This window comes from Actinoplanes sp. NPDC023801 (assembly GCF_040639655.1).
In the GTDB taxonomy this organism is placed as follows: Bacteria; Actinomycetota; Actinomycetes; order Mycobacteriales; family Micromonosporaceae; genus Actinoplanes.
Map to the genome: position 1 here is coordinate 1 of NZ_JBFAAI010000032.1, position 57671 is coordinate 57671.

At 71.6% G+C, this 57671-nt stretch carries 51 protein-coding genes and 1 riboswitch (1 of these 52 running past the window's edge); of the genes, 39 read left to right on the forward strand and 12 right to left on the reverse strand.

Features of this window, described 5'->3' with window-relative positions; all coding sequences use genetic code 11:
- Positions 1-124: 124 nt before the first annotated feature.
- The 10 genes from rpe to AB0G04_RS36845 all read left to right on the forward strand — a co-directional run bounded on the left by rpe (position 125) and on the right by AB0G04_RS36845 (position 11811).
- On the forward strand, positions 125-802 hold the full coding sequence (gene rpe, locus AB0G04_RS36800) for a ribulose-phosphate 3-epimerase (RefSeq protein WP_360992810.1): 678 nt from the start codon (positions 125-127) through the stop codon (positions 800-802).
- A gap of 122 nt (positions 803-924) precedes the next feature.
- A complete protein-coding gene (locus tag AB0G04_RS36805) occupies positions 925-1923 on the forward strand; it encodes a response regulator (RefSeq protein ID WP_360992813.1) in 999 nt (332 codons plus the stop codon).
- Positions 1920-3248 carry a HEAT repeat domain-containing protein gene (locus tag AB0G04_RS36810; protein WP_360992816.1) on the forward strand — a complete coding sequence of 443 codons (1329 nt, stop codon included), beginning with the start codon at positions 1920-1922 and terminating at the stop codon, positions 3246-3248. The genes AB0G04_RS36805 and AB0G04_RS36810 overlap by 4 nt, the downstream gene beginning before the upstream one ends.
- Before the next feature lie 139 nt (positions 3249-3387).
- Positions 3388-3562, forward strand: a riboswitch (FMN riboswitch).
- Positions 3563-3689: 127 nt separating this feature from the next.
- Positions 3690-4802 (forward strand): bifunctional diaminohydroxyphosphoribosylaminopyrimidine deaminase/5-amino-6-(5-phosphoribosylamino)uracil reductase RibD, encoded by a 1113-nt coding sequence (ribD, locus tag AB0G04_RS36815; RefSeq protein WP_360992819.1) that lies wholly within the window; start codon positions 3690-3692, stop codon positions 4800-4802.
- 5 nt (positions 4803-4807) lie between these two features.
- Positions 4808-5407 carry a riboflavin synthase gene (locus tag AB0G04_RS36820; RefSeq protein ID WP_360992822.1) on the forward strand — a complete coding sequence of 200 codons (600 nt, stop codon included), beginning with the start codon at positions 4808-4810 and terminating at the stop codon, positions 5405-5407.
- Positions 5400-6608, forward strand: coding sequence for a bifunctional 3,4-dihydroxy-2-butanone-4-phosphate synthase/GTP cyclohydrolase II (locus AB0G04_RS36825; protein ID WP_360992825.1), 1209 nt, complete (start codon positions 5400-5402; stop codon positions 6606-6608). The genes AB0G04_RS36820 and AB0G04_RS36825 overlap by 8 nt, the downstream gene beginning before the upstream one ends.
- A gap of 44 nt (positions 6609-6652) precedes the next feature.
- A complete protein-coding gene (gene ribH, locus AB0G04_RS36830) occupies positions 6653-7129 on the forward strand; it encodes a 6,7-dimethyl-8-ribityllumazine synthase (RefSeq protein WP_360992828.1) in 477 nt (158 codons plus the stop codon).
- A gap of 104 nt (positions 7130-7233) precedes the next feature.
- Positions 7234-9462: a glycosyltransferase gene (locus AB0G04_RS36835; RefSeq protein ID WP_360993050.1), complete on the forward strand. Its 2229-nt coding sequence runs from the start codon at positions 7234-7236 to the stop codon at positions 9460-9462.
- Positions 9463-9467: 5 nt separating this feature from the next.
- A complete protein-coding gene (locus AB0G04_RS36840) occupies positions 9468-10310 on the forward strand; it encodes a hypothetical protein (protein WP_360992831.1) in 843 nt (280 codons plus the stop codon).
- Entirely contained in the window at positions 10303-11811 is a 1509-nt protein-coding gene (locus AB0G04_RS36845) for a hypothetical protein (protein WP_360992834.1), read from the forward strand. The genes AB0G04_RS36840 and AB0G04_RS36845 overlap by 8 nt, the downstream gene beginning before the upstream one ends.
- A 9-nt stretch (positions 11812-11820) precedes the next feature.
- Here the strand turns inward: AB0G04_RS36845 and AB0G04_RS36850 are convergent, their stop codons facing one another.
- Genes AB0G04_RS36850 through AB0G04_RS36860 form a run of 3 tightly spaced genes read right to left on the reverse strand, consistent with a single transcriptional unit; the run spans position 11821 to position 14269 of the window.
- Complete coding sequence (locus AB0G04_RS36850; protein ID WP_360992837.1) at positions 11821-12561, reverse strand: amino acid ABC transporter ATP-binding protein; 741 nt, start codon at positions 12559-12561, stop codon at positions 11821-11823.
- Complete coding sequence (locus AB0G04_RS36855; RefSeq protein ID WP_360992840.1) at positions 12561-13400, reverse strand: amino acid ABC transporter permease; 840 nt, start codon at positions 13398-13400, stop codon at positions 12561-12563. Before AB0G04_RS36855 ends, AB0G04_RS36850 begins: the two co-directional genes overlap by 1 nt.
- On the reverse strand, positions 13397-14269 hold the full coding sequence (locus AB0G04_RS36860; protein WP_360992843.1) for an ABC transporter substrate-binding protein: 873 nt from the start codon (positions 14267-14269) through the stop codon (positions 13397-13399). The genes AB0G04_RS36855 and AB0G04_RS36860 overlap by 4 nt, the downstream gene beginning before the upstream one ends.
- A gap of 59 nt (positions 14270-14328) precedes the next feature.
- Here AB0G04_RS36860 and AB0G04_RS36865 point away from each other — a divergent pair, with 59 nt between their 5' ends.
- From AB0G04_RS36865 to pheT, 9 genes are all read left to right on the forward strand, one after another.
- Complete coding sequence (locus tag AB0G04_RS36865; RefSeq protein ID WP_236642898.1) at positions 14329-14610, forward strand: phosphoribosyl-ATP diphosphatase; 282 nt, start codon at positions 14329-14331, stop codon at positions 14608-14610.
- A gap of 42 nt (positions 14611-14652) precedes the next feature.
- Positions 14653-15498 carry an ATP phosphoribosyltransferase gene (gene hisG / locus AB0G04_RS36870; RefSeq protein ID WP_360992846.1) on the forward strand — a complete coding sequence of 282 codons (846 nt, stop codon included), beginning with the start codon at positions 14653-14655 and terminating at the stop codon, positions 15496-15498.
- Between the two features lies 1 nt (position 15499).
- Positions 15500-15946, forward strand: a complete 447-nt coding sequence (locus tag AB0G04_RS36875) for a PH domain-containing protein (protein WP_360992849.1) — start codon at positions 15500-15502, stop codon at positions 15944-15946.
- Between the two features lie 376 nt (positions 15947-16322).
- A complete protein-coding gene (gene infC, locus AB0G04_RS36880; protein WP_360992852.1) occupies positions 16323-16934 on the forward strand; it encodes a translation initiation factor IF-3 in 612 nt (203 codons plus the stop codon).
- Positions 16935-16990: 56 nt separating this feature from the next.
- Positions 16991-17185: a 50S ribosomal protein L35 gene (gene rpmI, locus AB0G04_RS36885; RefSeq protein WP_360992855.1), complete on the forward strand. Its 195-nt coding sequence runs from the start codon at positions 16991-16993 to the stop codon at positions 17183-17185.
- A 39-nt stretch (positions 17186-17224) separates the two neighbouring features.
- Positions 17225-17617 (forward strand): 50S ribosomal protein L20, encoded by a 393-nt coding sequence (rplT, locus tag AB0G04_RS36890; RefSeq protein ID WP_360992858.1) that lies wholly within the window; start codon positions 17225-17227, stop codon positions 17615-17617.
- A 114-nt stretch (positions 17618-17731) separates the two neighbouring features.
- The gene (locus AB0G04_RS36895) at positions 17732-18505 is read left to right on the forward strand and encodes an RNA methyltransferase (protein ID WP_360992861.1); all 774 of its coding nucleotides are present in this window, start codon (positions 17732-17734) and stop codon (positions 18503-18505) included.
- Between the two features lie 270 nt (positions 18506-18775).
- Entirely contained in the window at positions 18776-19837 is a 1062-nt protein-coding gene (locus tag AB0G04_RS36900; RefSeq protein ID WP_360992864.1) for a phenylalanine--tRNA ligase subunit alpha, read from the forward strand.
- A gap of 4 nt (positions 19838-19841) precedes the next feature.
- Complete coding sequence (pheT, locus tag AB0G04_RS36905; protein ID WP_360992868.1) at positions 19842-22319, forward strand: phenylalanine--tRNA ligase subunit beta; 2478 nt, start codon at positions 19842-19844, stop codon at positions 22317-22319.
- A gap of 60 nt (positions 22320-22379) precedes the next feature.
- Here pheT and AB0G04_RS36910 read toward each other — a convergent pair whose 3' ends face one another.
- Positions 22380-22619, reverse strand: coding sequence for a DNA-binding protein (locus tag AB0G04_RS36910; RefSeq protein WP_360992870.1), 240 nt, complete (start codon positions 22617-22619; stop codon positions 22380-22382).
- 37 nt (positions 22620-22656) lie between these two features.
- Positions 22657-23235 carry a TetR family transcriptional regulator gene (locus AB0G04_RS36915; protein WP_360992873.1) on the reverse strand — a complete coding sequence of 193 codons (579 nt, stop codon included), beginning with the start codon at positions 23233-23235 and terminating at the stop codon, positions 22657-22659.
- An 82-nt stretch (positions 23236-23317) separates the two neighbouring features.
- On the opposite strand from AB0G04_RS36915, the gene AB0G04_RS36920 reads away from it, so the two are divergent.
- On the forward strand, positions 23318-24745 hold the full coding sequence (locus AB0G04_RS36920) for an FAD-dependent monooxygenase (protein WP_360992876.1): 1428 nt from the start codon (positions 23318-23320) through the stop codon (positions 24743-24745).
- 19 nt (positions 24746-24764) lie between these two features.
- Here AB0G04_RS36920 and AB0G04_RS36925 read toward each other — a convergent pair whose 3' ends face one another.
- The 3 genes from AB0G04_RS36925 to AB0G04_RS36935 form a co-directional block, all read right to left on the reverse strand.
- Positions 24765-25523, reverse strand: coding sequence for a DUF4253 domain-containing protein (locus AB0G04_RS36925; protein WP_360992879.1), 759 nt, complete (start codon positions 25521-25523; stop codon positions 24765-24767).
- A gap of 112 nt (positions 25524-25635) precedes the next feature.
- On the reverse strand, positions 25636-26706 hold the full coding sequence (locus AB0G04_RS36930) for a DUF3616 domain-containing protein (protein ID WP_360992882.1): 1071 nt from the start codon (positions 26704-26706) through the stop codon (positions 25636-25638).
- 117 nt (positions 26707-26823) lie between these two features.
- Positions 26824-27582, reverse strand: coding sequence for a GNAT family N-acetyltransferase (locus AB0G04_RS36935; protein ID WP_360992885.1), 759 nt, complete (start codon positions 27580-27582; stop codon positions 26824-26826).
- A gap of 441 nt (positions 27583-28023) precedes the next feature.
- On the opposite strand from AB0G04_RS36935, the gene AB0G04_RS36940 reads away from it, so the two are divergent.
- From AB0G04_RS36940 to AB0G04_RS36960, 5 genes are read left to right on the forward strand one after another with little or no spacing between them, the layout of a single operon-like run.
- Entirely contained in the window at positions 28024-31320 is a 3297-nt protein-coding gene (locus AB0G04_RS36940; protein ID WP_360993052.1) for a DUF4132 domain-containing protein, read from the forward strand.
- A complete protein-coding gene (locus AB0G04_RS36945; RefSeq protein WP_360992888.1) occupies positions 31317-32429 on the forward strand; it encodes an AAA family ATPase in 1113 nt (370 codons plus the stop codon). Before AB0G04_RS36940 ends, AB0G04_RS36945 begins: the two co-directional genes overlap by 4 nt.
- A complete protein-coding gene (locus AB0G04_RS36950; protein WP_360992890.1) occupies positions 32426-34798 on the forward strand; it encodes a DUF5682 family protein in 2373 nt (790 codons plus the stop codon). The genes AB0G04_RS36945 and AB0G04_RS36950 overlap by 4 nt, the downstream gene beginning before the upstream one ends.
- On the forward strand, positions 34791-35906 hold the full coding sequence (locus tag AB0G04_RS36955) for a VWA domain-containing protein (protein WP_360992893.1): 1116 nt from the start codon (positions 34791-34793) through the stop codon (positions 35904-35906). Before AB0G04_RS36950 ends, AB0G04_RS36955 begins: the two co-directional genes overlap by 8 nt.
- Entirely contained in the window at positions 35903-38167 is a 2265-nt protein-coding gene (locus AB0G04_RS36960) for a hypothetical protein (protein ID WP_360992896.1), read from the forward strand. The genes AB0G04_RS36955 and AB0G04_RS36960 overlap by 4 nt, the downstream gene beginning before the upstream one ends.
- A 73-nt stretch (positions 38168-38240) precedes the next feature.
- Here the strand turns inward: AB0G04_RS36960 and AB0G04_RS36965 are convergent, their stop codons facing one another.
- Positions 38241-39062, reverse strand: a complete 822-nt coding sequence (locus tag AB0G04_RS36965; protein WP_360992899.1) for an ElyC/SanA/YdcF family protein — start codon at positions 39060-39062, stop codon at positions 38241-38243.
- A gap of 42 nt (positions 39063-39104) precedes the next feature.
- Between AB0G04_RS36965 and AB0G04_RS36970 the strand changes: the two genes are divergently transcribed.
- Positions 39105-39947: a GNAT family N-acetyltransferase gene (locus AB0G04_RS36970; protein ID WP_360992902.1), complete on the forward strand. Its 843-nt coding sequence runs from the start codon at positions 39105-39107 to the stop codon at positions 39945-39947.
- Between the two features lie 17 nt (positions 39948-39964).
- Here the strand turns inward: AB0G04_RS36970 and AB0G04_RS36975 are convergent, their stop codons facing one another.
- Together AB0G04_RS36975 and AB0G04_RS36980 are read right to left on the reverse strand one after the other, a co-directional pair.
- Positions 39965-40765 carry a class I SAM-dependent methyltransferase gene (locus AB0G04_RS36975; protein WP_360992905.1) on the reverse strand — a complete coding sequence of 267 codons (801 nt, stop codon included), beginning with the start codon at positions 40763-40765 and terminating at the stop codon, positions 39965-39967.
- A 154-nt stretch (positions 40766-40919) separates the two neighbouring features.
- Positions 40920-43157 carry a glycoside hydrolase family 3 N-terminal domain-containing protein gene (locus tag AB0G04_RS36980; RefSeq protein WP_360992908.1) on the reverse strand — a complete coding sequence of 746 codons (2238 nt, stop codon included), beginning with the start codon at positions 43155-43157 and terminating at the stop codon, positions 40920-40922.
- Positions 43158-43462: 305 nt separating this feature from the next.
- Here AB0G04_RS36980 and AB0G04_RS36985 point away from each other — a divergent pair, with 305 nt between their 5' ends.
- The 13 genes from AB0G04_RS36985 (at position 43463) to argG (ending at position 56608) form a co-directional block, all read left to right on the forward strand.
- Positions 43463-44641: a glutamate-cysteine ligase family protein gene (locus tag AB0G04_RS36985; protein ID WP_360992911.1), complete on the forward strand. Its 1179-nt coding sequence runs from the start codon at positions 43463-43465 to the stop codon at positions 44639-44641.
- Between the two features lie 174 nt (positions 44642-44815).
- Positions 44816-46102 carry an ergothioneine biosynthesis protein EgtB gene (gene egtB, locus AB0G04_RS36990; RefSeq protein WP_360992914.1) on the forward strand — a complete coding sequence of 429 codons (1287 nt, stop codon included), beginning with the start codon at positions 44816-44818 and terminating at the stop codon, positions 46100-46102.
- Positions 46102-46842: an ergothioneine biosynthesis protein EgtC gene (egtC, locus tag AB0G04_RS36995; RefSeq protein WP_360992917.1), complete on the forward strand. Its 741-nt coding sequence runs from the start codon at positions 46102-46104 to the stop codon at positions 46840-46842. The genes egtB and egtC overlap by 1 nt, the downstream gene beginning before the upstream one ends.
- A gap of 33 nt (positions 46843-46875) precedes the next feature.
- Positions 46876-47832, forward strand: coding sequence for an L-histidine N(alpha)-methyltransferase (egtD, locus tag AB0G04_RS37000; protein WP_360993055.1), 957 nt, complete (start codon positions 46876-46878; stop codon positions 47830-47832).
- 226 nt (positions 47833-48058) lie between these two features.
- Positions 48059-48586, forward strand: coding sequence for a hypothetical protein (locus AB0G04_RS37005; RefSeq protein WP_360992919.1), 528 nt, complete (start codon positions 48059-48061; stop codon positions 48584-48586).
- Positions 48587-48866: 280 nt separating this feature from the next.
- On the forward strand, positions 48867-49868 hold the full coding sequence (gene argC / locus AB0G04_RS37010; RefSeq protein ID WP_360992922.1) for an N-acetyl-gamma-glutamyl-phosphate reductase: 1002 nt from the start codon (positions 48867-48869) through the stop codon (positions 49866-49868).
- Positions 49865-51037: a bifunctional glutamate N-acetyltransferase/amino-acid acetyltransferase ArgJ gene (gene argJ, locus AB0G04_RS37015; RefSeq protein WP_360992924.1), complete on the forward strand. Its 1173-nt coding sequence runs from the start codon at positions 49865-49867 to the stop codon at positions 51035-51037. The genes argC and argJ overlap by 4 nt, the downstream gene beginning before the upstream one ends.
- A 13-nt stretch (positions 51038-51050) precedes the next feature.
- Complete coding sequence (gene argB / locus AB0G04_RS37020; RefSeq protein ID WP_360992927.1) at positions 51051-51917, forward strand: acetylglutamate kinase; 867 nt, start codon at positions 51051-51053, stop codon at positions 51915-51917.
- A complete protein-coding gene (locus tag AB0G04_RS37025) occupies positions 51914-53059 on the forward strand; it encodes an acetylornithine transaminase (RefSeq protein WP_360992930.1) in 1146 nt (381 codons plus the stop codon). Before argB ends, AB0G04_RS37025 begins: the two co-directional genes overlap by 4 nt.
- Positions 53056-53988 carry an ornithine carbamoyltransferase gene (gene argF, locus AB0G04_RS37030; protein WP_360992933.1) on the forward strand — a complete coding sequence of 311 codons (933 nt, stop codon included), beginning with the start codon at positions 53056-53058 and terminating at the stop codon, positions 53986-53988. Before AB0G04_RS37025 ends, argF begins: the two co-directional genes overlap by 4 nt.
- Positions 53985-54485 carry an arginine repressor gene (locus AB0G04_RS37035; protein ID WP_360992935.1) on the forward strand — a complete coding sequence of 167 codons (501 nt, stop codon included), beginning with the start codon at positions 53985-53987 and terminating at the stop codon, positions 54483-54485. Before argF ends, AB0G04_RS37035 begins: the two co-directional genes overlap by 4 nt.
- On the forward strand, positions 54486-55379 hold the full coding sequence (locus AB0G04_RS37040) for a hypothetical protein (RefSeq protein WP_360992938.1): 894 nt from the start codon (positions 54486-54488) through the stop codon (positions 55377-55379). It begins immediately after the preceding gene.
- Positions 55376-56608, forward strand: a complete 1233-nt coding sequence (gene argG / locus AB0G04_RS37045) for an argininosuccinate synthase (protein ID WP_360992941.1) — start codon at positions 55376-55378, stop codon at positions 56606-56608. Before AB0G04_RS37040 ends, argG begins: the two co-directional genes overlap by 4 nt.
- A 55-nt stretch (positions 56609-56663) precedes the next feature.
- Here the strand turns inward: argG and dapE are convergent, their stop codons facing one another.
- A protein-coding gene (dapE, locus tag AB0G04_RS37050) for a succinyl-diaminopimelate desuccinylase (RefSeq protein ID WP_360992944.1) crosses the window boundary here: on the reverse strand, positions 56664-57671 show its 3' portion. It continues 48 nt past the right edge of the window; only the last 1008 of its 1056 coding nucleotides appear in the window; its start codon lies beyond the right edge, outside the window — the gene reads right to left on this strand; its stop codon occupies positions 56664-56666.

The window sequence follows — 57671 nt, forward strand, 5'->3', positions numbered from 1 at the left end:
CCTGTAGCGCGGGTCCCGCCTGCCCCTCCCCGCCCCTCTGCCGCCCGGGGGCGCGGGGGGCCCTGCCGCTTCGGGGCCGGGGAGGCCGGTCCGGCCTCCCTGACGACACCATAGACTTCACCCCGTGGAACGATCGCCGATCATCGCGCCGAGCATCCTCGCCTCCGACTTCTCCCGCCTCGCGGAGGAGGTGCACGCCATCGAGGGGGCCGCCGACTGGGCGCACGTGGACGTCATGGACAACCATTTCGTGCCCAACCTGACCATCGGCCTCCCGGTGGTGCAGAGTCTGCGCAAGGCGACGGACATCCCGTTCGACGTGCACCTGATGATCACCGATCCGCAGCGCTGGGCTCCGGCGTACGCGGAGGCGGGCGCCTACAACGTGACCTTCCACGCCGAGGCCTGCGACGACCCGGTGGCGCTGGCGAAGACGCTGCGCGCGGCCGGTGCCAAGGCCGGTCTGGCGATCGACCGGGACACGCCGGTCGAGCCCTATCTGGAGCTGCTTCCGTACCTGGACACCGTCCTCATCATGACGATCAAGGCCGGTTTCGGCGGGCAGTCCTTCCTTCCGGAGATGCTCGAGAAGGTGCGTGACGTGCGCCGCCGGGCCGAGGTGAACCAGCTGGAGATCCGGATCGAGGTGGACGGCGGCATCGCGGCCGACACCATCGAGCAGGCCGCCGAGGCGGGTGCGGACGCGTTCGTGGCGGGCACCGCGGTCTACGGCGCGGCCGACCCGGCCGAGGCGATCCGGAAGCTGCGCGCACTCGCCGCGGCCCGCATGGGACTGGCGTGACGGCCCGTTCAGGGACCATCATCGAGTCGGACGTCCCGGCGCTGGCAGGAAGGTGCAATGAGCGAGCTCGCGAGCGGATCGGCCGGCACCCTTGAAGGCCCGTCGCGTGAAAGCCCGTCGCGATGAGCACGGCTGAGTCGCCACCGGAGATCGATCCCGAGCTGGACCCGGACGAGGGGCCGAGCCTGATCCTGGTGGTCGACGACGACCAGGACATCGCCGGTTTCGTCGAGTTCAACCTGAAACTGCGTGGCTTCGAGGTGATCCGGGCGAAGGACGGCCAGGAGGCGCTCGACCTCATGGAGACGCACCGGCCCGATCTCGCCGTCGTGGACTGGATGATGCCGGGGATGGACGGCGTCGAGCTGATCCGGCAGCTGCGCGCCGAGCCGCTCACCTCGGCCCTTCCGGTGATCATGCTGACCGCCATGGGCCTGACCGGTGACAAGGTCCACGGGTTGCAGGCGGGCGCCGACGACTACCTGGTGAAGCCGTTCGACCTGGAGGAGCTGATCGCCCGGGTCTCCAACACGCTGCGCCGGCACAAGGATGCCCGCGAGGTGTCGCCGCTGACCGGCCTGCCGGGCAACGCCCGGGTGCGGCGGGAGATCAGCGAGCGGATGCGCGGCGGCGGAGACTACTCGGTCGGCTACATCGACGTCGACAGATTCAAGAGCGTCAACGACGTGTACGGCTTCGATCGCGGCGACGAGTTCATCATCGCCTTGGCCCGCAGCCTGCAGCGGGCGGCCTCACAGACCGGGAAACCGTCGATCTTCCTGGGTCACATCGGCGGCGACGACTTCGTGTTCATCTGCCATCCCGACCAGGTGCTGCCGCTGACGCAGCGGACGGTGACCGACTTCGAGTCGGCGGCGGACCGTCTGTACGAGCCGGGGGATGCCCGGCGCGGCTACATCGAGGTGCCCGACCGGCGTGGCAACAAGCAGAAGGCGGCGCTGGTCACGCTTTCGATCGGGGTGGCGCAGGCGACCACGGACGGGCGCCGGTTCACCGATCCGCGGGTGGTGATCGCGGTGGCCTCGGAGATGAAGAAGGTCGCCAAGTCCCAGCCCGGCTCGTACGTGGCCATCGATCGCCGCCGCAGCGAGGCCGAATGACCGACGCGCTGATCCGGCTGGACGATCCGGATCGATTCGTGCGGGCGCGCGCCGCGGAGGACCTGGTGGCGCGGGGCGGTTCCGGGGTGCGCGCGGCGATGCTGGCCCGGCTCGCCGACGAGACCGACCCGGTGCGGTGGCCCGGTGTGCTGACGGTGCTCGAAGGACTGGGGGAGAGCGTCTTCGACGACCTGGTCGCGGTGATCGCCGGATCAGGGCCGTCCGAGGTGCGCCGGAACGCCGGGATGGCGTTCAGTTCTCTCCGGGTCCCACCGGCCCGGTTCGCCACCGCTCTGGGGCACCCGTCGGCGAAGGTCCGGGACGCGGCTCTGCACGCCCTGGCGATGCTCGGTGAGGCCGCCGCCGGTCAGGTGTCCGAGGTGGTGCCGCTGCTGAGCGATCCCGAGAAGGCGGTACGTGAGCAGGCGGTCCAGACCTGCCGGGCGATGGGCGCCGGTGCCGTTCCGGTCCTGCGCCGGGTCCGCCGGTCGGCGGCGCCGCAGCGGCGGGCGGCACTCGAGGCTCTCGCGTGGCTGGGTGCTCTCGAGGGCGTAGACCAGCGGCACGTCGAGCGCCTGATCCGGATCAAGGCGCCGGCGGAGACGCCGAAGCCGATGCATCTGTGTGGTTCCTGGTATGCCGTGCCGACCGATGATCAGCAGGCCGTGCTGGACGCGTTCGGGCTTTCCGGCCCGTTCCCCGTGACGATGCGGATGGGTGCCGATGCGCGGGTGACGGACCTGCACTACTGGTCGACGCCGGGTCACCCGCACGCGAAGTGTGCGCGGGCCTACGTGACCCCGGCCCTGGACGGCTGGACGCTGGTCTTCGGCACGTTCCTGGCGCCGGGACATCAGCCGGTGCCCGATGCCGAGCCGGATGGGGACGACGAAACCCGCTGCGCCGCATTGAGCCGCCGCTTCGGCCGGGCCGCCTGCTTCTCGGTGAACTGCGGCGACTCCTACAGCGCCTGGACCCTGGCTGAGGGCGGAGTGGTGGTTCGCTCCTACGACTGCGACGAGCCGGAGTCGACGATCGGCCCGCCGCACCCGGCCGAGAAGGGTTGCCGGCTGCCGCACGAGGAGGGCCTGCCGTCGGAGGCGTGGGACGGCTTCACGCCGGGACCGGACTCCGCGCGGTGGTACGAGGAGCGGCTGGCCGAGTACGGCGTGCTGCCCGAGTGCACGGCGATCGACGTGGCGGCGCGGTTCTCGGTGGATCCGTCCGCGCTCGGTCCGGACACCCGGGTGTCGGGTCAGGGTGTGCTCGCTCTGACCGAGTGCGGTCGTCGGCACGGCTGGCCGCCGGCGGCGCTGGAGATCTGAGGAACTCCCGGGGCCGGGACCTCGCCGTGGCGAGTTCTTCAGTTCCTGGTAGGGCCCTTGATCACCGATCGAGTGTGAGGTAGCTCGCCCACCTGGTGGCAAATCCGCGAAGGCGTGCAAGACTCGGGGGTGACCCTCCACGCGCTGGCGGGACTCGGTGAAATTCCGAACCGGCGGTGATCCGACGCTTCTCGCGTCGGTAAGCCCGCGACCCGGTCGTCCGACAGGACGAGCGGTGGACCTGGTGAGACTCCAGGGCCGACGGTTGACCGGCAGAGATGCCGATCAGACAGTCCGGATGGGAGACAGCGCGCGGAATCGGACGGGTGTGCCCTCATCGGCGCATTCCGGCCGGGGTGCGCGAAGCGTACCCTGATGTCCGATTCCCGGCGTTCTCCCTTCACTCTCCGCGCGTGAACCGTGCCGCGCGAGAGGAATGTCATGACCGAGGACGAGGCGATGAGCCGCGCTGTCGCGCTGGCCGCCCGGGGCCTCGGCACCACCAGCCCCAACCCGGTCGTCGGCTGCCTCCTGCTGGGACCGGCCGGTGACGTCGTCGGTGAGGGCTTCCACGCGTATGCCGGCGGCCCGCACGCCGAGATCGTCGCCCTCGCGCAGGCGGGGGAGCGGGCCCGCGGCGGCACCTGCGTGGTGACGCTGGAGCCGTGCAACCACACCGGCCGCACCGGCCCGTGCTCGGAGGCGCTGATCAACGCCGGCATCCGGCGCGTGGTGATCGCCGTGGACGACCCGACGCCGGTCGCCGCCGGAGGCGCCGCCATGCTGCGGGCGACCGGCATCGAGGTGGTCACCGGGGTGCGGCGGGCCGAGGCCGAGGCCGGCAACATCGCCTGGCTGACCGCGGTACGCCGGAGCCGGCCCTACGTGACGTGGAAGTTCGCGGCGACGCTTGACGGGCGGTCGGCCGCGGCGGACGGCACCAGCCAGTGGATCTCCTCGGCCGAGTCCCGGGCCGACGTGCACGTGCTGCGCAGCACCGTCGACGCGATCGTGGCCGGGGTCGGCACCGTGGTCGCCGACGACCCGCAGCTGACCGTGCGCGATCTGCGCGACGGCACGCTGGCCATCAAGCAGCCGTTGCGTGTGGTGGTGGACTCGTCCGGGCGTACTCCCGGGAATGCCCGCGTCCGTGACGCGGCCGCACCCACCTGGATCGTCACGGCGGCCGACGCCGGTGCCGATCCGGACGGCCGCGTCGACCTGAACGCCCTGCTCGCCGCCCTGTTCGGGCGGGGCATCCGCAACGTCCTGCTGGAGGGCGGCCCCACGCTGGCCGGCGGCTTCCTGTCCGCCGGGCTGATCGACCGGGTGGTCGGTTATGTCGCGCCGAAGCTGCTCGGCGCCGGCCGTAACGCCCTGATCGACGCCGGCATCGACAGCATCACCGACGCGGTCGAACTGGACTTCGCCGAGATCACGCAGATCGGCGGTGACCTGCGTTTCACCGCGACTCTGCGGCAGAAAGAGAACCGCACGCCGACCGGAAGCCTTCCCACCGCTCCACCCTTTACCCGTAAGCCGGAAGAAGGTTGATCAACATGTTCACCGGAATCGTCGAGGAACTGGGCGAGATCGTGCGCCTCACCGAGGGCGCCGAGGACTCCGCCGTGATCGCCGTACGCGGTCCGCTGGTCACCTCGGACGCCCGCCACGGCGACTCGATCTCGGTGAACGGCTGTTGTCTCACCGTCGTCGACAACGTCGACGGCGTGTTCACCGCCGACGTCATGGGCGAGACGCTCCGGCGTACCTCGCTCGGTGCTCTGAGGACCGGTAGCAACGTCAACCTGGAGCGGGCCGCCGCTCTGGGCAGCCGTCTCGGCGGGCATCTGGTGCAGGGCCACGTCGACGGGGTGGCGCGGGTCATCGCGCGCGAGCCGGCCGACCAGTGGGAGGTGGTGCGTTTCTCGCTGCCGCCCGAGCTCGCGAAGTACGTGGTGGAGAAGGGTTCGATCACCGTCGACGGCGTCTCGCTCACCGTCATGGAGGTCACCGCGGACACTTTCGCGATCGGCATGATCCCGGCCACCTCGAAGCTGACGGTGCTGGGCAGCAAGGCCATCGGAGATCCGGTCAACCTCGAGGTCGACGTGATCGCCAAGTACGTGGAGAAGATGCTGGGGAGCCGCAATGTTTGAGAACATCGAGCGCGCGATCGCGGACATGGCGGCCGGCCGGCCGGTGATCGTGGTCGACGACGAGGACCGGGAGAACGAGGGCGACCTCATCTTCGCGGCCGAGCACGCCACGCCGGAGCTCGTCGCCTTCATGGTCCGGTACACGTCCGGCTACATCTGTGTCCCGCTTCCGGAGGAGGAGGCGGACCGCCTCGATCTGCCTCCGATGTTCCACACCAATCAGGACAAGCGCGGGACCGCCTACGCGGTGACCGTCGACGCCGCGCACGGGGTCAGCACCGGCATCTCGGCTGCTGACCGGGCCCGGACGATCCGGCTGCTCGCCTCGGCCGACACCGAGCCGGCCGACCTGTCCCGTCCGGGGCACATCGTCCCGTTGCGGGCGAAACCCGGTGGGGTCCTGCGCCGGCCCGGTCACACCGAGGCGGCCATCGACCTCGCCGTGCTCGCCGGCTGCCGTCCGGCCGGGGTGCTCTGCGAGATGGTCAACGACGACGGCACCATGCAGCGCCGCCCGGACCTGGAGAAGTTCGCGGCCGAGCACGATCTGGCGCTGATCTCGATCGAGGAGCTGATCGCCTACCTGCGTCACCGTGAGGGCACCCAGGTGGACCGGGTGGTCGAGACGGTGCTGCCGACCGAGCACGGTGTGTTCACGGCGGTCGGCTACCGCACCGCCGCCGACGACGGCGAGCACGTGGCGCTCGTCTTCGGCGACCTCGGCGACGGCGAGGACGTGCTGGTCCGGGTGCACTCCGAGTGCCTCACCGGCGACGTCTTCGGCTCCCGGCGCTGCGATTGCGGGCCGCAGCTGGACGCCGCCCTCGAGCGGGTCGCGGCGGCCGGGCGCGGGGTGGTCCTCTACATGCGCGGTCACGAGGGCCGCGGTATCGGCCTGCTGCACAAACTCCAGGCCTACCAGCTGCAGGATCGCGGTTTCGACACGGTCGACGCCAACCTCGAGCTGGGTCTGCCGGCCGACGCCCGTGACTACGGCACCGGGGCGCAGATCCTCGCCGATCTGGGCGTCCGTTCGATGCGCCTGCTCACCAACAACCCGGCGAAGAGGGCCGGCCTCGAGGGGTACGGCCTGCGGGTGACCGGCCGCGAGGAGCTGCCGGTCCGGCTGCACCCGGAGAACGTCCGGTACCTGCGCACCAAGCGGGATCGGATGGGCCACCTCTTCGCGGAGTTGGCGTGAAGCGTCCCTATCAGGGGTGAGAATGATGACAGAGGGGGACACACATGGCCGGCTTCGGTGATCCGCACATGCAGACCGTCGACGCTGCCGGGCTGCGGCTCGGCATCGTCGGCTCCCGGTGGCACAACGACCTGGTCGAGCACATGATCGACAGGGCGCGAGCCGCTGCCGAGGCGTGCGGCGTGACCGACGTGGTCACCGCCCGGGTGGCCGGCTCGGTGGAGCTGCCGGTGGTGGCGCAGGCGCTGGCCCGCCGGGTCGACGCGGTGGTCGCGCTGGGTGTGGTGATCAAGGGCGAGACCCAGCACTTCGAGTACGTGTGCGACGCGGTCACCGCGGGCCTGACGCGGGTGGCGCTCGACGAGAGCACCCCGGTCGCGCACGGCGTGCTCACGGTGCACAGCCTGGGCCAGGCCCGCGACCGGGCCGGCCTGGAGGACTCGATCGAGGACAAGGGCTGGCAGAGCACGGTGGCCGTGCTCGATGCGGCCCTCGCCATCCGTGAGGTCTCCAAGCAGTAGGGGGGTTCTTCACCCTCCGTACACGTTCAGTTCGCGGAATAGGCGGCCGGCTCCGGGATGCTCGCCCCGGTCCGTCGTCTATTCCGGAACTGGTGTCAGAAGCGGTGATCCCACGGCTCAGCATTGTTGTGCCGTTCTACAACGTAGAGCGTTACCTCGGCCCGTGCCTCGAATCGCTGGCCCGGCAGACTTTCCGGGACTTCGAGGTGGTGCTCGTCGACGACGGATCCCGTGACGGCAGTGCCCGGGTCGCCGAGGCGTTCTGCGCCCGCGACCCGCGATTCCGGATGGTCGTGCAGGAGAACCAGGGTCTCGGCCCGGCGCGCAACACCGGTACCGCCGAGGCGCGGGGCGAATACCTGACGTTCGTCGACAGTGACGACCTGGTGCCGCCGCACGCCTACGAGCTGCTGGTCGGTTCGCTGGACCGGACCTCCTCGTCGCTGGCCGGCGGCAACGCACGGCGGTTCAACAACACCTCCGGAGTACGTCAGTCGTACGTGCACCGCGTCGCTTTCGCCGTCGACCGGCCCGCCACACACGTGCTGGAGTTCCCGGAGCTGGCGATCGACCGGATGGTCTGGAACAAGGTGTACCGGCGCCGGTTCTGGGACCAGTTCGGCTACCGGTTCCCGGCGATCCGCTACGAGGACTATCCGGTCACCCTGAAGGCGCACATCGACGCCGTGACCGTCGACTGCGTGGCCGCGCCGACCTACTACTGGCGCGAGCGCGAATCCGGCGAGTCGATCACCCAGCTGAAGTTCCAGTTCGGCAACCTGGAGGACCGCGTCGTCTCGGCCGAGGCGGTCATGGACGTGGTGGACCGTCAGGCCCCCGAGTTGCGCCCGAAGGTCCACCGGCACCTCGCCACGATCGACCTGACCACCGTGGTGCAGGCGTTCGGATCGGCGCCCGAGCACGAGCTGGAGGCGGTTCTGGAGCTGGGCCGGCGGTTGACCCGCCGCCTCGACCCGGCGGTGTTCGAGCACGTGTCGGCGTTCCAGCGCCTGGAGTACCACGGCCTGCAGTCCGGCGACGTGGACCTGCTGCAGCGGCTGGCCCGGCTGCGGGCCGAGGGCGGCCTGGCGGCCGGGACCCTCGCCCAGCGCCATCCGGTGCTGCCGTGGCGTTACCGCGGCCGCTATCCGGGCCTGCCGGACCCGGCCGGCGTGCCCGCCGACGTCTTCCGGATGTCGCGCCGGGAGCTCGAGCTGCGCTCGGGCGCCACTGAACTCACCTGGGAGGACGACGCCCTCGTGGTCCGCGGCACCGCCGAGATCCACCACGTGCCGACCACCGCCGATTCGTCACTGCGGATCGCCGTGGTCGCCGGGCTGCGTGAGACACCCCTGGAGGTGGAGCGGTTCACGCTGCCGGACGCCGGCGGCGAGCCCCGGCCGACCGGTTTCGTGGCGCGGGTGCCACGGGATCTGCTCGCCGCGATGCCGCCCGACCGGGAGGCGGTCCGGCTGATGGCGACGATGCGGGTCGGCCGGATCCGCCGCAAGCGACTGGTCACCATGCAGATGACGTACCCGGTGGGGGACCGGATCGGCGCGCACTGGTTCCAGCCGCTGAAGGCAGGTGACGGCCGGCTGCTGCTGCGCAGGATGACCGGTGACCCCGAGGTGACCGGGGCCGGTGCCGACGGCGACACCCTGGTGCTGACTCTGCGGCTGCCGGCGGGTGTGACCGGCCGGGTGCTGCGGCTGACCCGCTCGGCCCGGGAGATCCGGGTACCGCTGGAGTGCGGCGCGGACGGTGTGTGCACCGCGCGGATCCCGGTCGGCGAGGTGGTGGACGCCACCAATCCGGACGACCCGTTCCTGGGCCGTACCGTGCTGGTCCCGAAGATCGGCGACGCGCTGCTGCTGATCACCGGCCTGGACCGGGCGGTGAGCGTGCAGCACGGCGATCGGGTGCTCAGCCTGGCCCGCTCGCCCGGCCAGTACCTGAACCTGGTCGAGGCGCCGGCCCGGGTCGGCGCGTCCCGGATCGGCGTGAGCGGGGGCGTGGTGACCGTCGGGGGGCCGCGCCGGCCGGGGGTGAACTACGAGCGGATCGTCTGGCGGCGGTTCCTGCCGAACTCGGACGACGCCGTGGACACCGTCTGCCGTACCACCGTGGACGACGCGTCCTGGACGGCGGAGGTCGACGTCGCGAATCTCGGCCCGGCGCAGGAGGCGGACTGGACCCTGTTCGCCGAGGGACACGGCGACGAGCCGTACGCGATCCAGGTCGAGTCGTTCGCCCTGGTCACGCTGCCCCGCCGCCTCGACCGGCACCGCCTCTACGCGAAGGCCGGCACCCTGCACCTGGAAACGAGCTGATCGGCATGCATCACCACAACCATTACTACGGGCAGAGCCACATCCTGGCCCGGTACTGCGGCCTCGACGACGAGCATCCGCCGCGGATCCGGGGTTACCTGCAGCACGGGTGGAACGTGGGCTGCGGCTGGAACCCGGTGCACGAGTTCTTCGACGGGGCCTGGCGCTACACCTGGAGCGACGCCCCGCGGCGGCGCGGCCACTCCCTGGGCCGGCGTGACTACCACGTGGTCGGCGCGCCGTTCCTCTATCTGATGGAGCTGGAACCCGACCTCGGTGCGGTGCCCGAGGCGGAACGCAGCGGCACCCTGTGGTTCCTGTTCCACGGGTGGGAAGGCGGCGGCAAGGGCGGGAAGATCCAGGGCGACCACGCGCGGCTGATCTCCGAGATCCGGGAGACCGAGACCGAGCCGGTGACGATCAGCCTGTACTACACCGAGTTCGAGCGGCCCGAGGTCCGGCGTGCCTACGAGAAGGCCGGCTTCGAGGTGATCTGTTTCGGTAAGCGCGGCTGGAACTACGAGGGCACCGACCGCCGCTTCCTGTACAAGCAGCTGGAAACCTTCCGCCGGTTCAGGCGGGTCGCCGCGAACCGGCTCAGCACCGCCGTCTTCTTCGGCGTCGCGGCCGGATGCACGCCCGCGGTCTACGGCGACCCGATGGCCCTGGAGGGCGACAACCCGCTCTTCGGCGGGCAGGCCCGGATCGCCCGGCTGTGGCCGGAGATGCTCGGCAAGGAGATCGACCTGGAGGCCGCCCGCGCCACCACCGACGTCGAACTGGGCCGGCGCCACCTGATGCCGCCGGCCGAGATGCGCATGCTCTTCGATTGGAACCCCCGTGACTGAGACCAAGCTGCCGCCGATCGTCCGCGGCGAGATCCAGCCCTGGACCGACCGGGACGCGACCGGTGGACCGGTGCTGACCGCCTTCCTCGCCGACCTGCTGCCCGCGACGGCGGGCCGTGTGCTGGTGGCCGGGCCGCACGACGCCGGCGTGCTCGAACTGGTGGCGAGCCGCAGCGCCGACGTCAGCGTGCTGCTGCGTTCGGTCAGCGACGCCGAGGCACTGCGCGGCGGTACCTGGTCGGTCGTCACCGGAGCGCTCGACGGCCTGGCCGACGAGAAACCCGAGCCGTTCGACGTGGTGATCGCCGCCGACGGGCTGGACCGGCTGCTCGGCCCGGACTCGCCGGCTCTCGACTGGGTGGAGCGGGCCGGCCTGCTGCGCGGCCTGGCCGCTCCGGACGCGCTCGTCGTCGTCGGGGTGGCGAACGACTTCTCGCTCACCGCGCTGCTGGACCGGCGGCCGGTGCCGGAGCGGCACGGCGACGACGAGTGGCGGCCGCTGCACGACGATCCGCGACGGCCCGCGTCACCGGCGCAGACCGAGGCCGCGCTCGGCGGGGCGGCGCGGCGGTACGCGCTGTTCGCCACGGCGGGACGCGTGCACACCCTGCTGGATTCGGGTGCTCTGGCCCGTACCCGCCCAGGTCTGCCCGGATCGGGGATCGCACTCGCCGGACTCGCGGCAGTGGCCGGGGGGATGCCCCTGCTCGCGCCGGTCACCGACGCCGCGGAAGCCGCGGCACGGGCCGGAATGCTCGACGCCGTCGCGCCCGGATGGCTGATTGTTCTCGGACAGGGCGGGGCGACGCACACGGCTTACACGCCGTCCGGGACCGCGGACCTGGAGGAGGACGGCTGGCGTTTCGGCGACCGTCTCGTGCCCGATGTGGAGAGCGCCGAGACGGTGCTGTTCCGCCTGGCCGCAGCCGAGGACGTGCCCGGCTTCCGGGAGTACGCGGCCCGGCTGACCGACGGTGCCTTCTTCGACCGGGTCCATGGTCTGGTGGCGGTGTCCGACAACGAGATCCCGCTGGCGGCGGCCTGGTTCCGCTTCCGGGACCGGCTGATCGGCGGGCACCGGCGGCACCCGTGGCCGCCGTGGATGGCCGAGGGCGACGACCTGGTCAAGACCTGGCTCGCGATGTCCGGTGCCGAACCCACCCCCGAGATCCTCGCGCGGGGCCGGGAGATCGCCGGTCCGCCCGCTGAGCCGCTCGACCTGCGCACCGTGCTCGCCGACGCCGAGAAGGCCCGGCGTACCGCCGAGGAACGGGCCGGGCACATCTTCGGCCTGGAACGCACCATCGGGTTCCGGGACCGGCAGCTGCGCACCCGCGAGCAGCAGCTGCGCGAGATGCGTGCCGAGCTCCGGCTGCTCAAGAGCGGTCGTGCGGTGCGGATGGTGTCGCTGGTCGGGCGGGTGGCCCGGCTGCGCGACCCCAAGCGGCTGGCCGGCGCGGTGAAACGCCGCGCCCGCCGCTTCCTGCCCGGCCGTTCCTAGAGCGGCTCCTCAGAGCCGCCCGGCTTCGATGATCCGGGCCAGGAACTGACGGGTACGAGCCTGGACGGGGTCGCCGAGCACCTGCTCCGGCGGCCCCTGTTCGAGCACCCGCCCGCCGTCCAGGAAGGCGACCCGGTCGGCCACCTGTCTGGCGAAGCCCATCTCATGGGTGGCCAGCACCATCGTCATGCCCTCGCCCTTGAGATCCCGGATCATCGAGAGCACCTCACCGACCAGCTCCGGGTCGAGCGCCGAGGTGACCTCGTCCAGCAGAAGCAGGCGCGGGCTGTTGACCAGGGCCCGGACGATGGCGACCCGCTGCTGCTGGCCCCCGGAGAGCCGGTCCGGGTAGGCGCCCGCCTTGTCCGCCAGGCCGACCCGCTCGAGCCAGGTGTGTGCCTGCTCCCTGACCTCAGCCGGCGGGCGCTTGTGGACGCGTACCGGCGCAAGAATGATGTTGTCCAGGACCGTCATGTGCGGAAACAGGTTGTAGGACTGGAAGACCAGCCCGATCCGGCGGCGCACCTGATCCGGGTCGGCGCGCGGGTCGGTGATCTCCTCGCCGTCCAGGTGGATCGTGCCGTCGTCGATCTCGGTGAGCAGGTTCACGCAGCGCAGCAGGGTCGACTTGCCGGAGCCGGAGGCCCCGATCAGGGCGACGACCTCGTGCTCGGCCACGTCGAGGCTCAGACCGTCGAGGATCACGTGATCGCCGAAGACCTTGCGGACGTCCTTGATCTCGAGCAGCATCAGGTCCCCGCGTTCTGGCGACGGGCCGCGCGCAGCGTCACGAAGTCCGTGACCGCGATGAGCGGCAGGGCGAGAAGAACGAACAGGACCCCGGCGACGATGTACGGGGTGAAGTCGGCGTCCTGGGCCACGCCGATCTGGGCGGCCCGGATCGCGTCGATCGGACCGGCCAGCGAGATCAGGCCGACGTCCTTCTGCAGCGCCACCGTGTCGTTGAGCAGCGGCGGCGCGACCCGGCGGACCGCCTGCGGCAGCACCACGTGCCGCATCGCCTGCCGGTAGCTCAGCCCCAGCGAGCGAGCCGCCGCGACCTGGCTCGGGTGCACCGACTCGATGCCGGCCCGGAACACCTCGGCCAGATAGGCACCGTAGGTAACGATGATCGCCGCGGCGCCGAGCACCAGCACGTCCGGTGTGCCCTGCAGGCGCAGGCCGGGGATACCGAAGGCGAACAGGTAGATCACGATGATCAGCGGCAGGCCGCGGAACGAGTACGTGTAGCCGGTGGCCAGTGCCCGGACCGGGAAGAACACCGGCCCGCGCAGGGTCCGCAGCACCGCCACGAGCAGGCCCAGCGCCAGCGCGCACGTGGCGCAGACCACCAGCAGCCTCAGGTTGAGCCAGAGGCCTTCGAGGATCTGCGGAAGATATTCGACCGCCGTCTCCGGGTCGAAGAAGGACTCCTTCACCCGTTCCCAGCCGGGCGCCCCGGTGATGCCGAAGGCGAGGCCGAGGCCGACGACGGCCGTCGATGCGGCGGCCAGCAGAACGGAACGGACCGCCCGTCCGCGACGGTAGGCGATCCGTTCCTGTTGCCGGGTACTGGGTCGGTACGTCACTGGAGCTCAGGAGCTCCCGCGGTGCCGGCGAGCCAGGTCTTCTCCAGTTCGGTGAGGGTGCCGTCCTGGCGGAGCTGGTCGACCGCCCTGCTGACGCAGCCGGTCAGCGCCGAGCCCTTGTCGAGCACGATGCCGAACTGCTCGGGCACGCCGACCTGCGGCAGCTGACCGACGATGACGCCGTTGTCCAGCTCGGCGCCGGTCATGTAGAACGCCGTCGGCAGGTCCACCACGATCCCGTCGACGGTCCCGTTCTCCAGGGCCTTCTTGGCGTCGTCGTTGTTGTTGAACACCGACGGGCCGGCGGCCGGCTTGATCACGTCGGTGATCGCCTGGTAGCTGGTCGTCCCGACCTGCGCACCGAGCTTGGCGTTCGTCAGGTCGGCGATCGACTTGGCGCCGGCGATCTTCGAGCCCTTGGTGGTGATCACGGTCTGGCGCACCAGGTAGTACGGGGACGAGAAGTCCACCGCGGCCTTGCGCTCGTCGGTGATCGAGAACTGGTTGAGGTCGATGTCGAACGTCTTGGGGCCGGGCGCGATCGCGTTGTTGAACCCGACCTGCACCCACACCACGTCGGACTGCTGATAGCCGAGCCGCTGGGCAACCTGGTAGGCGACCGCGGACTCGAAGCCCTTGCCGTTGTCCGGCTTGTTGTCGCTGAACCACGGCTCGTACGCCGGGGTGTCGGTGCCGACGGTGAGCTTGCCGGCGGTCCGGGTCTTCAGCGATGCCGGGTCACACGTCGCGGCTGGGGCGGCCGAGGCGGTGGCGGTGGTGTTCTTCTCGTCGACGGGGGAGCAGGCCGCGACAGTGGCAAGCAGCAGTGCTGCGCCACCCAGGGCCACGGGGGTGAGTCGGCTGACCATGCCGGGAGCTTAGAAGACGTCCCAACCGCTGGGGGCGTTCGTCGTCAAGACGTGATGAGCTGCCACAATCGGTCCTCGTGAAGACGTTCGAAGAACTGTTTGCCGAGTTGCAAAGCAAGGCGGCGGACAAGACACCCGGTTCGGGCACCGTCGAGGCGCTCGAACGCGGAGTCCACTTCATCGGCAAGAAGGTCGTCGAAGAGGCGGCCGAGTCGTGGATGGCCGCCGAGCACGAGGGGCCGGAACGCGCTGCCGAGGAGATCTCCCAGCTGCTCTACCAGGCACAGGTCCTGATGATCGCCACCGGACTGGAGCTCAAGGACGTCTACCGACATCTGTGACGTGGATTCCCGGGCCCGTTCACTGATCGAAGGAGCACGTCCATGCTGCGCATCGCCATTCCGAACAAGGGGACCCTGTCCGCACCCGCGTCACAGATGTTGCGGGACGCCGGGTACCGCCAGCGCACCGACCCCAAAGACCTGATCTGCCGTGACGAAGCCAACAACGTCGAGTTCTTCTACCTGCGGCCGAAGGACATCGCGACGTACGTCGGCTCGGGTGATCTGGATCTCGGCATCACCGGCCGCGACCTGCTGGTCGACTCCGGTGTCCCGGCCGACGAGCTGCTCGACCTGAACTTCGGCCGGGCGACGTTCCGCTGGGCCGCTCCGGCCGGGACGCTCACCAGCACCGACGAGATCGGTGGCCGGCGCATCGCCACCGCCTATCCCGGAGTGGTCGGCCGCTACCTCGACGAGCACGCACTCAAGGCGGACGTGGTGCGGCTCGACGGCGCGGTCGAGAACGCGGTCCGGCTCGGTGTCGCCGACCTGATCGCCGACGTGGTGGAGACCGGCGCGACGCTGCGCCAGGCCGGCCTCGTCACGATCGGCGACCCGATCATGAAGTCCTCGGCCATCCTGATCGGGCGCGCGGGGCAGGAGGTTCCGGCCGGTGCCGCCCAGCTGCTGCGGCGGCTGCAGGGCGTGCTGGTCGCCAGGAACTTCGTCATGCTGGCGTACGACGTACGCGCCGATCTGCTGGAGCAGGCCACCGGCCTGACGCCGGGAATCGAGTCGCCGACCGTCTCCCCGCTGCACCGGGAGGGCTGGGTGGCCGTGCAGGCGATGGTCCAGCGCAAGGACGTGCACCGGGTCATGGACGAGCTGTACGACCTGGGCGCCCGCGCCATCCTGGTGACCGACATCGCGAACTGCAGGCTGTGAGATGACCGCCGTTCTGTACCGCCCCAAGAAGATCCGCTGGGTGGCCGTCCCGCTGGCCGTCGGCGTGGCGGTGCTGTTCACCGTGATGGGCCTGGGCCTGAGCGGCTCGGCAGGCTTCCAGAACTCGCAGGCCACCTTCCAGGCGGGCGACAAGTTCGCCATGATCGGGCTCGGTGTGCTGCTCGGCCTCGGCATCCTGCTGTTCTGCCGGCCGCGGGTGACCGCCGACGACGCGGGCGTGCACGTGCGCAACGTGATCGGCGGTTACGACCTGCCGTGGGAGGTGATCCGCGCTATCCGGTTCGACCGGAACTCGGCGTGGGCCCATCTGGAGCTGCACGACGACGAGCAGGTCCCGATCCACGCGTTGCAGGCGGTCGACAAGGACTACGCGGTCGACGGAGTGCGGACTTTGCGGGCGCTGCATTCGGCCTCCCAGGACGCCTGACCGGCTTCCCTGGAGGCTCGATAAGCGCTTCTCAGCGGGCCTGATAGGCTAGCGGGTAGTCGACCACGCCCTCTCCCTCAAGAGACGGGCGCGAAAGAGGAGCCCGCTGGTTCCCACCCGAGTCACTGACTGTGGCCGGGTCCGGTCTCCCTGACAGGGGAATATCTTCTGTCGGGTGCGCGTCCTCCTTTGGGCGCCGATGACCGGTCGAGCGGGCCCCGGCATGCTCTCTTCCGAGAGAGCGGACCGGGGCCTTCTACTTTCCCGGCGTCCCGCGGCCAGCGGGACACTCGGGGCCGACCGACATTGGCAGCGCCCGGCCTGTCCGGCCGGGTGAGGTATCAACTGAGGAGGCCCCATCAGCGTCGAACCACGCGTGAACGAACAGATCCGGGCTCGTGAGGTCCGTCTGGTCGGTCCGGAGGGTGAGCAGGTCGGCATCGTGCCGGTCGAGCGCGCTCTCCAGCTGGCCGCGGACGTCGACCTGGACCTGGTCGAGGTTGCTCCGATGGCGCGGCCGCCGGTGTGCAAGCTCATGGACTTCGGCAAGTTCAAGTACGAGAGCGCACTCAAGGCCCGCGAAGCGCGGCGCAACCAGCAGCAGACCGTCATCAAGGAAATGAAGCTCCGGCCGAAGATCGACCCGCACGACTACGAGACCAAAAAGGGTCACGTGGTGCGGTTCCTCAAGGCGGGCGACAAGGTCAAGGTGACGATCATGTTCCGTGGTCGTGAGCAGAGCCGTCCCGAGCTGGGTTTCCGGCTCCTGCGCCGGCTCAGCGAGGAAATCTCGGAGCTCGGCTTCGTCGAGGCCAGCCCCAAGCAGGACGGCCGGAACATGATCATGGTGCTCGCTCCGCACCGGGCCACCAAGGCCGCTGCCGTTGCTGCCGTCGCCGCCGGCGCCAAGCCCGCCCGTGAGCCGCGTGAGGGCGAAGCCGCCGACGTCGAGCAGGCCGCTCCTGCCGAGACCACCGCAGCAGAGTAGTCAAGCTTTTCCCCGCAACCCCCCGGTCGTGGGGAGAGATCAGAAAGAGGCGTCAAGTGCCCAAGATGAAGAGCCACACCGGCATGGGTAAGCGGGTGAAGGTCACCGGCAAGGGAAAGATCGTGCGCGAGCAGACCGGCAAGCGCCACCTGCTGGAGGGCAAGAGCTCCCACGTCACCCGTCGGATGACCGGCACGGTCGTTGTGGCCAAGGTCGACACCCCGCGTGTGAAGAAGCTTCTGGGCCGCTGACGCGAGCCTGACCCAGTTCCCCTGAAGGAGTAACTAGAAATGGCACGCGTCAAGCGGGCGGTAAACGCCCAGAAGAAGCGCCGCACCCTGCTCGAGACCGCGAGCGGCTACCGCGGTCAGCGCTCCCGCCTGTACCGCAAGGCCAAGGAGCAGGTGCTGCACTCGATGCAGTACTCGTACCGTGACCGCCGTGACCGCAAGGGCGACTTCCGCCAGCTGTGGATCACCCGTATCAACGCGGCTGCCCGGTCGAACGGCATGACCTACAACCGCCTGATCCAGGGCCTCAAGCTGGCCGAGGTCGAGGTCGACCGCAAGATCCTGGCCGACCTCGCGGTGCACGACGCGGCTGCCTTCGCGGCCATCGTCGAGGTCGCTCGTGCGGCCGTCGCGGCCGAGGGCACCGGCGGCGCCGCCGCGCAGGCTGCCTGACGAAGGTTGTTCGCGACGGCGGTCCCCGCCGTCGTCAACAAAACTTCACTTATCGCGTAGCACTTTCAAGACGCCTCCCGATCGACGATCGGGAGGCGTCTGCATGAGGAGACCATGTTCACGCCCCGTACGCCCCGCATCGTCGCCGCCCGCCGCCTGCAACGCCGCCGGGACCGCGACCAGTCCGGGCGCTTCCTCGCCGAAGGCCCGCAGGCCGTGCGTGAAGCGCTCGCCGCGGGGGCGGTGATCGAGTTGTTCGGCACGCCCGCCGCGCTGGAGCGTCACGCCGAACTGGCCGCGCAGGCGCCGGAGCTGTCCCCGGTCACCGACGACGCCCTCGCCGCGCTCGCCGAGACCGTGCACCCGCAGGGACTGGTCGCGATCTGCGAACAGGGCGACGTCTCGATCGGCGAGGCCCTCGCGAAGAACCCGCGGCTGGTCGCCGTGGTCGCCGAGATCCGGGACCCCGGGAACGCCGGAACCGTGCTGCGTACGGCCGACGCCGCGGGAGCCGGTGCGGTCATCTTCGCCGGCGACGCCGTCGATCCCTACAACGGCAAATGTGTACGGTCGTCGGCCGGCTCGCTGTTCCACGTCGACGTGGTCCGCGCCCCGCTCAGCGTCATCGACCTGCTGCAGGACAGCGGCCTGCAGGTGCTCGCCACCAGTGGCACCGGTGAGGACGACGTGGATTCGCTGCTCGACGGCGGTCAGCTCGCGCTGCCGACGGCGTGGCTGTTCGGCTCGGAGGCACACGGCCTGCCGCCCGAGGTCCTCGCCGCCGCGGACCGGCGCGTGCGCGTACCCATCTATGGTGGCGCCGAGAGCCTCAACCTGGCCGCGGCGGCCGCCGTCTGTCTATATGCTTCGGCCCGCGCGCAGCGCTGAGGGTATGCTGGGCGGCATGTCAGGTCTTTCGTTTATTCGGCCCGCTGGTTGCGGGCGCCGGATCTGACACTTCTGCGCACTCCCTGACCGGCGGGCTGCGGCTCAGCCGCGCCTCCGTAGACTGTCCCAGCCGAGTCGCCCTTTCCGGCCCTCGCTGCGCTCGGTGCACTTGATGGCAACGATGTCCCAGCCGAGTCGCCCTCCGCGGCCTCGCTGCACACAGTTCCGACTAGCCGACGGCTAATCCGGTGTTAGGGAGCTCGCCCGATCATGTCCTATCGCAACGATCCGTACGATCCGAAACAGGCCGCCCTGCTGGCCCCCGAGGCTCTCGAGGGCGCCGTCACGGAGGCCGAGAAGGCGTTCGCCGCCGCCGCCGACCTCGACGCGCTGTCCGCGCTGAAGCCCGCGCATCTGGGCGACCGGTCGCCGGTGTCGCTGGCCCGCCGGGAGATCGGGTCTCTGCCGCCGGCCGCGAAGTCCGACGCCGGTAAGCGGGTCAACGTCGCCCGGCAGGCCGTGCAGGCCGCCTACGACGCCCGCCAGGCCGAGCTCGAGGCCGACCGCGCAGCCCGTGTCCTGGTCGAGGAACGGGTCGACGTCACCCTGCCGTGGGCCCGCCGCCCGCGGGGTGCCCGTCACCCGCTGACCACGCTGATGGAGCACATGGGCGACATCTTCATCGGCATGGGTTACGACATCGTCGACGGCCCGCAGCTGGAGCTGGAGTGGGCCAACTTCGACGCGCTCAACATCGGCCCGGACAACCCGGTCCGCAGTGCCTCCGACACGTTCTTCGTCGACCTGCCCGGCCTGGTCATGCGGACCCACACGTCGCCCGGCCAGGTGCGCACCATGCTCGACCGGCAGCCGCCGATCTACGTGGTCAGCCCCGGCCGCGTCTACCGGACCGACGAGCTGGACGCCACGCACAGCCCGGTGTTCCACCAGATCGAGGGCCTGGTCATCGACGAGGGCATCACGATGGCCCACCTGCGCGGCACCCTCGACCACTTCGCCAGGGCGATGTTCGGCCCGGACGCGAAGACCCGCTGGCGGCCGCACTACTTCCCGTTCACCGAGCCGTCCGCCGAGTTCGACGTCTGGTTCGCCCAGCACCGCGACGGCCCGCGCTGGGTCGAGTGGGGTGGCTGCGGCATGGTCAACCCGCGGGTGCTGACCGCCTGCGGCATCGACCCGGCCAAGTACTCCGGGTTCGCGTTCGGCATGGGTGTCGAGCGGACCCTGATGTTCCGCAACGGCGTCTCCGACATGCGCGACATGGTCGAGGGCGACGTGCGGTTCACCACGAACTTCGGAATGGAGTCCTGAAGCGATGAAGACGTCACTGTCGTGGCTGCGCGAGTACGTCGAGCTGCCCACCGGCATCACCGCTTCGGAGCTGGACGAGGCGCTCACCAACCTCGGCATGGAGGTCGAGGGGATCGTCGACCAGGCCGCCACGGTCACCGGTGACCTGGTCGTCGGCCGGGTGCTGACGATCGAGGAGCTCACCGGTTTCAAGAAGCCGATCCGGTTCACCACCGTCGACGTGGGCTCTTCCTCCCCCCAGGAGATCGTCTGCGGGGCGCGTAACTTCGCCGAGGGCGACCTCGTCGTGGTAATCCTGCCCGGGGGCGAGCTGCCGGGCGGGTTCAAGATCGGTGCGCGGAAGACGTACGGCCGCAACTCCAACGGCATGATCTGCTCGGCCGCCGAACTGGGCCTGTCCGGCGATCACTCGGGCATCATCGTGCTGCCCCCGTCCTCTCCCGCGCCCGGCACCGACGCTCGTCCCGTGGTTGGCCTCGACGAGGTCCTGATCGAGGTGGAGATCACCCCGGACCGCGGTTACGAGATGAGTGTCCGCGGCATCGCGCGGGAGCTGGCCACGTACTTCGACGTGCCGTTCACCGACCCGGCCGCTCTCACCGCGCCGGGGGCGACCGGCGACGTGCCGCATCCCGTCTCGATCGAGGACACCGTCGGCTGCGACCGGTTCGCGGCCCGTGTCGTGCGCGGTATCGACCCGGGCGCGCAGTCTCCGGAGTGGATGCAGCGGCGGCTCATCGCGGCCGGCATCCGGGCCATCTCGCTGCCGGTCGACATCACCAACTACCTGATGCTCGAGTTCGGCCAGCCGATGCACGTCTTCGACCTGGACCGTCTGCACGGCGGTCTCATCGTCCGGCGGGCCCGGGCCGGCGAGAAGCTGACCACCCTGGACGGTGTCGTCCGGGTGCTCGACGCCGAGGACATGGTGATCTGCGACGAGACCGGGCCGATCTCGCTCGCCGCTGTGATGGGCGGCGAGACCAGTGAATGGCAGGAGGGCACCGTCAACGTGCTCCTCGAGGCCGCCCACTGGGATCCGGTCATGGTCGGGCGGACCGCCCGGCGTCACAAGCTCTTCAGCGAGGCCGCCAAGCGCTGGGAGCGGGGTGTCGACCCGGCGCTGCCCCTCGCCGCGCTGCAGAAGGCCGTCGAGATCCTGGTCGAGCACGCCGGTGGCACCGCTGACGATCGGGTGCTGGACATCGACAACGTGGTCGCGCCGGTGGCGCTGACTCTGCCGGCCGACACGCCGGCCCGGCTCGTCGGGCTGCCGTACTCGGGCGAGCAGGTCGCCGGTCTCCTGCGCAAGATCGGCTGCGAGGTGACCGGTGACGAGGTGCTCAGCGTCGTGCCGCCGACCTGGCGTCCCGACCTGGCCGCCCCGATCGACCTGGTCGAGGAGGTGGCGCGGCTCGGCGGTTACAACGAGATCCCGAGCGTGCTGCCGCCGGCCGGGGCGAGCCGTGGTCTCACCCCGGCGCAGAAGCGGCGCCGGTCGGTGGGGCGTGCGCTCGCCGAGAACGGGTACGTCGAAGTGTTGTCGTACCCGTTCGTCTCGCCCGGCACCGCCGACGCCCTCGGGTTGCCTCCGGCGGACCCGCGGCGCAGCGCCGTGCGGCTCACCAACCCGTTGTCCGAGGAGGAGCCGCTGCTGCGGACCACCCTGCTCGGCCCGCTTCTCGGCACCCTGAAGCGCAACCTCGGCCGCGGCCGGCGGGATGTGGCGCTGTTCGAGGCCGGCACGGTGTTCCTGCCGCACCTGACCTCGACCGCGCCGCCTTCGTTGGGCGTGGACCACCGTCCCGCGAACGCCGAGTGGGCGGCCGCGAACGCGATCGTCCCCGAGCAGCCGTGGCATCTGGCCGTCGTGCTGGCCGGCGACATCGAGCCGGCCGGCTGGTGGGGTCCGGGCCGTGCCGCGACGTGGGCGGACGCCATCGAGGCGGCGCGCGTCGCGGTGGCGGCGAGTGGCGTTTCCGAGGACCGGGTGACGGTACGGGCAGCCGAGCACGCACCGTGGCATCCCGGCCGTTGCGCCGCGATCCTGGTCGACGGCACCGTGGTCGGTCATGCCGGCGAACTGCACCCCGCGGTCCTGGCGGCTCTCGAACTGCCGAAGCGCACGGCGGCAGCCGAGATCGACCTGGACGCGCTGCCGGACGCTCCGGTCGTCGAGGCACCGAAGATCTCCACCTTCCCGCCGGCGCTGATCGACGTGGCCCTGGTCCTGGATCGCACGGTCCCGGCGGCCGAGGTGCAGGCGGCTCTGGCCGAGGGTGCGGGCACGCTGCTGGAGTCGGTGGCGCTGTTCGACGTGTACGAGTCGGAGCAGCTCGGCGAGGACAAGCGGTCGCTGGCCTACAAGCTGACCTTCCGTGCTCCGGACCGGACGCTCACCTCGGAGGAGACGATCGCCGCCCGCGACGCGGCGGTCGCGGTCACGGCCTCCCGTTTCGGTGCTGGCCTGCGCGGCGCCTGACATCCCTGAAAGGGCCGGTCCGGATCTGCCGGGCCGGCCCTTTTCAGCTTCCGGCGCGGATCAGCGTGGGCCTGGCCGGTGCTCAGCGCGGGTGCGGGGCGGGGTGTTGATCTCGGAACCGTGGGCGGCGAGCCAGTCGTCGATCTGGTCGGCCAGCCAGACCTTGCCCTGGGTGAGCTGGGCCAGTGGGCTGGGGAAGTCCGGTCGGCGGGTGATCATAAGGAGCCGTTGCCGGCCGATGCCGCCGAGTTTCATGCGGATCTCGTGTGCGCCCATCAGACGCAGCGACTGCATGTCCATGCATGCGACTATAGCGCTTTGACTACCCATCAAGCGACTACCTGTCGTGTGAAAAGTATAGATCAACTTCACCGGTCAGGTAGCGCTGGACGGTAGGGCTGAACCAGGCGATCGCCTCCTCGGGCGGCAACTCGACCACCGGTGGCAGCCGCAGCACGAAGCGGCACAGGGCGAAGCCCAGCATCTGGGTGGCGACGAGCCCGGCCCGGGTGGCGGCCTGTGCCGGGTCGGGGGACATGCGCGCGGCGATCGGCCCGATCTGACCGGCGAAGATCGAACGCATCCGCTCGGCCGCGGCCTCCTTGGTGACCGCCGTCCGTAGCAGGGCCATCAGCGTCTCGTCGCCCTCCCAGCGGTGCAGGAAGTGCCGGACCAGTGCCGCCCCGACCTCCTCGCGGGGTGTCTCGCTGAGGTCCGGCAGCCGCAGGTCGAAGTCGGCGGCCGCGGCGAAGAGCGCCTCCTTGTTACCGAAGTAGCGCATCACCATCGACGGGTCGATGCGGGCGTCGGCGGCGATGGCCCGGATGGTGGCGCGTTCGAAGCCGTCGGTGGCGAAGCGCTCCCGGGCGGCCGCGAGGATCGCGGCCCGGGTGGTGTCGGAGCGGCGTGCGGTCATGCGCCGAAGCGTATGCCAACAAGCGTTTGCCAACAACTGTTGACTCGACCATGAAATGACGCCTACCGTTTGCCAACAAGTGTTGGCAAACGAGAGTGAGGCAACCGTGCACACCACCGTCGCGATCATCGGAGCCGGGCCGACCGGCCTGCTCCTGGCCGGCGACCTGGCCCGGGCCGGCATCCCGGTCACCCTGTTCGAGCGCCGCTCCGGCACGTCCAACCTGACCCGGGCCTTCGGTGTCCACGCCCGCACCCTCGAGCTGCTCGACGCCCGCGGCCTGGCCGACGACATCGTCGCCGGTGGTGCCCGGGTCGAGCGCCTGCGCCTGTTCGACCGGATCCGGCTCGACCTGAGCCGGCTGCCGTCCCGGTACCCGTTCCTGCTGATCACCCCGCAGTACCGGGTGGAGGAAGCGCTGACCGCGCGGGCCGTCGAGGCCGGCGCCCGCATCGAGCGCGGTGCCGGCCTGACCGGCCTCCGGCAGGACGGTGACCGGGTCACCCTCGACTTCGGCGGGCGAACTGTCACCGCCGACTGGGTGGTCGGCACCGACGGCGTGCGCAGCACCGTCCGCGAAGCGCTCGGCCTGCCCTTCCCCGGCAAGGCGGTGCTCACCTCGATCATGCTGGCCGACGTGCGCCTGGCCGCCCCGCCCGAGGACGTGCTCGCCGTCAACGCGGTCGGCGACGCCTTCGCGATGGTCGCCCCGTTCGGCGACGGGTGGTACCGGATCTTCTGCTGGGACCGCCGCCACCAGGTCTCCGACGACGTCCCGGTGACCCTCGGCGAACTGCGCGAGGTCACCCGGCGGGTGCACGGCACCGACTTCGGTATCACCGAGGCACGCTGGCTGTCCCGTTTCCACAGCGACGAGCGGCAGGCACCGCGGTACCGGGCCGGCCGCGTGTTCCTGGCCGGCGACGCCGCCCACGTGCACTCACCGGCCGGCGGCCAGGGCATGAACACCGGCCTGCAGGACGCCGCGAACCTCTCCTGGAAGCTCGCCGCCACCGTTCGCGGGTGGGCGCCGGCCGATCTGCTCGACACCTACGAGGCGGAACGCCACCCGGTCGGCCGGCTGGTCCTGCGCAGCAGCGGCGCCCTGATCCGGATGGCGATGATCAGCTCCGCCGTGGCCCGGCGGCTGCGCAACGCGTTCGGCTCGGTGCTGCTCGCGCTGCCGCCGGTCGCCCGCCGCGCCACCGGCGTCATCTCCGGCGTCGGCATCGGTTACCCCGGTGCGCCGCGCGCCGCGGACCTCACCCTGCGCGACGGCAGCCGCCTTTACGAGGCGCTCCGCGAGGGCCGGCACGTCCTGGTCACCCCCCGGCCCCTTTCCGGGTGCGGCGAACGCCTGCTCGTGGCGGCCCCGGCAGCGGACACGAGCGAAGCCGTCCTGGTACGTCCCGACGGTTACGTCGCCTGGCGCGGCCCGGCCGGCTCGGCAGCCGCCGCGCTCAGCCGTTTCCTCGGCCCCGAGCAGGTCTCCCACCCGGCCGGCCGATGAACCGCCCCGCGGCGAGGGGTCAGTCCCACCAGAACGACCAGAGCGGCGCGTCGAGGAGCTGCTTCGCATACTCCTCCAGGGAGCCGCAGCCCTGGTCGACGTTGTCGGGGCAGAAGGCGTAGAGCTCGGCCGCGACCTCCAGCGCGTGCTCCTCGTCGACCGGGGGCGCGGCGACGCTGAGGTACAGAGTGTCGAAACCGGCCTCGATCACCCGCACGCCGAACCGGTCCTCCCAGTTGCGCAGCACGGCCGAGATCTTCGCGGTGTCGTTCTCGAAGTTGAGCGGGCCGGTCCACCCCACCGCGGCCAGGGTGTCGGCGCCACGCCCGGCCGGGACCAGACCCAGCCGCGGCGCCCGGAGCAGGCCCTCGATGACGATCAGATCGGCCACCTCGGCGGCCCGCTCGTCGGGGTCGGCCTGTGGCTCACCGCGACGGGCCAGGCCCGGCCAGCTGCTCGCACCCGACTCGTCGTCCGGCTGGACGGCCGCCCACCAGGCACCCAGGACGGCACCGGGATAGTGATCCCCGGGAGCACTGCGGACCAGGCCGGGACACAGATCGTCCCCGTCGCGCCAGGGCCGTTCCGGTGAGTCGTCGGAGAGGCTCCCCAGCAGCAGCGGCCACAGCCCGGTGCGCCCGTGCTGCGCCCGCAACGCCTGCCACCAGCCCGGACGCGGTGGCCCGGCGCTGATCCGGAGCAGGTCGAGGGACGCCTCCCAGCCGCCTCCGGTGGGATCGTCGTCGAGGTCCAGGGGCGCGAGGGGAGAAGCTGCCATGGGCCCGACGCTAGACCGGGGGTGCGACACTTTCCGGCGCCGCGGAGGGCCGTCGTGATCGCGGCTCCGGGCACGAGCACGAGCGTCGCCTGATGGGCGCAGACCTGCCGGGTCAGGGGAGTTTCAGCACGTCGGCGATGACTGACCCGTCCGCTTCCAGCCGTACCGCGGCGGGGCTGTCGTAGACGACGAGAATCCGGTCGGTGCCGAGCATGCTCAGACCCTCGGCGTGGTCGTCGCCCTCGCCGTAGGTCAGTTCCAGCTCGCGGCTGAGCAGGTTGTGCCGCACGATCGTCGGCACCTCCGCCCGGCACGCATCGTGCCAGCGATAGACGCGTACCGGCCCGTCCAGGTCCATCGTCGGCCCGGCCAGCACCAGCAGATCGTCGCCGTCCGGGCAGAGGTCCCGCACACCCAGGCCCTCGAGATCGAGGACATGCTTACGGTACGGACGGCCGTCCTCGAACCGGTGCAGCCGGAGCCGTCCCGGGTCGGTGTCCAGCACGTACGGCCGCAGCTCCAGCACGAACGCCCAGCCGCGCAGCACCGGACCCCGCAGCCCGAGGAAGACGCGGTCTTCGCGTACCGCGATGCCCTCGATGTCGAGTCCGTTGTCCTTGCCCGGAATCGGCAGGAACACCGCCAGGTGTTCGTCGTCGCGCAGCAGCCGGCGCAGGTCGTCACGCACGCCCAGCGCCGCGGCCCGGTACCGGATCCCGTCGGCCTCCAGTTCGTGGACCGGGGTGGGCACGCCGTCCACCTCGGCGATCGGCAGCCGCACCAGGATCTGCCGATTCGCCTGCCCCTCGATGCGCGCCAGCCGGCGAAGTGCCTTCTGCCCCTCGTGGCGCTCCTTGATCTGCTTGCGGCGCAGGCTGTGCGAGCCGATCGCCCACAGGAACCGGCCGTTACGGGCCAGCCCCTCCACGTCCGCCTCCTCGTCGGCGTCGATACCCGGCAGATCGACGAAGTCAGCCAGCCGGTACCGCGTCTCGTCGCCGAACTCGGTCGGGCGCACCGGGTCGTCGCCGAGCAGGCGTTCGATCGTCGCGGTCTCGTCCCCGGCGATCCACAGCGCGCGGCCGTCGAGCCGGACCGCCGAGAGGTTGGTGTGGGTGGCCGCGGCCCGCGACTCGTCGGAGAATCGCAGCCGCACCGTGTAGTCGACCGTCATGGTCCACATCGTCGCACCATCACGCATGCGGCCAGGTCGAACATAGAGTCCTGTCGCGGTGACCTTTCGGGTCGAAGCCGCCGCTCACGGCCGGTCCGTCCGGATCGGCCGTGAGCGTGCGCCCGGTCAGACCTGTCGGGAGATGTACAGGCGGTGCCCGGCCGGCGAATACCCGACCCGCTCATAGACCCGCCACGAGTCGTCGCTGCCCGCTTCCAGCCAGCCGACCTCCCCGCCGCGCCGGAACAGCCGGTGGGTGATCTCCGCGGTGATCGCCGCGCCGAGCCCCCGCCGCCGGAACGGCTCGCGGACCGCGATCCCGGCGACCTCGCTGAGGCCGTCGATCGGTGCGGCCGCCTGACCGCCGCCGACCCACTCGCCGTCAGCCGTCCGGGCGCCGATCACCACCCCGCCGCGTTCCTGGGTCCGGCGGATCCGGGCCACCGCGGCCTCCGGGCGGTCATCGGCCGAACCGCCGAAGGCCTCGTTCTGGGCGGCGACCACCGCGGCCCGGTCCGGGTCCGTCGTGGGTTCGGCCAGGGTCAGACCTTCGGGTACGGGGTGCGCGCCGAGCGTCTCCGGCGTGCAGACGAGGTACTGGTTGCGCTCCTCGACGGTGAAACCGGCCGCCGTCAGCAGGTCCTCCAGTTCGGGGGCACAGCTGGTGACGTACTCCAGACGGGGTTTGCGGCCGGCACCGGTGAAGGCGGCGACCAGGTCGGCGACGTCGGCGGCCGTGATCGGGACGCCGGGCACCGGCGAGGCGTAGTTGATGAACGGGTTCGCCGTCTCCGGGTCGAGACCGGCCACGAACGGCCCCGTCTCGAGAACCTTCGGACGGGTACGGAGGTGGGACACGACGGAGCGCTGGATGCGCAGATCCATTGTTGATCAAGCCTTTTCGAGAGAATCCTGCGGTTTCAGGGCATGGTGATGCGCTGGGCCGCCGCGGGCGAAGAAAGTCGCTCAGCGACGGCCGGATGGCCGGGCGGCGAACACAGGCTTCACTTCTCTCAGGTGTGGGGACCGCGCGATCCGGTCTCTCAGGTGTGGGGACCGCGCACTCCGGGCGCGAGCTCCCGGCGAGGTTTTCACGAACTGTCGCCCCGGCGCAAGCCCGGCAGGTCAGGGCGCCCGGGGGCGAGTATCGGCGCGGGCCGGCCGCCTGCGCGGCCCGCGCCGATGTCCTCCACTCTCGGCCATCGGGGACCGGAAGTCCATCACCGTCTATGTCTTCACCGTCCCGGGCGGGTTTTGTCGGTGGGGGTCGCTAGGGTTCAGCGCGTCCGGTGGAGCCAGAGTCGGGGGAGTGGTCCGGTGGCCGAGATGCGCAGCTCGGAGACGTTCGTCGTGCCCGCGGGCTGGAAACGGTTCGTGCTGCCACGACGGGGAACCGGCGCGGCCGTCCCGAAGATCAAGGACGCCGACGTCCAAGCCGCCGAGACCTTGCTGCAGACGTTCGGCGACGACGTGCGGGCCGCGCTGGACCACCGCAGGACCCCGGCTGATCTGGCCCGGGCCGGTCACGCCTACCTCACGGGTGACCCGGCGGCCACGCCCCTCGGTGCGGCCGTGGTGGCCCGTGGCGTGGCGGTGCCGCTCGAGTGGAGCCGGCGCGAGGAACTGACGGCCTTCACGGACCACTGGCGGTCCCGGCACGGGCTCGCGTTCGCGGCGGCGGCCGTCGCCGAGCTGTCCGCTCTCCATCTGGCGTCATTCGAACCAGGCGGCGCGATCACCCGCAAGGTGCCCGACAACGACATCGACGGTTCCCTGACCCCGATCGTCATCCGGATGGCCTATCAGCTCCGGCGATCGGTGGTGGCGACCACCGCGGGGGAGTACGAGAAGGTTCTCGCCGCCCTCGCCGCGGTGCGTGGCCCGGCGCTCGTGCAGCGGGCGATCGTCTCGGTGCTCGCGCCCGACGAGACCGGCTGGGCCGGTGACATCTGCACCGAGATTCTCGGCAAGGGTGGCCGCGAGCACCTCAGAGGGCTCCTGCTCACGGTCGTCGACGACCCGGCCACCGGGTTGCGGCTGGCCGAGCGGGTCGACGTCTGGACGGCGATGTCGGAGAACGAGCGGATCCACACCTTCGTGGCGACCCTCGGCCCGGCCGCGGCGCCCGCGCTGGCCGGCTGGATCGACTCGCCGCACCTCGACGCCAAGGGCCGGGCCAGGCTTCTGGCGATGCTGTCCGCGCTCGGCAGCGACACCGCCTTCACCATCCTGCTGGAACGGGCCGACCGGCCCGACGCGGCGGCGGCACTCGCCGAGGCGGCCGCCCGCGAGCCGGCCCACGCCCTGCGCCTGCTCGCCGAGGCGCCCTCCGCCGACCGGCTGCTGCACCGCCATCTGGCCGGCCACCTCGAACTCGCCGGTGAGGTCCGGCCGCGACTCTCCGAGGCGGCCGCCGCCCGGTTCGACGCGGCGCATGCCCTGCTCGCGGCCGACGAGGTGAGCCCGGCCGCGTCCGGTGACGTGCCACCGATCCTGGTGAGCCCGCCCTGGCTGACCCCGGCGCACCGGGAGCCGATCGTCGTCACCGGCCTCTCCTCGGGCGTGCCGGTCCGGGTCGAGTGGGCGCCCGGCGAGCGTGAGCGGTGGGCGGACGGTTCCTGGGCCGACCGGCACGGCGGCTCCCACGACTGGTCCGAGGTCATCCACGCATTCGGCACCAGCGCCTCCAGCGGCTGGGACGAGATCGACTTCTTCCTGCTGGCGCCGGATGACCTGACCCTTCCGCGGATCGCCGCCTGGCGGCCCAGCTACCACTACGACGCCGCCGACTGGGGTGCCGAGATGCTGGCCCGTTACGGTGCCGAGGCCGTCCCGCCGGTGCTCGACGTCGCCCGCAGGTCCCCGGCGACGACCGCCGTCCTGCTGGCCCCGATCGCCTCGGCCGAGGCCGCGGTGCTGGTCGCGGGCTGGCTGGCACGGGTCCGCTCGGTCCGGGCGGTCGCCCTGGCCTGGCTCGCACGGCACCCGGATGTTGCGGCCCGCGCGCTGATCCCGATCGCGGTCGGAAAGGCCGGTGCGGCCCGATCCGACGCCGAGGGCGCGCTGCGCGCCATGCTGCAGGCCGGGCAGGGCGACCGGGTCCGATCGATCGCAGCCGGCTTCGGCCCGGCGACCCGGGCGGCCGTCGAGGAGGTGCTCGCCGTCGACCCGCTGACCATCCTGCCCAGGACGATGCCGCAGCTGCCCGACTGGGCGAACCCGGCCCTGCTGCCACCGGTCCGGCTCACCGGCGGCCGTGGCGCACTGCCCGCCGAGGCGATCCGGAACCTGATCACCATGCTGGCCATCTCCCGCGTGGACACCGTCTACCCGGGACTGACCGTGGCCGTCACCGAGTGCGAGCCGGGCGACCTGGCCGGGCTCGCGTGGGCGCTGTTCACCGAGTGGCGCGAGGCCGGCCACCCGGCGAAACAGAACTGGGCGCTCGACGCGCTCGGCCTGCTCGGCGACGACGAGACGGTGCGGCGGCTGGCACCGGTCATCCGGTCCTGGCCCGGTGAGGGTGGGCACACCCGGGCGGTCGCCGGCCTCGACGTGCTCGCCGCGATCGGCACCGACGTCGCCCTGATGTATCTGAACGGCATCGCGCAGAAGGTCAAGTTCCGGGGACTCAAGGAACGCGCCACCGAGAAGATCGCCGAGCTCGCCGCGGAGCTGGGCCTCACCTCCGAGGAGCTGGCCGACCGGCTGGTGCCCGACCTCGGCCTGGACGGCGCCGGCAGCCTGGTCCTCGACTACGGCCGGCGGACCTTCACCGTCGGATTCGACGAACAACTCAAACCGTTCGTCGCCGACGCCACCGGCAAGCGGCTCAAAGCGCTGCCCAAGCCGGGCGCGCAGGACGACCCGGTCCTCGCGCCGGAGGCCTACCAGCGGTTCGCCGCTCTGAAGAAGGACGTCCGGGCGATCGCCGCCGATCAGGTACGCCGCCTGGAGAGCGCGATGGTGGGACAGCGGCGCTGGACCGGTGCCGCCTTCCGGCAGTTCCTCGCCGGGCATCCGCTGCTGCGGCACCTGGTCCGCCGGCTCGTCTGGGTCCGCATCGACGACACCGGCCGGCCCGCCGGCGGCCTGCGGGTGGCGGAGGACGGCAGCCTGGCCGGCATCACCGACGAGACCGTCACCCTCCGCGACGACGAGATCGTCGGGGTCGCCCATCCGCTGCACCTGGCCGACGACCTCGCCGCGTGGGCCGGGGTCTTCGCCGACTACGAGATCCTCCAGCCGTTTCCGCAGCTGAGCCGTGGGGTCGCGCCGCTCACCGCCGAGCGGGCCGGCGCGTTCATCGGCCGGAAGTCGGCCACCCCCACGCTGCTCGGCCTGGAACGGCGCGGCTGGCGGCGCGGCAGCCCGCAGGACGCCGGCGTGCAGGGCTGGTTCGAACGCGACGTCCCGGGAGGCCTGCACCTGGTGCTGGCCATCGATCCGGGCATCGCCGTCGGAGCGATCGACGTGCTCGGCGACCAGACCATCGAGGCGCTGTACGTGGCTCCGTCCTCGGAACACCACTGGTTCCGCAACGACCGGGACGACCGGATCCGTGAACTCGACCCCATCACCGCGGCCGAGGCGCTGCGCGAACTGACCGAGGTGATCCCATGACGGCCATCCCCACCACCGCCACCACCGCCGGAGTGCAGCGGCCGCCCGCCGAGGTGCGGTTCGCCGACGAGCTGGCCCGCCTCCGGGCCGCCGACGACGCGCCCACCCCGCCGGGCTGGGCCCTCAGTCTGCGGGCCGCCCGCGCCTTCATCGTCGGTGACGAGAAACTCGGCGTCACCCGCAAGTTCGTCGGTGACCCGTCGCTCATCGACCGGGCCCTGGTCAGCCTCGCCACCAGCCGCGGACTGCTGCTCGTCGGCGACCCCGGCACCGCGAAGTCGCTGCTCTCGGAGCTGCTCGCGGCAGCGGTGAGCGGCGACTCGACGCTCACCATCCAGGGCGGCGCGGCCACCACCGAGGACCAGATCAAATACTCGTGGAACTATGCCCTGCTCGTCGCCGAGGGCCCCACCGAGCGATCGCTGGTCCCGGCGCCGCTGCTGCGCGGCATGACCCACGGCCGGGTCGTCCGGTTCGAGGAGATCACCCGCTGCCCCCTCGAGGTGCAGGACTGCCTGCTCTCGCCGCTCTCCGAACGGGTCCTCGCCGTGCCGGAGCTGCCCGGGGACGCCGGCATGGTGTTCGCCCGGGAGGGCTTCAACATCATCGCCACGGCGAACACCCGCGACCGCGGCGTGAACGACATGAGCTCGGCGCTGAAGCGGCGCTTCAACTTCGAGACGGTCTTCCCGATCGCCGACTTCGACACCGAGCTGTCGCTCGTCGAGTCCGAGGCCGGGGCGCTGCTGACGCGTTCCGGAGTCACCACGCCACCCCGGCGCGACGTGCTCGAGGTCCTGGTCACCGCATTCCGCGAACTGCGGGCCGGGCGCACCAGCCGAGGCGACGAGATGGAACGGTTGTCCGCGGTGATGAGCACCGCCGAGGCGGTCTCGGTCGCGCACGCCGTCGGTCTGCGCGGCTGGTTCCTGCGCGGTTCCGCCGGATCGGCCGCCGACCTGGTGTCCTGCCTGGCCGGTACGGCCGCCAAGGACAGCCCGGAAGATCTCGCGAAACTGCGGCGGTACCTCGAGCAGCACACCTCGTGGCGATCCGGCCCGCAGTGGCGGGAACTGTGGGACGCGCGCCGGGAACTGCCGGGCGGATGAGCCTCACCGTCATCGGGGTCCGGCACCACAGTCCCGCCTGCGCCCGGCTGGTCGGGTCGGCCATCGCCGCGTTGCGGCCCGCGTTCGTGCTGATCGAGGGCCCGGCCGACATGAACGAGCGGATCGGTGAACTGCTGCTCGGCCACGAACTGCCGGTGGCGGTGTTCACCAGCTATCTCGACGAGCGGCGGCGGCACGGGTCGTGGGCCCCGTTCTGCGAGTACTCACCCGAGTGGGAGGCGTTGCGGGCCGGGCGTGAGTGCGGGGCCGAGCTGCGGTTCATCGACCTGCCGGCGTGGCACGAGGCCTTCGCCGACCGGGACAACCGCTACGCCGACGCCGAGCTGCGGTACGCCGAGGCGGTGCAGCGGCTCTGCGCGGAGTTCGGCGTGGACAACAGCGACGCCCTCTGGGACCACCTCATCGAGATGGGCCCGGCCGATGCGGTCGCCGAGCGGCTCTCGGTCTATTTCGACCTGATCCGGGGCGATGCCGAGGCCGGACCGTCGGACACCGCCCGGGAGACCTACATGGCCGGCTGGATCCGGGCCGCCGTCGCCGCTGCGGGGGACCGGCCGGTCGTCGCCGTGGTCGGCGGCTTCCACCGGCCCGCCCTGATCCGCCTCGCCGCCTCGCCGTCCGGGGATCCTGAGCAGGGACTCCCCGGAGCCGCCGGGCCCTCCGGGGTGCCGAGGTCCGCCGGCACCGCCGCCTGGCCCGCGGTGCCGGCGCCACCCGACGGTGCTACTGCCGGCAGCTACCTGGTGCCCTATTCGTTCCGGCGGCTCGACGCGTTCGCCGGCTACCAGTCCGGCATGCCGTCACCGGAGTACTACCAGCGGCTCTGGGAGAGCGGCCCGCAGGACGCGGCGCGCTACCTGGTCACCGCCGTCGCGGGGCGGCTGCGCGGACGCGGCCAGCAGGTCTCCACCGCCGACCTGATCGCCGCCCGGGCCGGAGCCGAAGCCCTCGCCCGGCTGCGCGGGCACGACTGCCCGGCCCGGGTCGACGTGCTCGACGGCCTGGCCTCCGCCCTGATCAACGAGGCACTCGACGTGCCCCTGCCGTGGGCGGTGCGGGGCACCGTCACGGCCGGTCAGCACCCGGCAGTGGTGGAGATGACCGCGGCACTCAGCGGCGACCGGGTCGGACGGCTGCACCCGGACACCCCGCTTCCGCCGCTGGTCCATTCGGCCACCGCCGAGCTGGAGCAGCACGGCCTCGACCGGTCCGGTGAGCACACCGCCGACCTGACCGACGCCCGCGGACGGATCGTCAGCCGGATCCTGCACCGGCTGCGGGTGCTCGAGATTCCCGGCTTCCGGCGTGACTCCGGGCCCGCCACCGGCATCGACCCGGTACTGCGTGAACAGTGGACCGTCCGGCGGCACGAACACCGGCTCACCGCCCTGATCGAGGCCGGCGGGTACGGCCCGACCCTGGAGACCGCGTCCGCCACCCGGATCGCGCAGCGTATCGACGCGGCCGTCGGCGACCTCGGCGCGCTCGCCGACGCCCTGTTCGACGCGGCCCTGTGCGGCGTCACCGACCTCGGATCGGACGTGGCCGGCCGGCTGGAACGCGGAGTGGCGGCAGCCGGCGACCTGCCCGTGCTGGGCCGCGTCCTGGCGGTCGCCCTGGCGCTGTGGCGGCACGACCGGCTGCTCGGGACCGCCGGCAGCGAGGCGCTCGGCGTCGTGGTGGCGGCCGCCGCCCGCCGGATCCTCTGGCTCGCCGACGGCTGGCATGCCGCCGGGGCACCGGCTGACCGGAGCCGGATCGCCGCGGTGGTGGCGGTACGCGACGCGGTGCTGCACGCCGCGGGGACGGGCGTCGACCGTACCGCCGCGATCGAGGTGTCCGGCCGCATCGCGGCCGACCGGGGCGCACCACCAGACCTGCGCGGGGCCTTCTACGGCCTCGGCCGGACCCTGCTGGGCGAGAGCGACGGGGCCGTGAGCGAGGCGGCCCGGCTGTTCCCGGAACCGTCGCAGGCGGTGCGCGGTGCGTTCGCGGCCGGGACCGCGGGCGACTGGCTGGCCGGACTGTTCGGGGTGGCGCGTGAACCGGTGCTCGCGTCCGGGGGCATCCTCGCGCTCCTCGACGACCTGGTCGGCGGCATGGGTGCGGAGGACTTCCTGATCGCCCTGCCCGCGTTGCGGCAGGCCTTCGAGTACTTCCCGCCCCGCGAGCGGGAAATGATCGCCGAGCGGCTGCTCGACCGGCGCGGGCTGTCCGGCTCCGGCCGCGATCTGCTCCGGGCGCCGGTCCCGGCCGGGATCGTGGCCGCCGGGATGGTCCTGGACGAGACCGTCGAACAGCGCCTGGTCCGTGCCGGGCTGATCACCCTGGGGAGGGCCGATGACTGACATCAGCCTGGAACGCTGGCGTCTCATCCTGGGTGCGCCGGCCGGTGGCAGCCTCGGCGGCCTCAGCGGCGAGGCAGCCCAGCGCGACGCCGCCCTGGACTGGCTCTACGGCCGTGACGAGGAGCTCGAGCGCCGTGACATCCGGCGGTACGGCGGCACCGGTCCGTCTCGGCTGACCACGGTCGACTGGCTCGACGGCATCACCCGGCTGTTCCCGAAGGAAACCGTCGAGCGGCTCCAGCAGGACGCCGTCGAGCGGTACCAGATCGACGACATCGTCACCGACCCCGGCGTGCTGGAACGGATTGAACCCAACCCGGCCCTGCTGCGCGCCGTGCTCCGCACCAAGCACCTGATGAACCCCGAGGTGCTGCGCCTGGCCCGGCGCATCGTCGAGGCGGTCGTCCGTGACCTGATGGAACGGCTCGCCACCGAGGTACGGCAGAGCTTCTCCGGCGCGCGGTCACGGCGGGCCAGCCGGTTCAAACAGTCCCGCGACTTCGACGCGCGGCGGACGATCCGGGCGAACCTCGGCAACTACCGGCCCGACGAGCAGCGAATCTACGTCGAGACGCCGTACTTCTCCTCCCGGACCCGGCGGCAGCTCAACCAGTGGCAGGTGATCCTGCTCGTCGACCAGTCCGGGTCGATGCTGTCGTCGGTGATCCACTCGGCGGTCACCGCGGCCTGCCTGTGGGGGCTGCCCGGCGTGCGTACCCACCTGATCGCCTTCGACACCGAGGTCGTCGACCTCACCGCCGACGTCACCGACCCGGTCGAGCTGCTGATGAAGACCCAGCTCGGCGGCGGCACCGACATCGGCCGCGCCGTCCGGTACGCCGCTCAGCTCGTCGAACAGCCCCGCCGGACGATCGTCGCCGTGATCAGCGACTTCTTCGAGGGCGGGTCGGAGGCGGGGCTGGTGCGGGCCGTGCGCGAACTGGTCGAACAGGGCACCGTCGTGCTCGGGCTGGCGGCGCTGGACGAGGAGGCCGACCCGGCGTACGACCGGGCCTGCGCGCAGCGACTTGCCGACGTTGGCGCCTGGGTGGGTGCGATGACGCCGGGCGAACTGGCCGGTTTCGTCGCGGACCGGGTGGGCCGGTGACCGGCGGACCGGGTGCGCCGGCCCGGTCGATGACCGGCGGCACGGCTGGGCCGGCTGACATCGGGCCGGATGAGCGGGCGAGCATCGGGACGCTGCCCGAACGCGCCGACCTGCGAGCGCTCGATGCCGACGCGCTGGCTGCCCTGGCCAACCGTGGGCTGGTGAAACGCGCCGCCCGGGAGGTCGGGCAGGAACCACCCGGCCTGTCCGCCGACGGGACCGCGATCGTCGCCGAGTTCAGTGACGGCGTCCGGGCGGCGCTGCCGGAGGGCGGACTGGAACAGGGCCGATGCAGCTGCGGCGCGACCGGGGTGTGCCGCCACCTGATCGGCCTGATCCTCGCGTACCAGTCCGTCCCGGTCGCCGCGGACGTCCCGTCGCCGTCGGCGGAGCCCGCTCCCGAAGCAGCCCGGGTCGCCTGGTCACCGGGCGGGTTCACCGACGACGAACTGACCACCCGGATCGGGGCCCGCCTGGTCACGGCCGCCCGCCGGGCCGAACGCGCCGGCTACACGGCCCGGGTGCGCCGGGGGCCGGTGCCGGTGGTCGAGCTGCCCGCGGCGACCGTGCGTTTCCTGGTACCCGGCGACCTCGGCTACGTGCACACCGACGCCCGGGCCGGTAACCGCGACGACGTGATCGCGCTCGCCGTCTGGGCGTTCCGGGTCGCTGACGAACAGCAGCCGGACATCGGCGAGTGCGTGGTCGACGTCGGCGGCTCGGGGGGCACCGCAGCGGCGGGTTCGGGGCTGGAAGCAGTCGTGGAGTTCGCCGCCGAGGTGCTGCGGGCCGGCGCCGTCCATGCCGGTCCCGGGCTGGCGGCCGCGGTAGCCGGCCACCTGGCCGCACTGGAACGAGCCGGTCTGCGGTGGCCGCTCGACGCCGCCGCCGAACTGGCCGAGCAGCTCACGGCGTACCGGGAGCGCGGTGCCAGGTACTCGCCGGAACTGCTGGCCGACCTCGTGGCCGAACTGTTCGCCCGGCACCGGGCGGCCACCGCCGACGGCGCGGCCGCAGCCCGATCGCGGGTGCTCGGCTCCGAGGAGGCGGCCGAGACCCCATTGCGCCGGGTACGGCTGGACGGCCTCGGCGCCCGCGTCACCGCGATCGACGGCGAACGGCGCGTCGAGATCTTCCACGGCCAGGCGGCGAGCGGCGTCGTCCTCGTCTCGCACCGGCAGTGGACCACCACCGACGACGGACCGGCCCTGTCCCGGCGGCGGATCGCCGGAACCACGGTCGGAGCCGTCGCCGGCGGCACCCTGGTGACCGAGTCCGCCGTCCGCAACGCCAGCCGGGCCGTCCGGCTGAGTGCCGGCCGGGTCGCGAAGTCGACCGTCACCGTCTCCAGCGGCGCCTGGGACGCTCTGCCGGGCGGTCTGCTGGTCCGGGACTACGCCGGCCTGGCGGCGGAGCTCGACGCGATGCCGCCCCGGCCGGTCCGTGCCCGGGTCCGGGCCGAACTGGTCCGGGTGCTGGAGATCGCCGAGGTCGGTCCCGGTCACTACTCACCGGGCGCACAGCGTCTAACCTTCGAGATCAGCGATGCCCACGGCAACACGGCAACGGTCGTCGCCACCCACGCGGCGGTCGCTCCCGGCCGCCTGGACGCTGTCGCGGCGGCGCTCGACGGCCGGCGGGGCAGACCCCGGTACGTGGCCGGCAGCGTTCACCGCAGCGGCGGCCGGGTGGTGATCGACCCCTACTCGATAGCCGCCGACGGCCCACCGGTCATCCCCGACCTGACCGCACCCAACGCCTTCGCCGAACCCGCCGCGGCACCGTCCGCCGCAGCGCCGTCCGCCGTGACGCCGTCCGGCGCGGCGCCGTCTGCCGTGACGCCGTCTGCCGTGACGCCGCCCGCCGCAGCGCCGCCCGCCGCGGCCGTCCCGGCCCTGTCCGCTGCCGTGCCGCCTTCCGTGAGCGGGCCCGGCTCCTTCGTCACGGGCGACGGTGCCGGATCCTCCGGGATGCTCGCCGGCTCGGACCTGGACGCGGGGGTGGACGTGCTGGCTGCCGCTGTGGCGTTCGCCCGGGAGGTGCTGGCCGAGGCCGCGCATCGTGGGCTCGCCCAGCTGCCGCCGGCGTATACCGGCCGGCTCGGCGAAGCCAGGAACGCTCTCGCGCGGGCCGGCCTGCACCGGGTGGCGTCCGCGATCGACGAGGTGTCCGCCCGGCTCAGCCCCGACCCGGGCATCGAGACGGTGGACGCCTGGGTCGACGCCTACCTGAGAGTGAGCCTGGCCGCCGACCTTCTCTGAAAGGGCCAGCCGCGGGCGAGATGACGGGGCCAGCCGCGGGCGATGACGGGGTCAGTCGCGGGCGATGACAAGGTCAGCCGCGGCTGACGGCCTCCTCCACGCCCGTCTCGTGGCGGCCCAGGAAGACCGGGTCCCGGCCGGTCAGGACGTCGGCGGCCGCCTTGACCGCGGCTCCGTACTCGCGGATCTCGCCTCGGAGCCACACCGCCTCGTGCACACGTACCGTGTCGTCGCCCACGCCGGTGGCCTCGATGCCCTGTTCACGGCAGAGGGCCACCGCCCGGGGCAGGTGGAAATCCTGGGTGACGACGATGGCCTGGCGCACGCCGAAGATCTTGCTGGCCCGGACACATGAGTCGTAGGTGTCGAAGCCGGCGTGGTCGAGGACCACCCGGTCGGCGGGTACACCCCGGGCGACCAGCCAGGCCTGCATCGAACCCGGTTCGTCGTACGTCCATTCGGCGTGGTCACCGGAGACCAGGATCGCCTTGACCTTGCCGTTCTCCAGGAGCTGGCGGGCGATCTCGAGGCGGGCGGCGAGGAAAGCCGAGGGCTGGCCGTCATCGCCGACCTGTGCGCCGAGGACCAGCGCGACCGGGGCCGCGGGCACCGAGGCCACGTCATAGAGGTGGCCGGCGGCGGACGAGCGTAACCATTGGGCACAGCCGATCGCGACGAGGACCGCGACGATTCCGCTCAGGGTACCCACCGCCGTCAGGCGGCGCAGCCGTCGCCAGGAGAGGAGTCCCGTGAGCGTGCCGCGCAGCCGTGCCACCGGGCCACGCCGCGAGCCTGCCGACGGGTCGCCGGGTGACTCCTGGCCGGCCGGTCGGCTCGGTGGCCGGCGACGGGCGGTACGGGTCATCCAGCTGGGGATCAAGGGTCGCTTCGGCACCGGTCCGAGGTTGGCACATCGGGTCAATGGCAGCATGGCGCCATGATCGATGTCGTTGCTGACCAGGATCCGTTGGTGCGCTGGGCGCTGCATGCGCGGGACGCGCGGGTGTGGCGGCGTCCGGGTGCGGTGGTCGTGGCCTGCCCCGGTCTGTCGCACTGGGACCGGCTGGTGATGAACGGCGATCCGGCGGCGGTGGCGGAGTTGCTGCGCGAGGTGCTCGCGGAGACCGGGGAGACGTTCCGGCCGTTCGGCACCGAGGAACTCGTCACCGAGCTGGTGGCCCGCGTGCCGGAGCTCGAGATCAGCGCCACCTTCGCCTGGATGGAGACGACGACCCCCGTCGGGCCCGGGCCGGTGGACAGCAGGGAGGCGCGGGCCGCAGGTGTGGCGGGCGGTGAGTCCGAGACCGCGGATATGGCGGGCGGTGAGGCACGGGCCGCCGGTGTGGCAGGCGGTGAGGAGTCAGCGGCCGGGCGGGAGCCGGCGGCAGGGCGTGCGGTGGAGCCGTTCTGGCTGACGGAGCCGGAATGGCCGGAGGTGACGGCGTTGATCCGGGAGGCGTATCCGGAGTCGTACGCGTGGCCGGGTCATCCGGACGTGTACCGGTGGGCGGGCATCCGCGGGGCGGACGGTGAGCTGCTGACCGTCGCCGCGGAGGCCTGGTCGACGCCGGAGATCGGGTTCATGTCCGGGGTCGCCACCCGGCCGTCGGCGCGCGGGCGGGGCCTGGGTGCGGCGATCTGCGCGTTCGTCGCCGACGATCTACTCACCGGACGTGAGAGGGTCGCGCTCCTGGTCGACTACTGGAACACGGCGGCGCTGGCGACGTACACGCGATTGGGTTTCGGGCTCCGCCGCGTAGCCGCCGCCCGCCGTCGCTGAAACCGGAGGACGGCCGGCTAGAGGGCCGCCCGGCGGGCGGTGTAGATCAGGTACTCCCAGTTCATGGCACCGCCGCCGAGATCGTGGCGGTCCGCCAGGGCCAGGAGGTCCGCGTCGAGGGCCGCGACGCGGGCCGGATCGTCGGCGATGTTGCGGTAGACGGCGATCGCCGGGCCGTAGTTGCGCTTGAAGTAGTCGCGGAACTCGGCGCCACCGCCGAAGTGGTCGACCCGCAGCTCCTGACGCTCCAGCCGGACGTCGGTGACACCCGCGCCGAGCAGTTCCGCCAGGTGGCCGGGATCACCCCACAGCGGCGGCGGCTGGGCTCCCGGAGGCGGCGGGGCGGCGTACGGCTTCATGGTCGCGAACATCTGCCCGACGAATCCCTGCGGTGTCCAGTTGGCCAGGCCGATGCTGCCGCCGGGCCGGCACACCCGGAGCAGTTCGGCGGCGGCGGCCGTGTGGAACGGCGCGAACATGACGCCGATGCAGGAGATGACCGCGTCGAAGGAGGCGGTGTCGAAAGGCAGTGCCTCGGCGTCAGCTTCGACCCAGGTCAGCGGTACGGGTGAGTTCTTCTCGCCGATGGCTAGCAACTCCGGGGTCAGGTCACTTGCGGTGACCGTGGCGCCGGCCAGTGCGGCGGCGACGGCTGCGTTCCCGGTGCCCGCCGCGACGTCGAGGACGGTTTGCCCGGGGCCGATGCCGACGGCCCGGACCAGGGCCGGACCGAGGGGTGCGACGATTTCGGAGGCGATCGCCGGATAGTCGCCGGAGGCCCACATGGCACGGTGTTTGGTCTTCACGGTTGTCGTCATGTCACCGACAGTAGGGACTTCCGGAGGTCCCTACCGGGTACACGACGGTATCGCCGTCGGGGTGCGGGCCGGAGAACCGCCGCCGCGTTCTGTCCGGATGTCCGGGCAGTTCGTGTTCGCGGCGGTTCCCCCGGCCTCGGCGGAGCGGGTCCGGTCAGGAGATCCGGAACTTCGCGGCCAGCAGTGCCGCCGGCCGCGAGTTCGGGCCGACCAGCAGTTCGAAGTCGCCGGCTTCGACGACGCGGCGCCCGTCGGCGTCGACAAGCGTGCAGTCCGCGGCCGGCACGTCGAGGTTCACCGTGACGCTCTCGCCCGGCGGCACCGTCACCTGCCGGTACGCCTTGAGTTCCCGGCTGGCCCAGGTGACGCTGGTGACCAGATCGCTCACATAGACCTGCACGGTCTCCAGGGCCGGTCGCGTCCCGGTGTTGCTGAGCCGCACGGTGGCCCGGACCACGCCGTCGGCGGCCACGTCGGGTTCCTCGATGCTCAGCCCGTCGTAGGTGACGGTGGTGTAGCTGAGGCCCTCACCGAAGGCGAAGAGCGGGTCCTGGGTGAGGTCGGCGTACCTGGTGCCGTGCTGGCCGCGTACCTGGTTGTAGTAGATCGGCTGCTGTCCGGCGTGGCGGGCCGCGGAGATCGGCATCCGGCCGGACGGCTCGATGTGGCCGAGCAGCAGTTCGGCGATCGCCTGACCGCCGCGCATGCCGGGGTTGAAGGCCTGCACGATGGCGGCCGCACCGAGCGCCGACGGCGGCAGCGTGTGCGGTTTGCCGTCGATCAGGATCACGATCATCGGGGTGCCGGTGGCCGCGACCGCGTCGAGCAGTGCGATCTGACCGCCCTGCAGTTCCAGGGTGGCGGTCGACTTGTGCTCGCCGTTCAGGTTGACGGTGTCGCCGACGACCACGATGGCGTAGTCCGCCGCGGCGGCCAGCCGGGCGGCCTGCTCCAGGCGTGCCGGGTCGGCCGGGATCCCGACCGAGATCGGCGGGCGCGGCTGGCCGTCCGGGAAGGTCTCGCCCTCCGGGTCCGGGACGAGGCGTTCGATCTCGACGGCCGGGTCGAAGTCGATCTGCCAGCCGTCCGGCAGCAGGTCACGAAGCCCGTCGAGGACGGTCGAGGTGAGTTCCCGCGGGTGGCCGTCGGGCATCCAGTCGACCTGGCCCGAGTTCCCGGCCCAGTCGCCGAGGTGCGCGGACACGTCGTCGGCGTTCGGGCCGAGCAGTGCGATGCGCTTCGATGCCGACGACGGAAGCGGGAGTACGCCCTCGTTGCGCAGCAGCACCAGCGACCGGCGGGCGATCTCCAGGTTGAGCAGGGTGTGCTCGGAGCAGCCGATCACCTCACGCTGCCGGTCGGCGTCGGGGGTGCGCGGGTTCTCGAACAGGCCCAGCTCGAACTTCAGGCGCAGGATCCGGCGTACCGCGGCATCGATCTCGTCCTCACCGAGAACGCCGCGCCGGATCGCCTCCTGGGCGCCTTCGAAGAAGGCCGGTGTCGTCATGATCAGGTCGTTCCCGGCCTTCACGGCGACCGCGGCGGCCTCCGCGTAGTCGGCGCAGACCTTCTGTTCCCAGACCATCCGGCCGACGTTGTCCCAGTCGGTCACGAGGGTGCCGGCGAAGCCCCACTCCTCCTTGAGCACGTCGTTGAGCAGCCATTTGTTGGCGGTGATCGGTACGCCGTCCATCGACTGGTAGCCGAGCATGAAGACCCGGCAGCCCTCGGCGGCGGCCCGCTCGAACGGCGGCAGGAACCAGGAGCGCAGCTTGCGCCGGCTGATGTCGGCCTCGCTGGCGTCGCGGCCGCCCTGTGTCTCGGAGTACCCGGCGAAGTGCTTGGCGGTGGCCAGGATCGCGGTCGGGTCGGTGAGGCCTTCGCCCTGGTAGCCGCGGATCATCGCGGCGCCGAGTTCACCGATCAGGTACGGGTCCTCGCCGAACGTCTCGTCCACCCGGCCCCAGCGCAGGTCGCGGGCGATGCACAGCACGGGTGAGAAGGTCCAGTGCACGCCGGTGGCGGCGGCCTCGACCGCGGTGGCCCGGGCGACCCGCTCGACCAGGGCGGGGTCCCAGCTGGCGGCCATGGCGAGCTGGGTCGGGAACACCGTGGCGCCGGGCCAGAAGGCGTGACCGTGGATGCAGTCCTCGGCGGTGATCAGCGGGATCCGCAGCCGGGTGCGGGCGGTCAGCTCGGCGGCCTCGACGAGTTTGGCCGGCGAGGTGTGCAGGATCGATCCGGCGAGCTTGTCGAGGACGATCTCCGAGAGGTCCTGGCGGGCGTCGAGCTGGAGCATCTGGCCGACCTTCTCGGGCAGCGTCATTCGGCCCAGCAGATCCTCCACACGCTCACGCACGGGGAGCGAGGAGTCCTGATATGGCAAAGGCATGCGTTTCTCCGAGGGGTCTGCCGAACACGAACGGTTGCGAGTCTTCCACGTCCGGAACCGGTTCCGGCACCCCGTGACGGTTCCGGAACTTCATCATGCGGGAAGACTTGAGGGGAGGCGAATGTCAGAGGGTGCCGGTAAGGTCCTAACCGGATCGGACGCAGAGAGATCTGTTGATTACTCGTTGTAGTCATTGGGGGAGTATGGGTTCGGCTGACCGGGTCCTTCGTCGGACCTCTGAGGCGATTGAGCACATAACCGGCATCTGCTTCAAGACCGGGCCGCCACGGCAGGTGGGTGCCGAATTGGAGTGGACCACACATCGAGCCGCCGACCCGTCCGTGCATCTGCGGGCCGGCGACCTGGCCGAAGCGCTGGGCGTGCACGCCCCGGCGGCTCTCGGCAATCCGCAACCCGTGCCGCTGCCGGGCGGCGGCACCGTCACCGTCGAACCGGGCGGACAGGTCGAGATCTCCTCGGCCCCGGCCGGCTCCCTCGCCGAACTGCACGCCGCGGTCGAGTCCGACCGTCAGGTCCTGACCGGACTGCTGGCCCGCAGCGGCATCGTCCTGGGGGAGCAGGGCCTCGATCCGCACCGGGCGCCCCGCCGGATCCTCGACACCCCGCGCTACGCCGCGATGGACCGTGCCTTCGACGACGCCGGGCGCACCATGATGGGTGCGACCGCCGGCCTGCAGGTGTGCCTCGACGCGGGCGAGCCCCACCAGATCCCGGCCCGGTGGGCGGCGCTGCACGAGGCCGGCCCCGCCCTGCTGGCCCTCTTCGCCAACTCCCGGCGGCACGGCTGGGCGTCGGCGCGGACGGCCGCCTGGCACGGTATCGACCCCCGGCGGGCAGGACCCGTCCCGTCATCGGCCGACCCGGCGGTGAGCTGGGCACACTACGCGCTCGAGGCGCCGCTGCTGTGCGTGCGGCGCGACAGCGGCCGGTGGGACGTCCCACCCGGCGTCACCATGGCCGATTGGATCGAGGTCGGTGGCATCGAGGGCGGACCGGGCGGCTCCGGACGGATCGGCGCCCGGCGCATCGGCCCGCGCAGGTCACGGCCCCCGATCCTCGCCGACCCGGTCACCCGGCCACCGGCGATCGCCGACCTCGACTATCACCTCAACACCCTGTTCCCGCCGGTACGCCCGCGCGGCTACCTCGAGGTCCGCTACCTCGACACCCAACCCGGGGAGGAATGGATCGCCCCGGCCGCCGTGGTGACCGCGCTGCTCGCCGACGACGACCTCACCGGCCGGGCCCGGGAGCTGGCCGCCCCGGCAGCCGGCCGGTGGGACGCCGCGGCCCGGCTCGGACTGGCCGATCACCCGGTGCGTGAGGCCGCCACGGCCCTGGCCGACCTGGCCTGCCGCCACCTGGATCGGACCGGCCTCCCGGCGGCCGTCCGCGACCGGGTAACCGGCATCGTCACCCGCCGACTGCACGACTCCTACGCCAGAGAGGGCATCCCCGCATGACTGACTGCACCGAGCGGCAGCCCGCCGCGCCCGATCAGGAACGTCTCCGGCGAGGGCCGGGAGTGCATGCGAAGGCGGGCACAGCATGACCGACTGCACCGAGCGGCAGCCCGCCGCGCCCGATCAGGAACGTCTCCGGCGAGGGCCGGGAGGGCATGCGAAGGCGGGCACAGCATGAGTGACCTGCGGCTGGTGATCGCGACCGAACTGGAGCGCGCCCGGGCCCGGACCGCGCTGCTCACCGACGCCGTCGACGACGACGACCTGACCAGGCAGCATTCGCCGCTGATGTCCCCGCTCGTCTGGGATCTGGCGCACGTCGGCAACCAGGAGGAACTCTGGCTGGTCCGGGACGTCGGCGGACGCGACCCGGTCCGGCACGACATCGACGAGCTCTACGACGCCTTCAAACACGCCCGCAGCGACCGGCCGGCGCTGCCGCTGCTCAGCCCGGCGGAGGCGCGCGCCTACACGGCCCGGGTGCGGGACAAGGCGCTCGACGTACTGGACCGGGTGCGGTTCGACCAGGGCCGGCGGCTGGTGGACGGCGGGTTCGCGTTCGGCATGATCGTCCAGCACGAGCAGCAGCACGACGAGACCATGCTGGCCACGCACCAGCTGCGCGGCGGCACTCCGGTCCTCACCGCCCCCGCACCCCCGGCCGGCGGCGAGACCGCCGCGGAGGTCCTGATCGACGCGGGAAGATTCACCATGGGTACGGACACCGAACCCTGGGCCCTCGACAACGAACGGCCGGCCCACCCGGTCGACGTCGGCGCCTTCTGGATCGACGCCACTCCGGTCACCAACGGTGCCTACCTGGCGTTCATGGACGCCGGCGGCTACGACGACCCGCGCTGGTGGAGCGAACGCGGCTGGCGGTACCGGCAGAAGGCGGACCTGACCGCGCCGTTGCACTGGATCCGGGACGCCGGCGGCTGGCTCCGCAGCAGGTTCGGCCACGTCGAACCGGTCAGAGCCGACGAGCCGGTTGTGCACGTCTGTTTCTTCGAGGCCGAGGCCTACGCCGCCTGGGCCGGGAAACGCCTGCCCACCGAGGCCGAGTGGGAGAAGGCCGCCCGCTGGGACCCGGCGACCGGCCGCTCCCGCCGGTACCCGTGGGGCGACGACCCGCCCGGCCTGCGCCACGCCAACCTGGGCCAGCGGCATCTCAGCCCGGCACCGGCCGGCGCCTACCCGGACGGCGCCTCGCCGCAGGGAGTGCACCAGCTCATCGGCGACGTCTGGGAGTGGACCTCCTCCGGTTTCCACGCCTACCCCGGGTTCTCGGCGTTCCCCTACCGCGAGTACTCGGAGGTGTTCTTCGGCGGTGACTACCGGGTACTGCGCGGCGGCTCGTTCGGCACCGACGCGGCCGCGTGCCGGGGCACCTTCCGCAACTGGGACCATCCGATCCGGCGGCAGATCTTCAGCGGGTTCCGCTGCGCACGGGACGCCTGATGTGCCGGCATCTCGGGTACCTCGGTCCGCCCGTACAGCTGCGGAACTTGATCTTTGATCCGCCGCACGCCCTCGCCACCCAGGCGTGGGCGCCCCGCGACATGCGTGGCGGAGGCACCATCAACGCCGACGGCTTCGGTGTCGGCTGGTGGCCGCCCGGCTCCGGCACCGCGGTGCGTTACCGCAGCGCGATGCCGATCTGGACGGACGCGTCACTGCCCGCGCTGGCCGCCGCCACCTCGTCCCCGGCGATCCTGGCGGCGGTCCGCTCGGCCACCGTCGGGCTCCCGGTCGTCGAGACTGCCGCCGCGCCGTTCACCGACGGCCGGTGGCTCTTCAGTCACAACGGCGTCGTCCGCGGCTGGCCTTCGGCCGTCGCCGCGCAGGCCCGTGACCTTCCGGTCGAAGATCTGCTCACCCTCGACGCGCCCACCGACTCCGCGACGATCTGGGCTTTGGTACGCGCCAAACTGCGGGCCGGAGAACCCGCGTCGAAAGCCGTCACCACCGTGGTCGCCGAGGTGGCCGCCGCCGCCCCCGGATCCCGGCTGAACCTGCTGCTCACCGACGGCGCCCAGCTCATCGCGACCACCGTCGGTCATGCGCTGTCGGTCCGTTCGCTGCGTGACTCGACCCTGATCAGCTCCGAACCCCTCGACCCCGGCCCGGCCTGGCAGCCGGTCCCCGACGGCCACCTGGTCGTGGCTTCCGCCACCCAGGTGGAGATCACCCCGCTGTAGCGATTCCCGGTGAAAGGTGTTCGACCCGTGACTTTGGACCAGCACCTCAACGACGACTACCTGGCCCGTGAACTGCGCGCCGACGTACGCAACGGCCTCACCGCCGACCCGCGACAGCTGCCGCCGAAGTGGTTCTACGACGCCCGCGGCAGCGAACTGTTCGAGGAGATCACCCGGCTGGAGGAGTACTACCCGACCCGTACCGAACGAGCGCTCCTCGAACAGCACGCCGCCGCTGTGGCCCGCGCCACCGAGGCGAAAACCCTGGTGGAGCTCGGTTCCGGCTCGTCGGAGAAGACCCGGCTGCTGCTCGACGCACTGGTCGCCCACGGCACCCTCGGCGCGTTCGTCCCCCTCGACGTCTCGGCGTCCGCCCTGTCCGCCGCCGTGACGTCGCTGACCGAGGCCTATCCCGGCCTCAGCATCCGCGGCGTCGTCGCCGACATGACCCGTCACCTGCGCCACCTGCCCGACGGCGACAGCCGGCTCGTCGCGTTTCTCGGCGGCACCATCGGCAACCTCGTTCCCGGCGAACGCTCCGCCTTCCTGAGTTCCCTGCGATCGGTGCTGCACGAGGGCGAATGGCTGCTCCTCGGCGCCGACCTGGTCAAGGATCCGACTGTGCTGGTGCCCGCGTACGACGACCCGGCCGGCGTCACCGCCGCCTTCAACCGCAACGTCCTGCACGTCATCAACCGTGAACTCGGCGCCGACTTCGATCCGGCCGCCTTCGGCCACGTCGCGCTCTGGGACCCGCGGCAGGAGTGGATCGAGATGCGCCTGCGTTCCCACCGCGACCAGCGGGTCCGGATCGAGGCCCTGGACCTGGACGTGCCGTTCCCGGCCGGCTCCGAACTGCGCACCGAGATCTCCGCCAAATTCCGCCGCGAAGGCCTGACCACCGAACTCGAGGCGGCTGGCTTCACGCCACGCCACTGGTGGACCGACGAGCGGAACTGGTTCTCCTTGACGCTCGCCCAGGCCACCTGACCAGCACCGTCCGAGCTGGCCGGGCCCTGCGCTGCCGGGGTGGCTGCCCGGCGTGACATCGGACCGGGCAGGGTGGATGGTTGACGCTTCGTGCTTTTCTTACGGTGCCGTCCGGCGGACCCGTCGGCACGGCGCCGTTTCCGCGACGGGGGCATCCCGGAAGTTCAGCGGCGCCGGGCCACGGCTCCGGCGCGGCAGCATGAGGCGTCGACCGAGGGGGTGCCGCATGGAGTCCGACCACGCGGACCGGGTTCCGCCACCCGATGACCAGCCGCCGGCGGACCCGCCCGCGGACTCCGATCCGGTCTCGCGCGAACCGCACCTCACGCTGGTGGACGCGGTGCTCGCCTCCTCCCGCGCCTACGACGCCTGGACGGCCAACGGCGGCCCGCGCCCGCAGTTGCCGCGGGGCTGGGAGGCCCTGTGGCGCGACGCCGTCCGCCGGCAGACCGACCTCGCCGGTGAACCGGAGGAGGAGGCCCGCCGTTCCGTCCAGGCCATGCTCGACCAGCTGACGCGCCTGGACCGGGCGGCCGGCTGGTTCCGTACCGACCGGAGACTCCGCGAACGCGCGATCGCGGAGACGCTTCTGCACGGCACAGGTCTCGGCCCGGCCGTCCCCAGCCGGCCGGCCCAGCTGGCCTGGCAGCGCCAGCGCGGTCTGCGCCCGGTCGACTACGCCAAGATCCAGGCCATCGCCGCGGCGCAGGACGACTGGCTGGCCGCCTGGAACGACTGGGCCGCCATCAACTGACGCAAGCCGGGCATGCGGTCCGGATCGCCGGTGTCGGCTTCGGCCGTGAGCGGCAGGGTCGCCCACGGCCCGGCGGGCGCTGTACGGGCCGGAGGAGACGCCCGCGTCGTGGTGCAGTCCGGGACGGCCTCCATTCTGCGGAGCGCGCACGTCCGTACGAAATCGGAGAAAAACGACCGGTGACCGGCCGCATCGCTCAGCATGCGGGATGGGTCGTTTCTCGGTTGCTGCCGAGGGTGGGAGTTGATACGTTCTTCTGCATAGTCATACGGAGGTAGGCATGGGAATCAGGGTCGCGGTGGCGGGAGCCAGTGGCTACGCGGGCGGTGAGTTGCTGCGCCTGATCGCCGGACATCCGGAGTTCGAACTGGTCGCGGCGACCGCGCACAGTCAGGCCGGTTCGCCGGTCAGCGCGGTGCACCCGCAACTGGCTGGACTCGATCTGACCCTCGGCACCACCGATGCGGCCACCCTCAGTGGGGCTGACCTCGTGTTCCTTGCTCTGCCGCATGGGCAGTCGGCGTCCGTGGCGGCTCTGCTCGCGCCGGACACGAAGGTCGTCGACCTGGGTGCCGACTTCCGGCTGGAGAGCGCCGAGCAGTGGACCCGTTACTACGGTGGCGGGCATGCCGGCACGTGGACCTACGGTCTGCCGGAGCTGCCGGGTGCGCGGGCGGCGATCGCCACGGCGACCCGCGTGGCGAACACGGGTTGTTATGCGGCGACGATCACTCTGGCGCTGGCGCCGTTGATCGCGTCGGGCGTGGCCGACCCGGAGGATGTCGTGGTGGTGGCCAGCTCGGGCACGTCGGGGGCCGGGCGCAACGCCAAGGTGCACCTGCTGGCCAGCGAGATCATGGGTGACCTGTCGCCCTACAAGGTCGGCGCGCACCAGCACGTCGCCGAGATCAAGCAGGCGACCGGAGCCTCCTCGCTGTCGATGACGCCGATCCTGGCGCCGATGCCGCGCGGCATCCTGGCGACGGTCACCACGCGTCGTCTCAACGGCGGCGATCCGCGGGAGGCGTTGCAGGCCGCCTACGCCGACGCGCCGTTCGTGCACGTGCTGCCGGAGGGCGTCTGGCCGCACACGGCGGCCACCGCGGGTTCCAACTCGTGCCACCTGCAGGCCACGGTCGACATCGACTCGGGCCGCATCATCGTGGTGAGCGCGCTGGACAACCTGGGCAAGGGCGCCGCCGGCCAGGCGGTGCAGAACGCCAACATCATGTTCGGCCTGCCCGAGACCACCGGCCTGTCGGTGTTTGGAGTAGCCCCGTGACCGTCACCCATCCCAAGGGATTCCGGGCCTCCGGCGTTGCCGCCGGGCTCAAGGCCAGCGGCAACGCCGACGTCGCCCTGGTCGTCAACGACGGCCCCGACTACACGGCCGCCGGCGTGTTCACCGGCAACCGGGTGAAGGCCGCGCCGGTGCTGTGGAGCCAGCAGGTGCTCAGGGGCGGCATCGTCCGCGCGGTGATCCTCAACTCGGGCGGGGCCAACGCGTGCACCGGCTCGCAGGGTTTCCGGGACACGCACGCCACCGCCGAGCACACCGCCACGGTGCTCCGCGGCGGCGCGAACCGGATGATGATCGGCGCCGGTGACGTGGCGGTCTGCTCGACCGGCCTGATCGGCGAGCTGCTGCCGATGGACAAGCTGCTTCCGGGTGTGAACGCGGCCGCCAAGGCGCTGGCCGCCGACGGTGGCGCCAGGGCCGCCGAGGCGATCATGACGACCGACACGGTGGCGAAGAACGCGGTCGCCCAGCGGGACGGCTGGTCGGTCGGCGGGATCGCGAAGGGCGCCGGCATGCTGGCCCCGGCGCTCGCCACCATGCTCGTCGTGATCACCACCGACGCGTCGGCCGACAACGAGGTGCTCGACGCCGCGCTGCGGGCCGCGACCCGGGTCACCTTCGACCGGATCGACGCGGACGGCTGCATGTCCACCAACGACACGGTGCTGCTGCTGGCCAGCGGTGCCTCCAACCGGCAGCCGTCGCCGGCGGAGCTGACCGCGGCGGTCACCGAGGTCTGCCACGATCTGGCGCAGCAGCTGATCGCCGACGCCGAGGGCGCCACCAAGCACATCGCGATCGAGGTGCAGGGCGCCGCCAGCGAGGCGGACGCCGTCCAGGTCGGGCGCACGGTCGCGGGCAACAACCTGGTGAAGACGGCGTTCTTCGGCAACGACCCGAACTGGGGACGCATCCTGGCGGCGATCGGTACGACAAGCGCGGCCTTCGAGCCGGACCGCATCGACGTGGCCATCAACGGCGTGTGGATCTGCAAGGGCGGTGCGGCCGCCGAGGACCGCAGCAAGGTGGACCTGTCCGGGCGGGACGTCAGTGTGACGATCAACCTGCGCGAGGGCGAGATGAGCGCGACGATCTGGACCACGGATCTCTCCCACGCGTACGTGCACGAGAACTCGGCGTACTCCTCATGAAGGCGATCCGGAAATGAAGGCCCAGAAGAAGGCCGAGATCCTGATCGAGGCCCTGCCCTGGCTGGAGCGGTTCCACGGCACCACCGTCGTGATCAAGTACGGCGGCAACGCCATGATCGACCCGGCGCTGCAGGAGGCGTTCGCCGCCGACATGGTGTTCCTGCGGCTGGTCGGCATCAAGCCGGTCGTGGTGCACGGCGGCGGCCCGCAGATCAACCGGATGCTGAAGCGGGTCGGCATCGAGTCGGAGTTCCGCGGCGGCCTGCGGGTCACCACGCCGGAGACGATGGAGATCGTCCGGATGGTGCTGACCGGCCAGGTCGGGCGGGAACTCGTCGGCCTGATCAACCAGCACGGGCCGCACGCGGTGGGCCTGTCCGGCGAGGACGCGCGCCTGTTCACCGCGGTTCGTCGCGGCGCCACGATCGACGGCGAGGAGGTCGACATCGGCCAGGTCGGCGACGTCGACCGGGTGGACACGTCGGCCGTCGACGACCTGATCGCGGCGGGCCGCATCCCGGTGATCGCGACGGTCGCGCCGGACGCCGGGGGCGTGCTGCACAACGTGAACGCCGACACCGCCGCCTCCGCGCTGGCGGTCGCGCTCGGCGCCCGCAAGCTGGTGGTCCTCACCGACGTGCCGGGTCTCTACACGAACTGGCCGGACACCTCCTCGCTGACCCGGGAGATCGACGCGGACGCGCTGGAGAAGCTGCTGCCGTCCCTGGAGTCCGGGATGGTGCCCAAGATGGAGGCCTGCCTGCGCGCTGTCCGCGGCGGGGTGCCGGCCGCGCACGTCGTGGACGGCCGGGTCGCCCACTCGACCCTGCTCGAAGTCTTCACGGAAGAAGGATTCGGAACCATGGTGGTCCCCTCATGACTCTGGCCGAACGCTGGCAGCAGTCGATGATGAACAACTACGGCACCCCGGCGATCGGCCTGGTCAAGGGTGAGGGCGCGGTGCTGACCGGTGAGGACGGCAAGCAGTACGTCGACTTCCTCGGCGGTATCGCCGTGAACGCGCTCGGTCACGCCCACCCGGCCGTGGTCGCCGCCGTCACTCACCAGATCCAGCAGCTGGGGCACGTCTCGAACCTGTACGTCTCCGAGCCGCCGGTCGCCTTGGCCGACCTGCTGCTGGCGCTGGCCGGCCGGGCCGGGCGGGTGCTGTTCTGCAACTCCGGCGCGGAGGCCAACGAGGCCGCCTTCAAGATCTCCCGGCTGACCGGGCGTACGCACATCGTCGCCACCGAGGGTGCCTTCCACGGCCGGACGATGGGGGCGCTCGCCCTGACCGGCCAGCCGGCGAAGCAGGATCCGTTCCGGCCGCTTCCGGGCGACGTCACCCACATCCCGTTCGGTGACGCCGAGGCGCTCGAGGCGGCGGTGACCGGGGAGACCGCCATGGTCATCCTGGAGCCGATCCAGGGTGAGAACGGCGTCGTGGTGCCCCCGCCGGGCTACCTCACCGCGGCCCGGGAGATCACCTCGCGTCGCGGAGCGCTGCTCGTGCTGGACGAGGTGCAGACCGGCATCGGCCGCACCGGGCACTGGTTCCACCACCAGAGCGAGGGCGTCGAGCCGGACATGATCACCCTGGCCAAGGGCCTCGGCGGTGGCCTGCCGCTGGGCGCCTGCATCGCCTTCGGGCCGACCGCCGGCCTGCTGACTCCGGGCTCGCACGGTACGACCTTCGGCGGCAACCCGGTCTCCTGCGCGGCCGGCCTCGCAGTGATCCGCACGATCGCGAACGAGGGCCTGCTCGACCACGTGAAGCGGATCGGGGAGCAGATCCGCCGCGGCATCGAAGGTCACCCGCTGGTGAAACAGGTGCGCGGCGCCGGTCTGCTGCTCGGCATCGTGTTCCACGAGCCGGTGTCGGCCGACGTCGCCACGAAGCTGCGGGATGCCGGTTTCCTGGTGAACCCCGCCAAGCCGGACGTCATCCGGCTCGCCCCGCCCCTGATCATCTCCTCCGATCAGGCGGACGCCCTGATCACTGCTCTGGACGGTATCCGGTGACCACCCGCCACTTCCTCCGTGACGACGATCTGACCCCGCAGGAACAGGCCGAGGTCCTCGAACTGGCCGCCGAGATGAAGGCGAACCGGTTCGGCTACACCCCGCTGGCCGGCCCGCGCAGCGTCGCGGTCTTCTTCGACAAGGCGAGCCTGCGGACCCGGCTGTCGTTCGAGGCCGGTATCGCCGAGCTGGGCGGCCAGCCGATCATCGTGGACAGCCAGAACACCCACTTCGGCCGGGGCGAGACGCTTGCCGACGCCGGGCGGGTGGTGGCCCGCTACGTCTCGGCGATGGTCTACCGCACGCACGGCGACGAGCGGCTGGCCGAGCTGGCCTCCGGCGTCCAGGTTCCGGTGATCAACGCCCTGAGCGACGGCTACCACCCGTGCCAGCTGCTGGCCGACCTGCTGACGATCCGCGAGCGGTTCGGTTCGACGGCCGGCAGGGTGCTGGCGTACGTGGGCGACGCCGCCAACAACATGGCTCACTCGTACCTGATCGCCGGTGCGATGGCCGGGATGCACGTGCGGGTGGCCGGACCGTCCGGGTTCGACCCGGCCCCGGCCGTGGTGAGCCGGGCCGGTGAGATCGCGGCGTGGACCGGTGGTTCGGTGGAGGTGCTGCGCGACCCGCGTGAGGCGGCCGACGGCGCGCACGTGATCGCCACCGACACCTGGACGTCGATGGGTCAGGAGGAGGACGGCAAGGACCGGCGCACCCCGTTCTGGCCGTACCAGGTGAACAAGGAGCTGCTGGCCGCCGCCGATCCCACGGCGATCGTGCTGCACTGCCTGCCGGCGCACCGCAACGAGGAGATCACCGACGAGGTGATCGACGGTCCGCAGAGCGCCGTCTTCGACCAGGCGGAGAATCGCCTGCACGCGCAGAAGGCACTGCTGACGTGGTTGCTGGCGGTCAACGCCCGATGAACGCCACGCCGCTGACCAGGGCCGGGAGGCATGCCCGGCTCGTCGACCTGATCCGTACCCGCCGGATCAAGTCGCAGACCGAGCTGTCGGTGATCCTCGCGCACGAGGGTGTCCACGTCACCCAGGCCACGCTCTCGCGTGACCTGGAGGAACTGAACGCCGTCAAGGTCAGCGGCGTCTACTACATTCCCGAGGACGGGCACCGGCCGTTGCGGGAGACCACCGAGCACGGCCCAGCCCGGCTGATCCGGCTGCTGAGGGAACTGCTCACCGGCGTCGACGCGAGCGGCAACATCGCGGTGCTGCGTACCCCGCCGGGCGCGGCGCAGTTCCTGGCCAGCGCCCTGGACCGGTCCGGGCTCTCGGACGTGGTCGGCACCATCGCCGGCGACGACACCATCTTCGTGGTGGCCCGGGACTCGGGTCCCACGGCGGGTGCGGCGCTCGCCGAGAAACTCAGCAACTGGAGCAGGTCCGACCACGAGGAGAGCCGCTAGATGACGTTCCCACCCGCGGTCGAGGCCCGCTTCCCGGACTTCGCCGACCACACCGACACGCTTGTCGGGCACGGTGTCGAGTTCTTCCTCGCCTCGAACGACACACTGCGGACCCATCTCAACGAGACGCCGTACGGCCACAAGCTCACCTGGCTGGACTTCACCGACACCGCCGAGAAGGACTGGTCGATCCGGGACTTCCTGAACTTCTTCAACGTGATCAACGGCATCGCGTTCGGTGACCGGGGCATCCCGATGCCGCAGTGGGTGATGGTCGACCTGATCCTGATGCCGGCCGCGGCGCTGATCGCGGGCCTGCCGCAGGAGCAGTTCGCCGACATGGTCGAGCGGTCCACGTTCCGCTTCGACACGGACGTGAAGCAGTTGCTGCGCAAGGTGCAGCAGGACATGAGGGACAGCGGTTACCGCGGCCCGGTCCCGGTCGGTGGCTACTGCGCCGCCCCGAGTGCCGAGCCGGGCCGCTGGGTGGGCTGGTCGCTGTGGTCGCTGATGCCGGCGGTGGGCCTGGGCAAGGCGGCGAAGGCGCTGGCCCTGTCCGCGTACCGGGCGCAGAAGCTGGACGGCGTCACCCAGTACGACAACAGTGCCCTCAAGGTGCACACCGAGTTCGGCGCGCTGAAGATCCTGGTCGCGACCGTCCCGTTCCACACGTCGCCGGGTTCGTTCGTCTACCAGAGCGACCTGACGCTTCCGGCCGGGGGAGTGCCGCCGGAGCCGACCTTCCTGCTCGATCCGTTCGACTACAGCCGCCAGCGGGCGATGCAGAAGGACATCGAAGCGGGCCGCTGTGAGTTCCATGTCCTGCCGCCGGGTCATGTCCGCCGGGACGGTAAGACATATGTACCGATTCTCGAGAAGGAACTGTCCCGATGACCAAGCGCAAGATCGTTCTCGCCTTCTCCGGTGGGCTGGACACCTCGTACGCCCTCGTCGCCTTCCGCGAGGCCGGCTGGGACGTGGTGACCGCGAACATCGACACCGGCGGCCTGCACAGCGGCGAGGGTGAGGCCGTCAAGGCGCGGGCCGAGGAGCTGGGCGCCGTCGAGCACCACATCGTCGACGCCCGGTCGGAGCTCTACGACCGTGTCATCACCTACGCGATCAAGGCGAACTACCTGCGTAACGGCGCCTACCCGTCATGTGTCGGCGCGGAGCGGCTGATCCAGGCGGAGAAGGTCGTGCAGGTCGCCCTCGAGGTCGGCGCCGACGCGGTGGCGCACGGCTCGACGGGCGCCGGAGCCGACCACGTCCGCTACGACGCGGTGATCCGGGCCCTGGCCCCGCAGCTGGAGATCGTCACCCCGATCCGGGACGAGCGGCTCACCCGCGAGGGTGAGACCGAGTTCCTGCGTTCGCGGGGTTACGAGGTCAGCGAGAAGGTCAAGCTGTACTCGATCAACGAAGGCCTGATCGGCACGTCGATCGGTGGCGAGGAGACCTACGGCTCGTGGGAGTACCTTCCCGAGTCGGCCTGGACCTACACGAAGTCGATCGACGAGGCGCCGGAGAAGGGCGTCGAGCTGCTGATCAGCTTCGAGAAGGGCGAGGTCGTCTCGGCGGTGACCGCGGCCGGCGAGCCGCTGCCCAGCGAGAACAACTACGACATCCTCTCGGCGCTCAACGGGCTCGGCGGCGAGCACGGCGTCGGCCGGGGCATCCACATGGGTTCGACCATGGTCGGCAACCTGGCCCGGGTCGGGTTCGAGGCGCCGGGCATGCTGATCCTCATCGCGGCGCACCGTGAGCTGGAGAAGCTGGTCCTGTCGAACCGGCAGCAGGCGACCAAGGCGACGCTCGGCAACACCTACGGCGACCTGTTGCACGAGGCCGTCTACTTCGACCCCATCATGGACGACTTCCGGGCCTTCCTGGACTCCAGCCAGACGCGGGTCACCGGCACCGTTCGGGTGCTGCTGCACAAGGGCAACATCGTGCTCCTGGGTTCGAAGAGCCCGTACAGCCTGCTGGATGCCGCGACCCGTTCGGGCGTCGTCTACGGTCACGGTTCGTCACTGTGGACCGGTGAGCAGGCGCGCGCCTACGCCCACATGTACTCGGTGCCGGGCGCCATCCAGCGCGCCGCCGCAACCCCCGCCGAATGACAAGCGTGGTGACCTGCGGCTCAGATGTGGGCGCAGGTCACCACCCGGCGGTGCGTCAGCTCAGCCAGCTGAGCAGCACGTGCAGGGCCTGCCTGATCTCCGGCACCGGCACATGCTCACCGTCGGTGTGCGCCTGCAGCGGATCGCCCGGCCCGAAGTTGACCGCCGGAATCCCCAGCCCGGCGAAGCGCGACACGTCCGTCCATCCGAGCTTGGCCTGCGGCTCCCGGCCGACCAGCTCGACGAACTCCTTCGCGGCCGGCTTGTCGAGCCCGGGCCGGGCGCCGGGAGCGGCGTCCACGACCTCCACCTCGAACCCGGCGAACACCTCCCGCAGGTGCGCCTCGGCCGCCGGCACGTCCCGGTCCGGCGCGAACCGATGATTCACGAAGACGGTGCACAGGTCGGGGATCACGTTCCCGGCGATGCCGCCCTCGATCTTCACGGCGTTGAGGCCCTCGTGATACCGCAGCCCGTCGACGACCGGCTCCCGCGGCACGTACGCGCGCAGGATGTCGAGCACCGCCCCCGCGCTGTGGATGGCGTTGCTGCCCTTCCACGAGCGGGCCGAGTGCGCCGCCACCCCGGGCACGGTGATCTTCACGCGCATGGTGCCCTGGCAGCCGCCCTCGACGGTCCCGTCGGACGGCTCACCGAGGATCGCGAAGTCGCCGGCCAGCCACTCCGGGTGGTTGCGGACCAGCCGCCCCAGCCCGTTGAGCTTGGCCGCCACCTCCTCGTGGTCGTAGAAGACGAACGTCAGGTCGTGCCTCGGCGCCTCCAGCAGGGCCAGCTTGAGCATCACGGCCACGCCGGCCTTCATGTCGACGGTGCCCCGGCCGCGCAGGAGGTCGCCGTCGAGCACGGTCGGCAGGTTGTCGGCGATGGGCACGGTGTCGAGATGGCCGGCGAGGACGACCCGGGTCGGGCGGCCCAGCGAGGTCCGGGCCACCACGGCGTCCCCGTCGCGCAGAACCTCGAGGTGCGGCAGGGTGCGCAGGGCGTTCTCGACAGCGTCGGCCAGAGCCTTCTCGTCGCCGCTTACCGACGGAATGTCACAGAT

Bases quoted from the DNA above. Each gene is read 5' to 3' on its own strand.
- AB0G04_RS36850 (WP_360992837.1), bottom strand. From the start codon at position 12,561: ATGCTGCTCGAGATCAAGGACGTCCGCAAGGTCTTCGGCGATCACGTG.
- AB0G04_RS36805 (WP_360992813.1), top strand. From the start codon at position 925: ATGAGCACGGCTGAGTCGCCACCGGAGATCGATCCCGAGCTGGACCCG.
- AB0G04_RS36955 (WP_360992893.1), top strand. From the start codon at position 34,791: ATGACTGACATCAGCCTGGAACGCTGGCGTCTCATCCTGGGTGCGCCG.
- AB0G04_RS36895 (WP_360992861.1), top strand. From the start codon at position 17,732: ATGTTCACGCCCCGTACGCCCCGCATCGTCGCCGCCCGCCGCCTGCAA.
- rplT (WP_360992858.1), top strand. From the start codon at position 17,225: ATGGCACGCGTCAAGCGGGCGGTAAACGCCCAGAAGAAGCGCCGCACC.
- AB0G04_RS36810 (WP_360992816.1), top strand. From the start codon at position 1,920: ATGACCGACGCGCTGATCCGGCTGGACGATCCGGATCGATTCGTGCGG.
- hisG (WP_360992846.1), top strand. From the start codon at position 14,653: ATGCTGCGCATCGCCATTCCGAACAAGGGGACCCTGTCCGCACCCGCG.
- AB0G04_RS36925 (WP_360992879.1), bottom strand. From the start codon at position 25,523: ATGGCAGCTTCTCCCCTCGCGCCCCTGGACCTCGACGACGATCCCACC.
- AB0G04_RS36820 (WP_360992822.1), top strand. From the start codon at position 4,808: ATGTTCACCGGAATCGTCGAGGAACTGGGCGAGATCGTGCGCCTCACC.
- AB0G04_RS36950 (WP_360992890.1), top strand. From the start codon at position 32,426: ATGAGCCTCACCGTCATCGGGGTCCGGCACCACAGTCCCGCCTGCGCC.
- egtC (WP_360992917.1), top strand. From the start codon at position 46,102: ATGTGCCGGCATCTCGGGTACCTCGGTCCGCCCGTACAGCTGCGGAAC.
- AB0G04_RS36975 (WP_360992905.1), bottom strand. From the start codon at position 40,765: ATGACGACAACCGTGAAGACCAAACACCGTGCCATGTGGGCCTCCGGC.
- argC (WP_360992922.1), top strand. From the start codon at position 48,867: ATGGGAATCAGGGTCGCGGTGGCGGGAGCCAGTGGCTACGCGGGCGGT.
- AB0G04_RS36910 (WP_360992870.1), bottom strand. From the start codon at position 22,619: ATGGACATGCAGTCGCTGCGTCTGATGGGCGCACACGAGATCCGCATG.
- AB0G04_RS36875 (WP_360992849.1), top strand. From the start codon at position 15,500: ATGACCGCCGTTCTGTACCGCCCCAAGAAGATCCGCTGGGTGGCCGTC.
- egtB (WP_360992914.1), top strand. From the start codon at position 44,816: ATGAGTGACCTGCGGCTGGTGATCGCGACCGAACTGGAGCGCGCCCGG.
- AB0G04_RS36930 (WP_360992882.1), bottom strand. From the start codon at position 26,706: ATGTGGACCATGACGGTCGACTACACGGTGCGGCTGCGATTCTCCGAC.
- argG (WP_360992941.1), top strand. From the start codon at position 55,376: ATGACCAAGCGCAAGATCGTTCTCGCCTTCTCCGGTGGGCTGGACACC.
- AB0G04_RS36840 (WP_360992831.1), top strand. From the start codon at position 9,468: ATGCATCACCACAACCATTACTACGGGCAGAGCCACATCCTGGCCCGG.
- AB0G04_RS36935 (WP_360992885.1), bottom strand. From the start codon at position 27,582: ATGGATCTGCGCATCCAGCGCTCCGTCGTGTCCCACCTCCGTACCCGT.
- AB0G04_RS36945 (WP_360992888.1), top strand. From the start codon at position 31,317: ATGACGGCCATCCCCACCACCGCCACCACCGCCGGAGTGCAGCGGCCG.
- AB0G04_RS37035 (WP_360992935.1), top strand. From the start codon at position 53,985: ATGAACGCCACGCCGCTGACCAGGGCCGGGAGGCATGCCCGGCTCGTC.
- ribD (WP_360992819.1), top strand. From the start codon at position 3,690: ATGACCGAGGACGAGGCGATGAGCCGCGCTGTCGCGCTGGCCGCCCGG.
- ribH (WP_360992828.1), top strand. From the start codon at position 6,653: ATGGCCGGCTTCGGTGATCCGCACATGCAGACCGTCGACGCTGCCGGG.
- AB0G04_RS36940 (WP_360993052.1), top strand. From the start codon at position 28,024: ATGCGCAGCTCGGAGACGTTCGTCGTGCCCGCGGGCTGGAAACGGTTC.
- AB0G04_RS36900 (WP_360992864.1), top strand. From the start codon at position 18,776: ATGTCCTATCGCAACGATCCGTACGATCCGAAACAGGCCGCCCTGCTG.
- AB0G04_RS36915 (WP_360992873.1), bottom strand. From the start codon at position 23,235: ATGACCGCACGCCGCTCCGACACCACCCGGGCCGCGATCCTCGCGGCC.
- argB (WP_360992927.1), top strand. From the start codon at position 51,051: ATGAAGGCCCAGAAGAAGGCCGAGATCCTGATCGAGGCCCTGCCCTGG.
- AB0G04_RS36825 (WP_360992825.1), top strand. From the start codon at position 5,400: ATGTTTGAGAACATCGAGCGCGCGATCGCGGACATGGCGGCCGGCCGG.
- AB0G04_RS36980 (WP_360992908.1), bottom strand. From the start codon at position 43,157: ATGCCTTTGCCATATCAGGACTCCTCGCTCCCCGTGCGTGAGCGTGTG.
- AB0G04_RS37005 (WP_360992919.1), top strand. From the start codon at position 48,059: ATGGAGTCCGACCACGCGGACCGGGTTCCGCCACCCGATGACCAGCCG.
- AB0G04_RS37040 (WP_360992938.1), top strand. From the start codon at position 54,486: ATGACGTTCCCACCCGCGGTCGAGGCCCGCTTCCCGGACTTCGCCGAC.
- pheT (WP_360992868.1), top strand. From the start codon at position 19,842: ATGAAGACGTCACTGTCGTGGCTGCGCGAGTACGTCGAGCTGCCCACC.
- AB0G04_RS36970 (WP_360992902.1), top strand. From the start codon at position 39,105: ATGATCGATGTCGTTGCTGACCAGGATCCGTTGGTGCGCTGGGCGCTG.
- AB0G04_RS37025 (WP_360992930.1), top strand. From the start codon at position 51,914: ATGACTCTGGCCGAACGCTGGCAGCAGTCGATGATGAACAACTACGGC.
- AB0G04_RS36860 (WP_360992843.1), bottom strand. From the start codon at position 14,269: ATGGTCAGCCGACTCACCCCCGTGGCCCTGGGTGGCGCAGCACTGCTG.